At 67.9% G+C, this 50,652-nt stretch carries 53 protein-coding genes and 1 pseudogene (1 of these 54 only partly in view); 23 read left to right on the top strand and 31 right to left on the bottom strand.

Features of this window, described 5'->3' with window-relative positions; genetic code table 11:
* From ACMUOO_RS00555 to ACMUOO_RS00515, 9 genes are all read right to left on the bottom strand, one after another.
* A partial coding sequence (locus tag ACMUOO_RS00555; RefSeq protein WP_413854678.1) for a sulfite exporter TauE/SafE family protein occupies window positions 1–626 on the bottom strand: 626 nt, incomplete at its 3' end.
* A 110-nt stretch (window positions 627–736) separates the two neighbouring features.
* A complete protein-coding gene (locus tag ACMUOO_RS00550; RefSeq protein ID WP_301919355.1) occupies window positions 737–1,540 on the bottom strand; it encodes a purine-nucleoside phosphorylase in 804 nt (267 codons plus the stop codon).
* Complete coding sequence (locus ACMUOO_RS00545) at window positions 1,524–2,492, bottom strand: ABC transporter permease (RefSeq protein ID WP_301919354.1); 969 nt, start codon at window positions 2,490–2,492, stop codon at window positions 1,524–1,526. The genes ACMUOO_RS00550 and ACMUOO_RS00545 overlap by 17 nt, the downstream gene beginning before the upstream one ends.
* On the bottom strand, window positions 2,492–3,586 hold the full coding sequence (locus ACMUOO_RS00540; protein WP_301919353.1) for an ABC transporter permease: 1,095 nt from the start codon (window positions 3,584–3,586) through the stop codon (window positions 2,492–2,494). Before ACMUOO_RS00540 ends, ACMUOO_RS00545 begins: the two co-directional genes overlap by 1 nt.
* Window positions 3,583–5,169 carry an ABC transporter ATP-binding protein gene (locus tag ACMUOO_RS00535; RefSeq protein WP_301919352.1) on the bottom strand — a complete coding sequence of 529 codons (1,587 nt, stop codon included), beginning with the start codon at window positions 5,167–5,169 and terminating at the stop codon, window positions 3,583–3,585. Before ACMUOO_RS00535 ends, ACMUOO_RS00540 begins: the two co-directional genes overlap by 4 nt.
* Complete coding sequence (locus ACMUOO_RS00530; protein ID WP_301919351.1) at window positions 5,169–6,164, bottom strand: BMP family lipoprotein; 996 nt, start codon at window positions 6,162–6,164, stop codon at window positions 5,169–5,171. Before ACMUOO_RS00530 ends, ACMUOO_RS00535 begins: the two co-directional genes overlap by 1 nt.
* Window positions 6,165–6,319: 155 nt before the next feature.
* On the bottom strand, window positions 6,320–6,772 hold the full coding sequence (locus ACMUOO_RS00525) for a GNAT family N-acetyltransferase (RefSeq protein ID WP_301919350.1): 453 nt from the start codon (window positions 6,770–6,772) through the stop codon (window positions 6,320–6,322).
* Window positions 6,769–7,374, bottom strand: a complete 606-nt coding sequence (gene tsaB, locus ACMUOO_RS00520; protein WP_301919349.1) for a tRNA (adenosine(37)-N6)-threonylcarbamoyltransferase complex dimerization subunit type 1 TsaB — start codon at window positions 7,372–7,374, stop codon at window positions 6,769–6,771. The genes ACMUOO_RS00525 and tsaB overlap by 4 nt, the downstream gene beginning before the upstream one ends.
* Window positions 7,375–7,377: 3 nt before the next feature.
* Complete coding sequence (locus ACMUOO_RS00515; RefSeq protein ID WP_301919348.1) at window positions 7,378–7,938, bottom strand: NifU family protein; 561 nt, start codon at window positions 7,936–7,938, stop codon at window positions 7,378–7,380.
* A 149-nt stretch (window positions 7,939–8,087) separates the two neighbouring features.
* Here ACMUOO_RS00515 and ACMUOO_RS00510 point away from each other — a divergent pair, with 149 nt between their 5' ends.
* Window positions 8,088–8,924, top strand: a complete 837-nt coding sequence (locus ACMUOO_RS00510) for an EamA family transporter (protein WP_301919347.1) — start codon at window positions 8,088–8,090, stop codon at window positions 8,922–8,924.
* 3 nt (window positions 8,925–8,927) lie between these two features.
* Here ACMUOO_RS00510 and ACMUOO_RS00505 read toward each other — a convergent pair whose 3' ends face one another.
* From ACMUOO_RS00505 to fsa, 5 genes are all read right to left on the bottom strand, one after another.
* On the bottom strand, window positions 8,928–9,629 hold the full coding sequence (locus tag ACMUOO_RS00505) for a CDP-alcohol phosphatidyltransferase family protein (protein ID WP_301919346.1): 702 nt from the start codon (window positions 9,627–9,629) through the stop codon (window positions 8,928–8,930).
* A 61-nt stretch (window positions 9,630–9,690) separates the two neighbouring features.
* Complete coding sequence (locus ACMUOO_RS00500) at window positions 9,691–10,158, bottom strand: ankyrin repeat domain-containing protein (RefSeq protein ID WP_301919345.1); 468 nt, start codon at window positions 10,156–10,158, stop codon at window positions 9,691–9,693.
* Window positions 10,159–10,190: 32 nt separating this feature from the next.
* Window positions 10,191–11,138, bottom strand: a complete 948-nt coding sequence (locus tag ACMUOO_RS00495; RefSeq protein WP_301919344.1) for a tyrosine recombinase XerC — start codon at window positions 11,136–11,138, stop codon at window positions 10,191–10,193.
* Between the two features lie 7 nt (window positions 11,139–11,145).
* Entirely contained in the window at window positions 11,146–11,853 is a 708-nt protein-coding gene (locus tag ACMUOO_RS00490; RefSeq protein WP_301919343.1) for a DUF484 family protein, read from the bottom strand.
* A gap of 121 nt (window positions 11,854–11,974) precedes the next feature.
* Window positions 11,975–12,628, bottom strand: a complete 654-nt coding sequence (fsa, locus tag ACMUOO_RS00485) for a fructose-6-phosphate aldolase (protein WP_301919342.1) — start codon at window positions 12,626–12,628, stop codon at window positions 11,975–11,977.
* Between the two features lie 99 nt (window positions 12,629–12,727).
* On the opposite strand from fsa, the gene ACMUOO_RS00480 reads away from it, so the two are divergent.
* Window positions 12,728–14,923: a primosomal protein N' gene (locus ACMUOO_RS00480; RefSeq protein WP_413854671.1), complete on the top strand. Its 2,196-nt coding sequence runs from the start codon at window positions 12,728–12,730 to the stop codon at window positions 14,921–14,923.
* A gap of 324 nt (window positions 14,924–15,247) precedes the next feature.
* On the opposite strand, the pseudogene ACMUOO_RS00475 reads toward ACMUOO_RS00480, so the two are convergent.
* Window positions 15,248–15,529: pseudogene (locus tag ACMUOO_RS00475) on the bottom strand (YeeE/YedE family protein); the annotation flags it as partial.
* Window positions 15,530–15,724: 195 nt separating this feature from the next.
* On the opposite strand from ACMUOO_RS00475, the gene msrA reads away from it, so the two are divergent.
* The 3 genes from msrA (at window position 15,725) to ACMUOO_RS00460 (ending at window position 17,767) form a co-directional block, all read left to right on the top strand.
* Entirely contained in the window at window positions 15,725–16,345 is a 621-nt protein-coding gene (gene msrA / locus ACMUOO_RS00470; RefSeq protein ID WP_301919340.1) for a peptide-methionine (S)-S-oxide reductase MsrA, read from the top strand.
* A 117-nt stretch (window positions 16,346–16,462) separates the two neighbouring features.
* Window positions 16,463–17,341 carry a 50S ribosomal protein L11 methyltransferase gene (locus tag ACMUOO_RS00465; RefSeq protein WP_413854668.1) on the top strand — a complete coding sequence of 293 codons (879 nt, stop codon included), beginning with the start codon at window positions 16,463–16,465 and terminating at the stop codon, window positions 17,339–17,341.
* A 78-nt stretch (window positions 17,342–17,419) separates the two neighbouring features.
* Window positions 17,420–17,767, top strand: coding sequence for a hypothetical protein (locus ACMUOO_RS00460; RefSeq protein ID WP_301919338.1), 348 nt, complete (start codon window positions 17,420–17,422; stop codon window positions 17,765–17,767).
* A 91-nt stretch (window positions 17,768–17,858) separates the two neighbouring features.
* Here the strand turns inward: ACMUOO_RS00460 and ACMUOO_RS00455 are convergent, their stop codons facing one another.
* The gene (locus tag ACMUOO_RS00455) at window positions 17,859–18,047 is read right to left on the bottom strand and encodes a DUF1127 domain-containing protein (protein ID WP_301919337.1); all 189 of its coding nucleotides are present in this window, start codon (window positions 18,045–18,047) and stop codon (window positions 17,859–17,861) included.
* A 318-nt stretch (window positions 18,048–18,365) separates the two neighbouring features.
* On the opposite strand from ACMUOO_RS00455, the gene ruvC reads away from it, so the two are divergent.
* From ruvC to ACMUOO_RS00435, 4 genes are read left to right on the top strand one after another with little or no spacing between them, the layout of a single operon-like run.
* Entirely contained in the window at window positions 18,366–18,869 is a 504-nt protein-coding gene (gene ruvC / locus ACMUOO_RS00450; RefSeq protein ID WP_301919436.1) for a crossover junction endodeoxyribonuclease RuvC, read from the top strand.
* Entirely contained in the window at window positions 18,866–19,549 is a 684-nt protein-coding gene (ruvA, locus tag ACMUOO_RS00445) for a Holliday junction branch migration protein RuvA (RefSeq protein WP_301919336.1), read from the top strand. Before ruvC ends, ruvA begins: the two co-directional genes overlap by 4 nt.
* Before the next feature lie 3 nt (window positions 19,550–19,552).
* A complete protein-coding gene (gene ruvB / locus ACMUOO_RS00440; protein WP_301919335.1) occupies window positions 19,553–20,578 on the top strand; it encodes a Holliday junction branch migration DNA helicase RuvB in 1,026 nt (341 codons plus the stop codon).
* A gap of 55 nt (window positions 20,579–20,633) precedes the next feature.
* Window positions 20,634–21,266, top strand: coding sequence for a hypothetical protein (locus ACMUOO_RS00435; RefSeq protein ID WP_413854665.1), 633 nt, complete (start codon window positions 20,634–20,636; stop codon window positions 21,264–21,266).
* A 14-nt stretch (window positions 21,267–21,280) separates the two neighbouring features.
* Here ACMUOO_RS00435 and ACMUOO_RS00430 read toward each other — a convergent pair whose 3' ends face one another.
* Together ACMUOO_RS00430 and ACMUOO_RS00425 are read right to left on the bottom strand one after the other, a co-directional pair.
* On the bottom strand, window positions 21,281–22,135 hold the full coding sequence (locus tag ACMUOO_RS00430; RefSeq protein WP_301919333.1) for a class I SAM-dependent methyltransferase: 855 nt from the start codon (window positions 22,133–22,135) through the stop codon (window positions 21,281–21,283).
* 23 nt (window positions 22,136–22,158) lie between these two features.
* Complete coding sequence (locus ACMUOO_RS00425) at window positions 22,159–22,470, bottom strand: bactofilin family protein (protein WP_301919332.1); 312 nt, start codon at window positions 22,468–22,470, stop codon at window positions 22,159–22,161.
* A gap of 197 nt (window positions 22,471–22,667) precedes the next feature.
* On the opposite strand from ACMUOO_RS00425, the gene ybgC reads away from it, so the two are divergent.
* From ybgC to folD, 13 genes are all read left to right on the top strand, one after another.
* Window positions 22,668–23,069 carry a tol-pal system-associated acyl-CoA thioesterase gene (gene ybgC, locus ACMUOO_RS00420; RefSeq protein WP_301919331.1) on the top strand — a complete coding sequence of 134 codons (402 nt, stop codon included), beginning with the start codon at window positions 22,668–22,670 and terminating at the stop codon, window positions 23,067–23,069.
* Window positions 23,070–23,182: 113 nt separating this feature from the next.
* Window positions 23,183–23,878, top strand: coding sequence for a protein TolQ (gene tolQ, locus ACMUOO_RS00415; protein WP_301919330.1), 696 nt, complete (start codon window positions 23,183–23,185; stop codon window positions 23,876–23,878).
* Between the two features lie 3 nt (window positions 23,879–23,881).
* The gene (tolR, locus tag ACMUOO_RS00410; RefSeq protein WP_301919329.1) at window positions 23,882–24,361 is read left to right on the top strand and encodes a protein TolR; all 480 of its coding nucleotides are present in this window, start codon (window positions 23,882–23,884) and stop codon (window positions 24,359–24,361) included.
* Between the two features lie 21 nt (window positions 24,362–24,382).
* Window positions 24,383–25,570 (top strand): hypothetical protein, encoded by a 1,188-nt coding sequence (locus tag ACMUOO_RS00405; protein WP_301919328.1) that lies wholly within the window; start codon window positions 24,383–24,385, stop codon window positions 25,568–25,570.
* Between the two features lie 146 nt (window positions 25,571–25,716).
* Window positions 25,717–27,057, top strand: a complete 1,341-nt coding sequence (gene tolB / locus ACMUOO_RS00400; protein ID WP_301919327.1) for a Tol-Pal system beta propeller repeat protein TolB — start codon at window positions 25,717–25,719, stop codon at window positions 27,055–27,057.
* Window positions 27,058–27,142: 85 nt separating this feature from the next.
* Entirely contained in the window at window positions 27,143–27,661 is a 519-nt protein-coding gene (gene pal, locus ACMUOO_RS00395) for a peptidoglycan-associated lipoprotein Pal (protein ID WP_301919326.1), read from the top strand.
* 7 nt (window positions 27,662–27,668) lie between these two features.
* Window positions 27,669–28,517: a tol-pal system protein YbgF gene (gene ybgF, locus ACMUOO_RS00390; RefSeq protein ID WP_301919325.1), complete on the top strand. Its 849-nt coding sequence runs from the start codon at window positions 27,669–27,671 to the stop codon at window positions 28,515–28,517.
* Window positions 28,514–29,785, top strand: coding sequence for a tRNA lysidine(34) synthetase TilS (tilS, locus tag ACMUOO_RS00385; RefSeq protein WP_301919324.1), 1,272 nt, complete (start codon window positions 28,514–28,516; stop codon window positions 29,783–29,785). Before ybgF ends, tilS begins: the two co-directional genes overlap by 4 nt.
* Before the next feature lie 79 nt (window positions 29,786–29,864).
* Window positions 29,865–31,793, top strand: a complete 1,929-nt coding sequence (gene ftsH / locus ACMUOO_RS00380; protein ID WP_301919323.1) for an ATP-dependent zinc metalloprotease FtsH — start codon at window positions 29,865–29,867, stop codon at window positions 31,791–31,793.
* Between the two features lie 36 nt (window positions 31,794–31,829).
* Entirely contained in the window at window positions 31,830–32,606 is a 777-nt protein-coding gene (locus tag ACMUOO_RS00375) for a methyltransferase domain-containing protein (protein WP_301919322.1), read from the top strand.
* 4 nt (window positions 32,607–32,610) lie between these two features.
* On the top strand, window positions 32,611–33,228 hold the full coding sequence (locus ACMUOO_RS00370) for an MOSC domain-containing protein (protein WP_301919321.1): 618 nt from the start codon (window positions 32,611–32,613) through the stop codon (window positions 33,226–33,228).
* 266 nt (window positions 33,229–33,494) lie between these two features.
* Entirely contained in the window at window positions 33,495–35,171 is a 1,677-nt protein-coding gene (locus ACMUOO_RS00365; protein ID WP_301919320.1) for a formate--tetrahydrofolate ligase, read from the top strand.
* Between the two features lie 127 nt (window positions 35,172–35,298).
* Window positions 35,299–36,189, top strand: coding sequence for a bifunctional methylenetetrahydrofolate dehydrogenase/methenyltetrahydrofolate cyclohydrolase FolD (gene folD, locus ACMUOO_RS00360; RefSeq protein WP_301919319.1), 891 nt, complete (start codon window positions 35,299–35,301; stop codon window positions 36,187–36,189).
* Window positions 36,190–36,197: 8 nt separating this feature from the next.
* Here the strand turns inward: folD and ACMUOO_RS00355 are convergent, their stop codons facing one another.
* The 5 genes from ACMUOO_RS00355 to ACMUOO_RS00335 are packed head-to-tail and all read right to left on the bottom strand — an operon-like array spanning window position 36,198 to window position 41,884.
* On the bottom strand, window positions 36,198–36,635 hold the full coding sequence (locus tag ACMUOO_RS00355; RefSeq protein WP_301919318.1) for a PaaI family thioesterase: 438 nt from the start codon (window positions 36,633–36,635) through the stop codon (window positions 36,198–36,200).
* Window positions 36,632–37,339, bottom strand: coding sequence for a ligase-associated DNA damage response endonuclease PdeM (gene pdeM / locus ACMUOO_RS00350; RefSeq protein WP_301919317.1), 708 nt, complete (start codon window positions 37,337–37,339; stop codon window positions 36,632–36,634). The genes ACMUOO_RS00355 and pdeM overlap by 4 nt, the downstream gene beginning before the upstream one ends.
* 50 nt (window positions 37,340–37,389) lie before the next feature.
* Window positions 37,390–39,792, bottom strand: coding sequence for a ligase-associated DNA damage response DEXH box helicase (locus ACMUOO_RS00345; protein ID WP_413854657.1), 2,403 nt, complete (start codon window positions 39,790–39,792; stop codon window positions 37,390–37,392).
* 35 nt (window positions 39,793–39,827) lie between these two features.
* The gene (locus ACMUOO_RS00340) at window positions 39,828–40,574 is read right to left on the bottom strand and encodes an NAD(P)-binding domain-containing protein (RefSeq protein WP_301919315.1); all 747 of its coding nucleotides are present in this window, start codon (window positions 40,572–40,574) and stop codon (window positions 39,828–39,830) included.
* Window positions 40,574–41,884, bottom strand: a complete 1,311-nt coding sequence (locus ACMUOO_RS00335) for an ATPase (protein WP_301919314.1) — start codon at window positions 41,882–41,884, stop codon at window positions 40,574–40,576. Before ACMUOO_RS00335 ends, ACMUOO_RS00340 begins: the two co-directional genes overlap by 1 nt.
* A 146-nt stretch (window positions 41,885–42,030) precedes the next feature.
* Here ACMUOO_RS00335 and ACMUOO_RS00330 point away from each other — a divergent pair, with 146 nt between their 5' ends.
* Window positions 42,031–43,653, top strand: coding sequence for a hypothetical protein (locus ACMUOO_RS00330; RefSeq protein WP_301919313.1), 1,623 nt, complete (start codon window positions 42,031–42,033; stop codon window positions 43,651–43,653).
* Here ACMUOO_RS00330 and ACMUOO_RS00325 read toward each other — a convergent pair.
* The 8 genes from ACMUOO_RS00325 to ACMUOO_RS00290 form a co-directional block, all read right to left on the bottom strand.
* Entirely contained in the window at window positions 43,623–44,189 is a 567-nt protein-coding gene (locus ACMUOO_RS00325; protein WP_301919312.1) for a prepilin peptidase, read from the bottom strand. The two genes, ACMUOO_RS00330 and ACMUOO_RS00325, sit on opposite strands and share 31 nt — an antisense overlap.
* A gap of 4 nt (window positions 44,190–44,193) precedes the next feature.
* A complete protein-coding gene (locus ACMUOO_RS00320) occupies window positions 44,194–45,042 on the bottom strand; it encodes a tetratricopeptide repeat protein (protein ID WP_301919311.1) in 849 nt (282 codons plus the stop codon).
* 26 nt (window positions 45,043–45,068) lie between these two features.
* On the bottom strand, window positions 45,069–45,632 hold the full coding sequence (locus tag ACMUOO_RS00315) for a tetratricopeptide repeat protein (protein WP_301919310.1): 564 nt from the start codon (window positions 45,630–45,632) through the stop codon (window positions 45,069–45,071).
* A 4-nt stretch (window positions 45,633–45,636) separates the two neighbouring features.
* Window positions 45,637–46,623, bottom strand: coding sequence for a type II secretion system F family protein (locus tag ACMUOO_RS00310; RefSeq protein WP_301919309.1), 987 nt, complete (start codon window positions 46,621–46,623; stop codon window positions 45,637–45,639).
* 15 nt (window positions 46,624–46,638) lie between these two features.
* The gene (locus ACMUOO_RS00305) at window positions 46,639–47,607 is read right to left on the bottom strand and encodes a type II secretion system F family protein (protein ID WP_301919308.1); all 969 of its coding nucleotides are present in this window, start codon (window positions 47,605–47,607) and stop codon (window positions 46,639–46,641) included.
* A 5-nt stretch (window positions 47,608–47,612) separates the two neighbouring features.
* A complete protein-coding gene (locus ACMUOO_RS00300) occupies window positions 47,613–49,067 on the bottom strand; it encodes a CpaF family protein (RefSeq protein WP_301919307.1) in 1,455 nt (484 codons plus the stop codon).
* Window positions 49,068–49,094: 27 nt separating this feature from the next.
* Window positions 49,095–50,345, bottom strand: coding sequence for an AAA family ATPase (locus ACMUOO_RS00295; protein ID WP_301919306.1), 1,251 nt, complete (start codon window positions 50,343–50,345; stop codon window positions 49,095–49,097).
* Between the two features lie 265 nt (window positions 50,346–50,610).
* On the bottom strand, window positions 50,611–50,652 hold the 3' end of the coding sequence (locus ACMUOO_RS00290; protein ID WP_413854652.1) for an OmpA family protein. 639 nt of this gene lie beyond the right edge of the window; only the last 42 of its 681 coding nucleotides appear in the window; the start codon falls outside the window, past its right edge; it ends in the stop codon at window positions 50,611–50,613.

Below are 50,652 nucleotides of genomic sequence, written 5' to 3'. Positions count from 1 at the left end.
CCGAGAAGGTAGATCATAGCCGGCACCATGATGAAGCCGCCGCCGACACCCATGATCGCGGCCAGGACGCCGACGACGATGCCGACGAGGACGGGGGGGATGACCGAGATGTAAAGGCCCGAGGCGCGGAACTTGATCTTGAAGGGCAGCCGGTGGACCCAGAGGTGCTGATGCCGCTTCACCGCGGGACGGGGGCCTGTCTTGCGCGCGCGGACGATGGCGCGCACGCTTTCCTGGAACATCAGCAGGCCGATGAAGCCGAGAAAGACGACATAGGAAAGCTGCACCGCCGTGTCGATCTGCCCGAGCCGCGTGAGGATGTTGAAGGCCCATATCCCGAGCGCGGAGCCGAGGAGGCCGCCGACCAGAAGGACGACTCCCATCCGCATGTCCACGGTGCGCCGCTTCAGATGCGCCAGGACACCCGAGACGGAGGAGGCGACGACCTGGTTCGCCCCGGTCGCGACGGCGACCGTCGGAGGAACGCCGATGAAGAAGAGGAGCGGCGTGATGAGAAACCCGCCGCCGACGCCGAAGAGTCCCGAGAGCACGCCCACCAGACCGCCGATTCCGAACAGCATGAAGGCGTTGACCGAAACCTCCGCGATGGGCAGGTAGATCTGCATCTCGTCGCCGTGTCCGATGAAAGCGCGCGCCTGGGACCAGTCTTGCCCCCCTCGAGGGACGGTGTCAAACGCTCGCCGCCAAAGCCATGAGGCCAGATCGCGGGCCCCGCTCAGACCAGGTCGCGCAGGTATCGTCGGAGCACCCGTTCAAGCTTGGCCGCGCCGAGGGGCGCCATGGCCTTCGTGTGCTCGTGGCTGATCTTCTCGTCGCTCATGCCCGCGGCCATGTTCGTGATGACCGAGACGGCGGCAACCCGCAGCCCGAGGAAGCGGGCGAGGATCACCTCGGGGACCGTGGACATGCCGACGGCGTCTGCCCCGAGCGTGCGGATCGCGCGGATCTCGGCCGGGGTCTCGAACGAGGGGCCGGAGTACCAGGCATAGACGCCTTCGGGAAGGTCGAGGCCCTCGGTCGACGCCGCGGTGCGAAGCGCCGCGCGCATCGCGGGGTCATGGGCATCGGTCATCGGCACGAAGCGCGCGTCCGAGGGCTCTCCGATCAGGGGATTGAGACCGGAGAAGTTGATGTGGTCCGACAAGAGCATCAGTGAACCCGGAGGCGTGTCCGGTCGGAGCGAACCGGCCGCGTTCGTCACGATCAGCCGGTCGGCGCCGAGTGCCTTCAGCACGTCCAGCGGCAACCGCATGGCGTCTGCGTGCCCGCGTTCGTAGTAGTGCGCACGTCCGCCGAAGACGGCGACCCGCACGCCCTCGAGCGTGCCGATCGCCAGCTTCGGGTTGTGCCCCGAGACACCTGCATGTGGAAAGCCCGGCAGATCGGCATAGTCGATCGCCACGCCCTGCACCTCGCCCGCGATGTGGCCGAGGCCGGAGCCGAGGATCAGCCCGTGGCTGACCGGCTCCGATCCTCCGCGGTCACGAACGAGCCGGGCAAGATCAGCGCTCCTTGACATAGGCCTCGCCTCCGGCGCGCGGCGGGATGGCGCGGCCGACGAAGCCTGCGAGCACGATCACCGTCAGGATGTAGGGCAGCGCGTCGAGCATGGGCACCGGCACGTCGAAGCCCACGGTCTTCTTGATCACGTCAGGCCGGAGTGCCAGGGCCTGGAAGAAGCCGAACAGCAGTGTCGCCATCAGCGCGTACCACGGCCGCCACTTGGCGAAGATCAGCGCGGCGAGCGCGATGTAGCCGCGCCCCGCCGTCATCTCCTTGCCGAAGCCGGCCTGAAGCCCGGCGGCCATGTAGGCCCCGGCAATCCCGCAGAGGACGCCGGTGATCATCACGGCGGTATAGCGCAGCCGCACGACCGAGATGCCGGCGGTATCGACCGAGGCGGGGTTTTCGCCCACGGCCCGCAGGCGGAGCCCGAAGCGTGTGCGGTAGAGCGCCCACCATGTGACCGGAACGGCCAGAAGCGCGACATAGACGAGTGCCCCATGGCCCGAGAGCACCTCGCGGTAGAAGGGACCGAGGACGGGGACCTGCCCGATCGCGTCGGCGAAGGGAAGCTCTATCGGGTTGAACCGGCCATTGCCGGTCAGGGGCGGCGTCCGCCCGCCCTGCCGGAAGAGCGACTGGGCGGCCAGCACGGTGATCCCGGAGGCGACGAAGTTCAGTGCAACGCCCGAGATGAGCTGGTTGCCGCGGAAGGTGATCGAGGCGAGCCCGTGGATCGCGGCGAAGACGAGGGAACCCGCGATCCCGGCGAGCAGCCCGATCCAGACGTTGCCTGTCAGCGCAGCGACGGCACCGGTGCACATCGCCGCCGCGAGCATCTTGCCCTCCAGCCCGATGTCGAAGACGCCGGACCGTTCGGAGTAAAGCCCGGCGAGGCAGGCGAGGAGCAAGGGCGTCGCGAGGCGCAGCGTAGAATCGAGTATCTGCAGAAGCGTCGCATAGTCCATCACGCGGCCCCCGCGAGCGGTCGCGGCCGGAAGAAGAGGCCGAGGAACATCCGCACCATGTAGTCGAGGGCGCCGGTGAAGAGGATCACGAGGCCCTGGACGACCGTTCTGAGTTCGATCGGGATCGCGGTCCAGAGGCCAAGCTCTGCGCCGCCCTGATAGAGGAAACCGAAGAGGATGGCGGCGAGGAAGACGCCGACCGGATGGTTGCGGCCCATGAGCGCCACCGCGATGCCGATGAAGCCCGCCCCCTCGGCCGAGTTCTGCAGGAGCCGCCCGGCCTCGCCCATGACGTTGTTGATCGACATGAGCCCGGCGAGCGCGCCGGAAATCAGCATCGCGATCATCGTCACCCGGAAGGGGTTGATCCCCGCATAACTCGCGGCCGGTTCCGATTTTCCGAAGGCGCGGATTTCATAGCCGAGCCGCGTGCGCCAGAGGAGGAGCCAGACGAGCCAGCAGGCGAGGAGCGCCACGAAGAGCGTCACGTTCGCCGGCACCTGCTTCGAGAACACGAGGCTCAGCCCCGGGATTTCATGCAGTGTCGGCAGCCGCGTCCCTTCGGGAAAGCGTGCGCTCGCCGGGTCCATGCTGGTTGGCGGGCGCAGGACCTCCACGAGGAAATAGATGAGCAGGGCCGCGGCGATATAATTGAACATGATCGTGGTGATGACGATGTGGCTGCCGCGTTTCGCCTGGAGGTAGGCCGGCACCGCCGCCCAGGCCGCGCCGAAGAGCGCGCCGCCCGCCATCGCCGCCGGAAGCGCGAGCGTCCAGTGCGGCCAGGGCAGGGCGAGGCAGGCGAGCGCCACGCCAAGGCCGCCAAGCTGCGCCTGGCCCTCGCCGCCGATGTTGAAGAGGCTGGCGTGGAACGCCACCGTCACCGCGAGCCCGGTGAAGATGAAGCTCGTGGCATAGTAGAGCGTGTAACCCCAGCCATAGGCCGATCCGACCGCGCCCTGGACCATCGTCCGCAGCGCCTCGGACGGGCTTTGCCCGATGGCGAGGATGACGAGGGCGGAGATGAGGCCCGCGAGGAGAAGGCTGATGGCGGGCACTAGGACGAGGTCGGCCCAGCGGGGAAGCTTCGTCATGCCGCCTGACCTCCCTCTACCCCGGCCATCAGAAGGCCGAGCTCGCGCTCGTTGGTCTTCTCGGGGTCGCGCTCGCCCATGATGCGGCCGTCGAACATCACCGCGATGCGGTCGGCCAAGCCAAGGATTTCGTCGAGCTCGACCGAGACCAGCAGGATCGCCTTGCCTGCGTCGCGCAGCTCGACGATGCGCCTGTGGATGAACTCGATCGCGCCGATGTCGACGCCGCGCGTGGGCTGGCCGACGAGCAGAAGCTCGGGGTTCCGCTCGATCTCGCGGGCGAGGATCAGCTTCTGCTGGTTGCCGCCGGAAAAGCTCTTCGCGGGCAGGGTCGGGATCGGCGGGCGCACGTCGAAGCGCTCCATCTTGCCCTTCGTGTCCTCGAGGATGGCGCCGTTGTCCATCAGCAAACGGTTCTTCTGGTAGGCCGGGTCGTTGTGATAGCCGAAGGCCATGTTCTCCCAGGCCGCGAAATCCATGATCATGCCAAGCCGCTGGCGATCCTCCGGCACATGGGAAATGCCCTTCGCGCGCCGGGTCTGGCCGTCGGATTTCGTGCCGGTCAGGTCCAGATCCACACCGTTCAGCCGCACCGTGCCGGTGGCGCGGCGAAAGCCGCCCAGCACTTCCAGAAGCTGGGACTGGCCATTGCCGGCGACACCGGCGATGCCGAAGATCTCGCCCGCGCGGATATGGAACGAGATGCCCCGCAGACGCTCCACCTTGTCGGCATCGACGACGCGGAGGTTTTCGACCTCCAGGACCACGCGGCCCGGCTTCGGCGGCCCCTTCGCAACGTCGAGCAGCACCTTGCGGCCCACCATCAGCTCGGCGAGCTGTTCGGGACTCGTCCCGGAGGTCTTGACCGTCGCCGTCATCTCGCCCCGCCGCATCACCGACACGGTGTCGGTGATCTCCATGATCTCCCTGAGCTTGTGGGTGATGAGGACCACGGTCTTGCCCTGGTCCTTCAGGCCCCGGAGGATGCGGAAGAGGTGATCGGCCTCGTCGGGCGTGAGAACCCCGGTGGGTTCGTCGAGGATCAGGATCTCGGCGCTGCGGTAGAGAGCCTTCAGGATCTCCACCCGCTGCTGGTGTCCGACCGAGAGTTCTTCGACCACCGCGTCGGGGTCGACGTCGAGTTCGTATTCCCGTGCAAGCTCGCCCAGCACCTTGCGTGCCTTTGCGAGCGAGGGGCGCAGAAGAGGCCCATCCTCGGCGCCGAGGATCACGTTTTCGAGCACCGTGAAATTCTGCACCAGCTTGAAGTGCTGGAAGACCATGCCGATGCCGGCGCGGATCGCGGCCTGGCTGTCGGGAATTTGCGTCGGGCGGCCGTTGATCAGGATCTGGCCCGCATCCGCCTTGTAGAAGCCGTAGAGGATTGACATCAGGGTGGACTTTCCGGCGCCGTTCTCGCCGATGATGCCGTGGATCGTCCCCTTCGCCACCTGGATCGAAATGTCCTTGTTGGCCTGCACCGGGCCGAAGGCTTTCGAGATTCCCTTGAGCTCGATGGCAAATGGGGCAGCCGTTTCCGGCCGCCCCGTCGTTGTCGTCACGCTGTCGCCGCCCGCGGCCATCAGAAGGTCGCGGCAGGGCAGGTGTTGTCGGACATGTAGTCGTGCACCACGATTTCGCCGGACTTGATCTTGGCGGCGGCCTCCTCGACCTTGGCCTTCATGTCGTCGGTGACGAGGGGCGCGTTGTTGTCGTCCATCGCGTAACCCACGCCGTCATTGGCAAGCCCCATGACGTTGATCCCCGTCGTCATCTCGGCGCCTTCCTTGAAGGCGTCATAGACGGCGTTGTCCACCCGCTTCACCATCGAGGTCAGCACTTGGCCGGGATGCAGGTAGTTCTGGTTGCTGTCGACGCCGATCGAGAGGATGCCCTCGTCAGCGGCGGCCTGAAGCACTCCGATGCCGGTGCCGCCGGCGGCGGCATAGATCACGTCGGCACCCTGGCTCTTCTGGGCCTTGGCCAGTTCGGCGCCCTTCACCGGGTCGTTCCAGGCCGAGGGCGTGGTGCCGGTCATGTTCAGCACGACCGTCGCATCGGGGTTCACCGCCTTCACGCCTTCGGCGTAGCCGCAGCCGAACTTGCGGATCAGCGGGATGTCCATGCCGCCGATGAATCCCACCGTGCCGGTCTTCGAGGCCAGCGCCGCCATCATGCCGACGAGGTAGGAGCCTTCGTGTTCGTTGAAGACGACCGACTTCACGTTCGGCTGTTCGACGACCATGTCGATGATCGCGAACTTGGTGTCGGGGAAGTCGGGCGCCACCTTGTTCAGCACGTCGCCGAAGGCGAAGCCGGTCATCACGACCGGGTTCGCGCCCGCTTCGGCCAGGCGCCTCAGCGCCTGTTCGCGCTGGGCCTCGGACTGCATCTCCAACTCCTTGTACGTGCCGCCGGTTTCCGCCTTCCACCTCTCGGCGCCGTTGAAGGCGGCCTCGTTGAAGGATTTGTCGAACTTGCCGCCGAGATCGTAGATGATCGCCGGGTCGGCCAGGGCCGCGCCCGAGGTCAGCGCCAGCACCGCGGCCGCGCCGAGGAATTTTCTCTGAAGGGTCATGGAGGAACTCCCGGTTGATAATCCCTGTCGATCCGCGCTCTGCGTCGCCCCGCGGGGCGGCCTGTCAACGGCGCGGATTGCCGACGATTAGGGCGAAAGGGCACTTGCCGGTCAATAGCGATTCCGCATGAGGACCGATCAACTTGACCGATTGGTCAAGCAGTCTGACGCGGTTCGGCCAGAGGCGCAGGCCCAAGCGCGCGGGCAAGGAGGAGTGCATCCGTGGCGCCGCCGTCGGGCCGGCGGTAATAGCCGGGCCGCCGGCCTGCCTCGGCAAAGCCGGCCTGCGCATAGAGCGCGCGTGCGGCGGCATTGTCGGCGGACACTTCGAGGAACGCGCGTCCGGCCCCCGCGGTGGCGGCGCGATCGAGAAAACCCGCGACAAGTGCTGCGCCCGTGCCGCGGCGGCGTGCGCTCGGCGCGACGGCGAGCGTCAGAAGCTCTGCCTCGCCGGCCAGCGCCCGGCCGATCAGGAACCCGTCCGGCGCCTCGATGAGGAAGGCGCCGGGCGTTGCGAGCAGTCCGGCGATCTCGACTGCCGTCCAGGGCCGGGGCACGGTGAAGCTCTCGCCGTGGATCCGGGCGAGTCGTCCGGGATCGGCGGTCATGGCAGCAGGACGGGCGGCGCCTCGCGCATCGGTGCGGCGTCGGCGGGGCGCAGGTAGAGCGGTGCGGGGCGGGGCAGGGGCAGGTGCCGCCGCTCACCGGCGATCCGGGCGATGTGCGTCGCCAAAAGGGCGGGGGCCATGTCCGAGAGCCAGCGAAGCGGCGCGTCGAGCGCCTCGGTCGCGGCCGCCGTCCGGAGGTCGGGTGTGTCTGTCGTGTCTGCGCCGTGGCGTTGAAGATACACCATGCCGCGCGCCGCCTCGATCGCGACCCATAGCGGTCGCGGCTCGCCATGGGCGCAGGCGTCGAACCCGGTCACGCCGACGGCGGGGATCCCGAGCCCGAGCGCGATCCCGCGCGCGGCGGCGACGGAGATGCGAACGCCGGTGAAGTTTCCGGGCCCGATGCCGACCCCCAGGGCGGCCAGGTCGCGCCAGACGGCGCCCTCGGCGGCCAGTATCTCCTCCAGCATCGGCATCAGCCGTTCCGCCTGCCCGCGTCCCATTTCCTCGGCCCGCGCCGCCAGCACCCGGTCGCCCGAGACGAGCGCGGCCGCGCAATGCGCGGCCGAGGTGTCGAAGGCAAGGATGAGCGGTCCGGTCATCGCTCAGGCGGCGACGGGGCGGACCTCGGTCACTTCGGGGATGTAGTGCCTGAGGAGGTTCTCGATCCCCATCTTCAGCGTGAGGGTCGAGGACGGGCATCCGGCGCAGGCGCCCTGCATGTGCAGGTAGACGACCCCCCGGTCAAAGCCGTGGAAGGTGATGTCGCCGCCGTCCTGCGCCACCGCGGGGCGCACCCGGGTATCGAGCAGTTCCTTGATCTGGCGCACGATGTCGCCGTCCGGCCCGTCCTGCTCCGCATGCGCGCTTTCCGGCCGCTCGCCCTCGATCACCGGGGCGCCGGACTGGAAATGCTCCATGATCGCGCCGAGCACCGCCGGCTTGATGTGTTCCCAGCGAACCGCCTCGGCCTTCGTCACGGTCACGAAGTCCGATCCGAGGAAGACGCCGGCGACGCCATCCACCGCGAAGATGCGCCGCGCGAGGGGGGACTTGGCTGCCGTTTCGGGTGCGGGGAAATCCGCCGTGCCGGCATCGAGCACCGTTAGTCCCGGCAGGAATTTCAGCGTGGCGGGGTTCGGCGTGGATTCGGTCTGGATGAACATGGCGGCGCCTCCGTTTCGACAGCCGATATGCGCTCCGGGGGGGGACAAGTCAAGATTTGGAATCGTTCTAAGGGATGTCGGCAACCTGCCGGATTTGCCGCTTGTCCTTGCGCCAGCGGCCGCCTACGCCTCGTCACGGAGGCCCCGCGATGTCCGTGCCCGTCTTCCTCGCCGTCCTTGGCGCCGCGCTCCTGCACGCGGGCTGGAACGCGCTTGTCCGCGTCGGGGCGAGCCGCGCCGGCACCATGATGGTGCTGTCGGGCGTCCAGGGCGTGATCGGCCTCGCCGTCGTGACGACGCAGCCGCTGCCAGGGACGCAGGTCTGGACATGGATCGTCGCCTCTGGCGCCATCCACTCCGCCTACAAGCTCTTCCTGACCTTCGCCTACGAACATGGCGACCTCGGCCGCGTCTATCCGCTCGCCCGCGGCACCGCGCCGATGATCACACTCGTGGCGGGTGCGCTCTGGCTCGGCGAGGCGGTGCGCCCGCCAGAGGCAGCAGGTATCCTCCTTCTCGGATCGGGAATCCTCCTTCTCGCCCGCGGGGTCTGGACGAGCGGCGAGTCGCGGCGGATGCTGCCCTTCGCCGTCGGCGCCGCCTGCGCGACGGCGGGCTACACGCTGGTGGACGGGCATGGCGCCCGGCTGGCGGGCAGTTCCACCCAGTTCGTGGGCTGGCTCTTTGTCGTCGACGGACTGATCTTCGCCGCCGCGATGCTCGCCCTGCGCGGTCGCGCTGCGATGCCCCGGGCGGGCAGGGTATGGCTCGCGGGGGGAATCGGCGCGGCAGCCTCCTATGCCTCCTATGCCGTCGCGGTCTGGGCGATGACGCGCGCGCCCATCGCGCTTGTCGCGGCACTGAGAGAGAGCTCGATCCTCTTTGCAGTGCTCATCGGCTGGCTCGTCCTGCGCGAACGCATGACCGAAGCCAAGGCCTTGTCCGTGCTGATGATCGCGGCGGGTGTCGCGCTGACGCGTCTCTGAGCGTCAGGCGACGCCGCGGCGCTCGGGGAAGAGTTGCTGCGCCACCCCGGCCACGAGAAGATAGACGGAGGTGATCACAAGCCCCCAGTGGGCGATCTCTCCCTCGGCGAAATCCACCCAGGCCGCGCGGGCGGCAAAGCCGACCCAGGCGAGCGCCACCGGCAGCGTGATCCAGCGCCAGCGCTCGGTGCGCACCGGATGGACGAACTTGAGGTTGGTGAACATCGTCGCGGCGAGCGCGACGATGACCGCGAGCATGAGGTAGAAGTTGGGTTCGATCGCGAAGAGCACGATCACCACCATGTTCCAGCAGGCGGGAAAGCCCGCGAAGGAATTGTCCTTCGTCTTCATCCGGGTGTCCACGAAGTAGATCGCGCTCGCATAGGTGATGACGATGATCGCGCACCAGCCGGTCCAGCCCGGCAGGAGGCCGGATTGGAAGAGCGCGAAGGCCGGGATGAAGACATAGGTCAGGTAGTCGATGATGAGATCGAGGAGCACCCCGTCATAGGTCGGCCAGTGGGTCTTGACGTGGAAGTGGCGCGCCAGGGGCCCGTCGATGCCGTCGACGATGAGTGCCACGACGAGCCAGAGGAACATCAGGCTCCACTTCTCCTCGACCGCCGCGAGCATGGCGAGCATCGAGAGGACGGCGCCGGAGGCCGTGAAGAGGTGGACAAGGAGGGCCTTGATCGGGGGGCTCATGGCAGCGTCATGACCGAAACGGCGGCGGCGCGCAACCTTTGGCCGGGCAAGGCGACGCGGGTCATCTGCGTGTACCACGGTAGTCGCGCAGGAAGTCTGCGGCCTTCACGTGGCCGAGATGGCGGGCCTCTTCCTCGGGCGTGGCGAAATCGTCGATGCGGGTCCGCACGGTCCGGTCGGCGCCGCTGTCGATCAGCAATGCGATGATATCGAGCGGCGCCGTCCCCTGGCAGGCCGCGCGGTGAAGGGGCGTCCAGTCGTTCGCCCCGCGCTGGTCTGCATCCGCCCCGTGGCCGAGGAGGAGAGCCACGACCTCCGCCCGGTCGGGACCGGCACGGTCGATGGCAAGGTGGAGGCTCGGGAAACCGTCGTCGGCGGGAAGGTTCGGATCGGCGCCGTTGTCGAGACACCAGCGCACCGTCGCGGCCGGACAGAGCGCCACGGCATCAAGGAATACCCCCGCATCGCGGGCGATCCCGGGCCGGTCCCGGGCGATGCGGTCGAGCGCGGCGCGATCGCCCGCGCGCATTGCGCTCCCCAGCGGGGTGTCGTCCCCGGCGGTCATCCCGGCGCCCCGGAGCGGGCGCGGGGATGGGCGCGGTCATAGACCTCCATCAGCCGGGCCGTATCGACCGCCGTATAGGCCTGGGTGGTCGAGAGCGAGGCATGGCCGAGAAGTTCCTGGATCGCCCTGAGGTCACCCCCGGCCGAGAGAAGATGCGTGGCGAAGCTGTGCCGCATGGCATGCGGCGTGGCCGTGGCGGGCAGGCCGAGCGCGAGGCGGGCCGCTTCCATCGCCCTGGCGATGAGGCGCGCGTTAAGGGGGCCGCCGCGCGCGCCGCGGAAGAGCGCGGCAGCCGGTTCGCCCTCGACCGGGAAAGGGCAGAGCCGGACATAGGCCGCGACCGCCGCACGGGCGGCGGGGAGGACCGGAACGATGCGCTCCTTGCCGCCCTTGCCGCGGATGCGCAGCGTGTCGGGCAGCGGGCTTTCGGCCCCGGTCAGGGACAGCGCTTCCGAGATGCGGAGTCCGCAGCCGTAAAGCAGCGTCACCACAGCCGCGTCGCGCGCGGCCACCCAGTCCTCGCGGGGCTTGCTGCCAACAACGCCGATGACCTCGCGCGCGGCGTCCTCGGTCAGGGGGCGCGGCAGCTTGCGCCGGAACTTCGGGCTTCGTGCGGCGAGAACCGCGGTCGGTTCGAATCCCTCGCGCTCGGCGAGCCAGCGGGTGAATCCCTTCACCGCGGAAAGCGCCCGCGCGAGCGAGCGGGCCGAGGTGCCGCGGCCGCGTTCATGCGCCATCCAGGATCTCATGTCCGCCTGGCTTGCCCGTGCAAGCCGCGCCGGGCCGAGGCTCTCGCCATGGTGCTGCGCGAGGAAGGCGAGAAAGCCGGTCACGTCCGTCCGGTAGGCCTTGACGGTATTCGCCGCCGCGCCGTCGAGCGCCGCAAGGTGGTCGAGCCACCCCGACAGCGCCGACCTCAGCGCGGGGGAGAGCGCGAGGCTCATCGCCCGCTCAGGCGAGCCAGCGCCGCATCGCCCGCTCGAAGACCCCGCCGAAGAAGGTCAGCAGGTCGGTGCCCTGGTTCGGGCGGAACTGATGCGGGTCTTCGGCGCCGAGCGCGAGCATTCCGGGCAACCGCCCGTCGCCGAGGTCGAGCCGCAGCGCGGATTCGGAGCGGATCCAGTCGCCGGTCCGGCCGTAGATCGATTCGGCGCCCGGCAGGGTCTGGCGCAGTACGACAGGCCGCGCGGGCGCGGGCCGACCGCCGGCCATGTAGGTCTCCACGAAGCCGGGCTCCGCGACGCAGAGCACGTCGCCCAGCCGTTCCAGCGCCGGGTCGGGATCGGTCTCGCGCGTCTCGAGCACGAGCCGGACCGCGTCCACGCGAAGGATATGCGCCACCTCGCCGGCGAGGTTCCTCAGGAAATCCTCGAACCCCGTCGGGTCGAGCATTCTCAGGATCGCGCGATGGACCTGGTTCGTGCCCGCGAGATTCTCGTAGGCCGCGGCGATGACGGATCGGTGCGTATCCTCCAGCCGGTCGAGCCGCGCCTCGAGTCGCTCCATGGCGATGCCGCGCAGGTCGACGATGTTGGCGCCCATCGCGCGTTCGTTCGCCGCGATCAGCGCGCGCATCAGGTCGCGGTCCTCGAGGATCACTTCAGGTTCCGCGATGATCCGGTCCCTGATTTCCTGCACGATGTTCGCCCTGTCCGCCATCTCTGCCCTCGTGTCGTTTTGGCGGAACCTTAGCAGCCGTCGACGCGCGGCGCCGCAGTTTTTTCGCCCCGGCCGCCGCACTTGGCGGCAACCGTTGCACGGAGGACTCCCTCCCCCCGGCTCAGAGGATCTTCTGGCCAGTCTTCGCCCAGTCCTTCAGGAACTGCTCGAGCCCCTTGTCGGTAAGGACATGGCTGGCCATGGACTTGATGACGGCTGGCGGCGCCGTCACCACGTCGGCGCCGATCTTGGCGCAATCGACGATGTGGTTCACCGACCGGATCGAGGCTGCGAGAATCTCGGTCTTGAAATCGTAGTTGTCGTAGATCGTGCGGATGTCGTGGATCAGGTCCACCCCGTCGAGGTGGATGTCGTCGAGCCGTCCGATGAAGGGCGAGACGAAGGCCGCACCGGCCTTGGCCGCGAGGATTGCCTGTGCGGCCGAGAAGCAGAGTGTCACGTTGACCTTCAGCCCCTCGGATGCGAAAGCCTTGCAGGCGGTGAGCCCGTCCCAGGTGAGCGGCACCTTGATCGCGATGTTGGGCGCGATCGTGGAGAGCTTCATCCCCTCGGCGATCATCTCCCTGGCCTCGGTGGCCACGACTTCGGCGGAAACGGGACCCGAGACCATGTCGCAGATCTCCTTCGTCACTTCGAGTATGTCGCGTCCTGCCTTGAGGATGAGCGAGGGGTTGGTGGTGACGCCGTCGACCATGCCGAGGTCGTTCAGTTCCTTGATGGCAGCCGTGTCGGCCGTATCGATAAAGAATTTCATGGCGCGGGTCCTGTCGCTGGCGGGGTGTGTCGCGTGGGCGTTCGGCCGCGCTTCTAGCGCAAACGTCGCCCGGCCGGAACCCCGCCGAAAGGCGCGCGCGTGACGGGGCTCTCGTTTTTCGACGCGGGCGATCTTGTCTCGGTCCTCACGACCGAGCCGCTCGGCCGGCCGCTCGACTACCGCGCGCCCGATGGCGGCTGCTTCGCTGGCGCCTTCGTCGAGGTGCCGCTCGGTCCCCGTCGCGTGCTCGGCGTCGTCTGGGGGGGGGGCGAAGGCGGCTACGACCTTGCGAAGGTCCGTCCGGTCACCCGCGTCCTCGACGCAGCCCCCATGGCCGAGGCGATGCGGGCCTTCCTGATGCGCGCGGCCGATTACACCCTGACACCGCTGCCGGCGATGTTGCGTCTTGCCACGCGCGCGCCGGGGCTCGCCGACCCGCCGGGACCGCGCAGGGTCTATCGCCGCGGATGGGCGGAGCCCGACCGGATGACCGAGCCGCGCGCCCGCGTCATGGACGTGCTCGACGACTACGGCGGAGCGGCCTTCACCCTGTCCGAACTGGCGGGGCTGGCGGGCGTCTCTACGAGCGTGGTGAAGGGCCTCGTGAAGCAGGGTGCGGTCGCCGAGGAGGAGGCGCAGCGCGACTTGCCGTATCCGCGGCTCGACCCTGATCGGCCGGGCAAGGCGCTGGCCGAGGATCAGGCGCAAGCCGCCGCGACCCTCCGCGCCGCGGTGCGTGGCGGGCGCTACGGTACGACGCTGCTCAAGGGCGTCACCGGATCGGGCAAGACCGAGGTCTACCTTGAGGCGGTGGCCGAATGCCTGCGCACCGGCCGGCAGGCACTCGTCCTTCTGCCGGAGATCGCGCTGACGGCGGAGTTCCTGACCCGTGTGGAGGAGCGGTTCGGCGCGATGCCCGGCGAGTGGCATTCCGGCGTGACGCAGACCGAACGCCGCCGGCTCTGGCGGATGGCGGGGGAAGTGGGGGTGGGTCTTGTCGTCGGCGCGCGCTCGGCGCTCTTCCTGCCCTTCCGCGACCTCGGCCTCATTGTCGTCGACGAGGAGCACGACACCTCCTACAAGCAGGAGGACGGGGTTCTCTACAACGCCCGCGACATGGCGGTGCTCAGGGCCTCGCTGACCGATGCGCAGGTGGTGCTGGCCTCCGCAACGCCCTGCCTGGAGACTTGGGCCAATGCCGAGGCGGGGAAATACGCCCGCCTCGACCTCACCTCGCGCTTCGGGACAGCGGACCTGCCCGAGATGCGGGCCATCGACATGCGGGCCGAGCGGATGGAGGCCAGCCGCTGGATCGGCCCGACGCTGGTGCAGGTGGTGCGCGACCGGCTGAACCGTGGCGAGCAGTCGCTCCTCTTTCTCAACCGACGCGGCTATGCGCCCGTGACGATCTGCCGGGCCTGCGGCCACCAGATCGGCTGCGACCACTGCGACGCGAGGATGGTGGAACACAGGTTCCAGAAGCGCCTCGTCTGCCACCAGTGCGGCGAGTCAAAGCCCATGCCCGCCGCCTGCCCGTCATGCCACGCGGAGGGCCGGCTCGCCCCGGTCGGTCCGGGGGTTGAGCGGCTGGCGGAGGAAGTGGCCGAGCGTTTCCCCAAGGCGCGGGTGGCAGTCCTCTCGTCGGATCTCTTCGGCACCGCGCGTGCCCTGAAGGAGAAGATCGCCGAAATCGCGGCCGGCGGCGCCGATATCATCATCGGCACCCAGCTGGTCGCCAAGGGCCACAACTTTCCGCTCCTGACGCTCGTCGGCGTCATCGACGCCGACCTCGGGCTGCAGGGCTCGGACCTGCGCGCCGCCGAGCGGACCTTTCAACTCATGCGCCAGGTCTCGGGCCGGGCGGGGCGGGGGGAGCGGCCGGGAGTGGCGCTGCTGCAGACCTGCCAGCCCGAACATGCCGTCATCCGGGCCATCCTTTCCGGCGACGAGGAGGCGTTCTGGCGCGCCGAGGCGGCCGAACGGCAGGCGGCGGGCATGCCTCCCTTCGGCCGCCTCGCCGGGATCATCCTGTCTTCGCCCGACGTGCAGACCGTCTTCGACTTCGGCCAGGCGCTCGCCCGCGCCGACGCGCCTCTGCGCAGGATCGGCGCGCAGGTCTTCGGTCCTGCGCCCGCGCCGGTGGCCCGCGTCCGGGGGCGGCACCGGGTGCGGCTTCTGGTGAAGGCAGCGAAGGGTGCAGCGCTGCAACCCGCACTCGCCGCCTGGGTAGCGCAGTTCAAGCCACCTGCGAACCTGCGTCTGGCAATCGACATCGACCCGCAGAGCTTCTACTGACCGCTCCAGAGGCAGTCGGATCCGCGCGTGGCCGCGCGTGCGGGTCACGGACTCTTCATGAAACGCTTCCGCCAAGGCGCGTGCCGGTGTGGCCGGTTCGATGCCGCGGGGGTGTCTTGCTCCGCCGAAAAGACAAATCCTGAGTCTGCCAGGAACACCGGTGCGGTGAAGGCACCGACATCGGCCCGGATCAGGCCGTCACCGGCGCGGGCCGTTGGTCGAGCACGAAATCGGTCGCCATCGCGCCCAGCCACATCGCGAAAACCGCAAGCCAGGCTGTCCCCGCGAAGATCGACCCTCCGGTCACCCCCGCGCCGATCGAGCAGCCTCCGGCCAGGAGCCCGGAACCGCCATCGTCCGCGCCTCGTCGGCCCGGAAGAAGCCCGAGAGTTCCGACCCATGAACCCAGACCAGCGCGGTCGGGAAGCAGAGCAGCCAGACCGCGACGCGGGGGCCGAGCCGGCGGCGGGCGAACTCCACCGTCGCCGCCCGAAGGCAGAACCGCGACCTCTGCGCCGCGACGCCGAAGACGATGCCGGTGCATGGCCCGAGCAGGGCGGCAGTCGGCGCCTCGCCGATCCGGTCGATGAGCGGCAGTATGTCCATGGGGCGTCCTCCCGTCCGGGTGCGAATGCAGATTCTGGAATATGTTTGCCTTGACCCGGATCATGTCGCCGCCCGCGCCGAAGTGATCGGGCCAGCGGTGGCGCGCGCCGCGTCGGGCGCTATATTCGCAATCGGAAATGATCAACGCGGGAGAAGGCGAGGATGCTCTCTGGCCTGTTCGAAAGAAAGACAAGGATGCCGGCCGCGACCGAGGCGCTGCCGGGGCGGCCCACGGCGATCCCCACGGCCGAGGAGCATTTCGTCTTCCACCGGCCGCTGAAGGCGCCGGTGCCCGAGGGCATGGAAGAGGCGATGTTTGGCATGGGCTGCTTCTGGGGCGTGGAGCGGAAGTTCTGGCAGCTTCCGGGCGTCTGGCTGACGATGGCGGGCTATTCCGCCGGCCTCACCCCGAACCCGACATACCAGGAGACCTGCACCGGTCTGACGGGCCATAACGAGGTCGTCCGCATCATCTACGATCCGAGCGCAATCGGCTACGAGCACCTTCTGAAGGTTTTCTGGGAGAATCACGACCCGACGCAGGGCAACCGTCAGGGCAATGACGTCGGCACCCAGTACAGGTCCGGCATCTACACCTTTTCCGCCGCGCAGGCGGAGGCCGCGGAACGGACGCGGGAGGCCTACGCCGGGCGGTTGAAGGCCGCGGGGTTCGGGCCTGTCACGACCGAGATCCTGCCAGCCGGCCCGTTCTACTTCGCCGAGGACTACCACCAGCAGTATCTTGCGAAAAATCCCGGTGGCTACTGCGGGATCGGCGGAACCGGCGTCAGCTGTCCAACCGGCGCCGGTGTCTGACGCCAATACGGCGAAAATACACCGGGGGGGCCGGGGGGTGAACTCCGGGTTCGCCGGTTGACGCCTCCGCCGGGGGCCACTAAGCCCTGACGGTTCTCTCGGGTTTCAGGAGGCGCCATGCCCACCTATTCCGCGCTCACCACCCTTGCCGACAAGGACCGGGCCGAGGCGCTTGCCGCCGCCATGGAGGATTTCGATCCCGAACCCACTGGCGTCGGCTGTTTCGAGGTGGAGGACGGCTCGGGCCTCTACGAGGTCGGCGCCTATTTCGACGCGGCGCCCGATGACATCGCGCTCACGCTCATGGCGGCGGCCTACGGAGCCGCGGCCTTCATCGTCTCGGAAGTCCCCGAGACGGACTGGGTTGCGCACGTGAAGCGCAATCTCCAGCCCGTCGTGGCCGGGCGGTTCTTCGTCTACGGGAGCCATGATGCGGGGCGTGTGCCGGAAAACTGCGTTCCGCTTCTCATTGAGGCAGCGATGGCTTTCGGCACCGGCCATCACGCGACGACGATGGGCTGCCTTCTGGCGCTCGACCGGCTCGACCGCGAGGGCTTCCGGGCCCGGAATGTCGCCGATATCGGCTGCGGCACGGCGGTGCTCGCCATGGGGGCGGCGGCAATCTGGCCCGATCCGGTCATCGCCTCCGACATCGACCCGGTTGCCGTGGAAGTGGCCCGCGCCAATGTCGTCGCGAACCGGCTGGACGACCGCGTGGCTTGCGTCGAGGCGGCCGGTTTCGGTCACCCGGCCCTTGCCGAGCGCGCGCCCTACGACCTCGTCTTCGCGAACATCCTGAAGGGTCCTCTGATGTCGCTCGCCCCCGAGATGGCCCGATCCGTGGCACCCGGCGGCGTCACGATTCTCTCCGGTATCCTCAACACGCAGGCGGACGAGGTTTTGGCGGCCTATCGGAAGGCGGGGTTTTCTCTGCGGGCGCGCGACGAAATCGGCGATTGGACGACACTGGTGCTAAGCCGTGACCAATCCGCCTGACCAAGGCAAAAGCCCCATTTTTGCCACATTTTCTCCCCACCGTTGCCTCTCACGGGGGCCTGCGGGCAGGAGGCCGGAATGGTCGATCGCAACATGCAGAATTTCTACGGCCGGCTGGGCCGGATCGAACGGACCCACGAAGCCGGCGGCGGCTTTGAGGCCGACGGGACGCTCGGCATGTCCTATTACAATTCCCGGCGGCGCCCGACGCGGCGCTTCGGCCTGCTCGGGCCGTTGGTGCTGGTGGCGATGACGGTCATCGCGATCAAGGCGGCGGTACTCGCCACCATCGGGCCTGAACGCTACGAGGAACGCCTCGTGGCCCTGCACGCGGGCAGTTCGGTGGAACAGGGCGGCGCCTGGGTGCTCCAGGCCGATCCCCTGACGGTCGCACTGGCCGAGCGTCTGCGCGCCGTCATCTACTGATCCGCGGGTATCGAGACAAAGAGAAAGGCCGTGTCGGGGATTTTCCCGGCACGGCCTTTGGCGACCCTTAGGTCGCGGCCACCAGATCGGATCAGAGGCGCGCGGCGATGGAGTCGATGTCAGCGCGGCTCAGGCCGATATCGTCAAGTTCACGGTCGGAGAGGCGCGACAGCGCATTGCGGGTCACTCGGGCGTCGTTCCAAGCGGCGACGGACGCGAAGAGCGTTCCGAACAGCCCGGAGACATGGCTCGTGTTGCGGTGGATTTCATAGGCGGACATGGTCGTTTCCTCGGTTTTTCAGAGCGCATCGGTTTTGTGCATCTCTGCTTCGAGACGTCAGATAATTGGGCGCCCTGTCGGCGGCAAGACGCCCTCGTGCAGCCCCGCCATGCAGCTATTGCATGGGTCATCCTTGTGTTAAGTCGCTGGAAATAAAACGTTTCCGCAGGCGCAAAATACGTCGCTTTTCGCATCTGCAGCGACGCTTTCCGGCAAGGTTGTCCACAGTCGCGGGGCGGTCGCGAAGGAGCCAATCACCCTTTGCGATGTTCGCCTTTCGTGCTAGTCGTGGGAAAAAAGCAACAGATGAGGGAGCAGATGCGCGTTCTCGGGATCGACCCCGGCTTGAGAAACCTCGGTTGGGGGGTGATCGACGTGACCGGATCGCGACTCAGTCACGTCGCGAATGGCATCATCCGCTCCGAGGGTGAGGCGATGGGCGCGCGGCTCTTGTCGCTCTTCGACGCGCTCACCCGCGTCGTGGCCGCCTATGCGCCCACGGCCGCCGCGGTGGAGCAGACCTTCGTGAACAAGGACGGTGCGGGGACGCTCAAGCTCGGTCAGGCGCGGGGGATCGCCATGCTGGTGCCGGCGCAGGCCGGACTTGTCGTCGGCGAATACGCCCCGAACGCCGTCAAGAAGGCAGTCGTCGGCGTCGGTCATGCCGACAAGGGCCAGATCGCCCATATGGTGCGCCTGCAGCTTCCCGGCGTGGACCTGGCCGGGCCCGATGCCGCCGATGCGCTCGCCATCGCGATCTGCCATGCCCATCACCTGCAAAGCGCGGGCCGCATGGCCGCGGCGCTGAAGGGGGCGGCATGATCGGGCGGATTGCCGGGGTGATCCTGCACCGGGCGATGGATCACGTCCTTATCGACGTGCGAGGCGTGGGCTATATCGTCCACGTCTCGAACCGCACCGCCGCCGCGCTGCCGCCCGTGGGCGAGGCCTGCGCGCTCTACACCGACCTTCTGGTGCGCGAGGATATCCTCCAGCTCTTCGGCTTTCCGACGCTTCTCGAAAAGGAGTGGCACCGGCTCCTGACGACGGTCCAGGGGGTGGGCGCCAAGGCGTCGATGGCGATCCTCGGCACGCTCGGCGCCGAGGGCGTGGGCCGCGCCGTGGCGCTTGGCGACTGGTCGTCGATCAGGGCCGCGCCCGGCGTTGGTCCGAAGCTCGCGCAGCGGGTCGTGATGGAGCTGAAGGACAAGGCGCCGACGGTGATGGCGCTTGGCGGCGCGCTGACCGTCGATGCCTCGGCCGTCGATGCGGTGGTCGAGACACCCACGGACCGGCCCAGTGCCCGGCCCGCCGGCCGTGCAACCGCGCCCGCGGGCCAGGCCGCCAGCGCCGCCGCCGACGCGCTCTCGGCACTGACGAACCTGGGCTACGGCCAGGGCGAGGCGGCTGCCGCCGTCGCCGAGGCGTCCGGCCGGGACGACACCGCCGGAACGCCCGCGCTGATCCGCGCCGCGCTCAAGCTTCTCGCGCCGAAGGGGTAGGGGATGGAATCCGACCCCACGCTCCGCCCCGCGCCCCAACCGGAAGACGCCGACCGTTCCCTCCGCCCGCAGGCGCTGACCGACTTCGTCGGCCAGGAGGAGGCGCGCGCGAACCTCCGCGTCTTCATCGAAAGCGCGCGGCGGCGCGGCGAGGCGATGGATCACACGCTTTTCCACGGCCCCCCCGGCCTCGGCAAGACGACGCTCGCCCAGATCATGGCGAAGGAACTCGGCGTCAACTTCCGCATGACCTCCGGTCCGGTGCTGGCGCGCGCGGGCGACCTCGCGGCGATCCTGACCAATCTCGAGGCGCGCGACGTGCTCTTCATCGACGAGATCCACCGGCTCAATCCGGCGGTGGAGGAGGTGCTCTATCCGGCGATGGAGGATTTCGAGCTTGACCTCATCATCGGCGAGGGGCCCGCGGCCCGCACCGTGCGGATCGAGCTGCAGCCCTTCACGCTCGTCGGGGCCACGACCCGGCTCGGTCTGCTGACGACGCCGCTCAGGGACCGGTTCGGGATCCCGACGCGGCTCCAGTTCTACACGGTGCCGGAGCTTGACCATATCGTCACCCGCGGGGCGCGGCTGATGGGCATCTCGTCGGACCCCGAGGGCACGCTGGAAATCGCGCGCCGGGCGCGGGGAACGCCACGGATCGCGGGGCGGCTCCTGCGCCGCGTCGTCGATTTCGCGCTGGTCGAGGGGGACGGGCGGCTCACGCAAGCGATCGCCGACGGGGCGCTGACGCGGCTCGGCGTCGATCATCTCGGGCTCGACGGGGCGGACCGGCGCTATCTGACCCTGATCGCCGAGAATTACGCCGGTGGCCCGGTCGGGGTCGAGACGCTGTCGGCGGCGCTCAGCGAGGCACGCGATGCGATCGAGGAGGTGATCGAGCCGTTCCTCCTGCAGCAGGGCCTGATCCAGCGGACGCCGCGCGGGCGGATGCTGGCCGGGAAAGCCTGGACCCATCTCGGGATCGCCGCGCCACGGGCGCCGGGGCAGACGGACCTCTTCGGGAAATAGGCCACGCCGCGGGCGGGGGCGGCGCGCGGATATCTCCCGCGCATGCGTCAGGGCGATGATGAAAGGGACGGTCGTGACGGCAGAGGAAGTGGCGGAGCTCTTCACCCGCACGGACGGGGCCTATGTCTTCGCCCGCTGGGCGCGGCCGATCGTGCCGGTCATCTTCGGTGTCGACGATGCGACCCTGGCGATCATCAAGGGCGCGATCGAGGCGGTGGTGGCGCTCGCCGGACACCGGATGGCCGCGACGGATCCCGAGCAGGGCGCAAACCTGATGGTCTTCTTCTGCCGCGCGTGGCGCGAACTGGACGACGTGCCCGACCTCGACCGGCTGGTTCCCGGGCTCGGCCGGCTCGTGGCCCGGCTCGAGGCCGAAGGGGCACACCAGTACCGCCATTTCCGCTTCGAGGCCGGGGGCGCGATCCGGGCCTGCATCGCCTTCTTCAAGATCGAGGGCGAGGCTGCAGACATGCCGGCGGAGACGCTTGCCCTCAGCCTCGCCGCACAGGCGATCCTGCTCTGGTCGGACGCTGCCTTCCGCGACCGCTCCATCCTCGCACGCGCGGGGAAAGCGGTGATCCTGCGTCCCGATATCGCGGACCTGATCCGCGCGGCCTACGATCCTGTTCTGCCGGCCGCCGCGGGCGATGCGAGCCATGCGCTCAGGCTTGCGGCGCGGACGGGGTGAGGCCGCCCGCGCGCTCAGGGCCGGCGGGCGGCGAAGAGGTTCATGACGGCGGGTACGCGCAGGCCCTGCGGCGTCTCGAAGGGGCGGAACCTTGTGGCGAGATCGGCGGCGATCGCGGCGCGGTCGGTCTCCGTACCGCCCTTCACGCGAACCACGTAGTTCACCGGCCCGATTGCGGCGGCGAGCGCGGCGCCGTCCTCGGCGGTGCCTTCACGATGGAGTTCGGTCCGCAACTCCTCGGCCGCGATACTGGCGAAACCCGCCGCCACAAGAAGCCCCGTCACATGGTCGCGATCGGTGAAGGCGAACATGCCGGGCGTGTGCGGCGGGTCGGGCGGCACCGCACCTAGCCGCGCCTCGGCTGCGGCGCGGGCCTCGCGCACCCAGGGGTTCAGACCGGCGTCCGCCCAGGCGAGGAAGACGATGCGCCCGCCCGGGCGCAGCGCTGCCGCGAGGTTGCGGAAGGCGGCCAGGGGATCGGCGAAGAACATCAGCCCGTGCCGCGAGAGAACCACGTCCTGTGTCGCGGGCGCGAAGGGATGGGTCTGGGCGTCGGCCTCCAGGAAGGTGACATTCGCCCCGCCGGCGGCACGGTGCCGCGCGATGTCAAGGAGCGTCGTCGATATGTCGAGCCCGGTGACACGCCCTCCCGGCCCGGCGCGTTCCGCGGCCGCCAGCGTCGTCGCGCCTGCGCCGCAACCGATGTCGAGCACAGACTCGCCTGGCCGGATCGCCGCGCGGTCGAGAAGGACTGTCGTCGCCGGCGCCATCAGCGCATCGAGCCGGGCATGCTCGACGGCCCAGAGACGGCCGGGACCGGTCGTCCAGAATGCCGCCTGCGCGGCATTGGCGGGGTCTGCTGCGGGCATCGCCCCTTCGCCTCTTGCGGGCCTCAGCCCGTGATCTGGACCTTGCCGACGAGCCGCGCGCCCTTTTCCGACGACAGGGTCTGCGCCTTGACGTCCGCCGTGACCTCCGCGTTTTTCTCGAGCGCGAGTTCGCTGCAGGAAATCTGGCCGGAGTGCTTGCCCCGGATGGTCACGGACTCGGCCGTGATGACGCCCTGCACCTGGCCCGCCACGCTCACGTCGACGGACTTCGACGTGATGTCGCCGGTCACCTTGCCCTTCACCTCGATGTCGCCATCCTTCGACACGACATTGCCGTCGATCGTCAGGTCTTCCTCGATAACCGATTTTGTCATTTCCGCTCCTGCTTGGGCCCCGCCCGGCCCGCGGGCGCGGGCGCATGTCAGCACTTTCGCTACAGGAGAAGCGACCGCGCGCCAAGGGTGCAATCGCTCAAGCCGCCGCCAGCGGCGGAAGGGTGCCCGCCCGGGCCGGCGTCTTGCCTGTGACACCGTCGCCGCCTAGGCTCCGGCCCGCACAGCCCGGAGCGACCATGCCACACAGCTTCCCCGTCCGCGTCTACTACGAGGATACCGATGCCGCCGGGATCGTCTATTACGCCAACTACCTCAGGTTCATCGAGCGCGCGCGCACGGAATGGGTGCGCGCGCTCGGCGTCGACCAGGGCCGGCTCAGGACCGAGGAGGGGATCGTCTTCGCCGTGCGGCGGGTCGAGGCGGATTATCTGCGGCCGGCGCGGCTCGATGAGGAGCTGGTCGTGGAGACCGAACTGGTGGCGGCGACCGGCGCGCGGATCGTGCTCGACCAGACGGTCATCCGCGGGGGCGAACGGCTCTTCCAGGCGCAGGTCACGCTCGTCTGCCTGACCGAGCATGGCACCGCGGCCCGGCTTCCGGCGGAAGTCCGCCGCCGCATCGCGCCCAATCTCCACTGATCGGGCGACCCTCGCCGCGCTGACGCAGATTTGTTGGCGTTCCCCCTTAAAGCCGGGTAAAAGACCCGGTATGAGAGCCGCGAAAAACACGGCCCAAACGGCGAGCAGCATCCATGGATACCCAAACCCTCGCGACGGCGCAGGAGATCGACTTTTCCCTGCTGGCGCTTTTCCTGCGCGCGTCCTTCATCGTCCAGATCGTGATGATCCTCCTGACCGTGGCCAGCTTCTGGTCCTGGGCGATCATCATCCAGAAGTTCATCTCCTACCGGCAGGCCCGGCAGGAGGCGGCGATCTTCGACCGCGCCTTCTGGTCGGGCGAGCCGCTCGACGAGCTCTTCGAGAAGATCGGCAGCCAGCCCGACGGGGCAAGCGAGCGCATCTTCGCCTCGGGAATGGTCGAATGGCGCCGCAGCCACCGGCAGGACGGGGCGCTCATCACCGGCGCGCAAGCGCGGATCGACCGGTCGATGGACGTGGCGATCGCCAAGGCGACGGAACACCTGACGCGCGGCTTGCCGTTCCTGGCGACGGTGGGCTCCACCGCTCCCTTCGTCGGCCTCTTCGGCACCGTGTGGGGCATCAAGGTGGCCTTCGAGCAGATCGCGATTTCGCAGAACACCTCGCTTGCCGTCGTGGCACCGGGGATCGCCGAGGCGCTCCTCGCGACTGCCCTCGGTCTTGTCGCGGCGATCCCGGCGGTCATCTTCTACAACAAGCTTTCAACCGACAGCGACCGGATCATCGCCGGCTACGAGGCCTTCGCCGACGAGTTCGCAACGATCCTCTCGCGCCAGCTGGACGCCTGAGCCATGGGCGCGGGGGTGATCAAGGGCGGGCGCGGTGGCGGGCACCGGCGCCGCGGATCGCGCGGCAAGGCCGCGGTGATGAGCGAGATCAACGTCACGCCCTTCGTGGACGTGATGCTGGTGCTGCTCATCATCTTCATGGTCGCAGCGCCGCTTCTGACCGTGGGCGTGCCGCTTGAGCTGCCCAAGACCGCAGCGCAGGCGGTGGCGACAGAACAGGAGGAGCCGTTGACCATCTCGGTTCAGGAGGACGGCTCGATCTCCGTCCAGAACACGCCGGTGGCCGAGGCCGAACTCATCGACCGGCTGCGCGCGATCGCGGCCGAGCGGACCAGCGACAAGCTCTTCCTGCGCGCCGACGGGCGCATTCCCTACGAGCGGGTCGTGCAGGTGATGGGCGCGCTGAACGCGGCCGGCTTTTCCAACATCACGCTGGTCACCGATGCCGGTGGGCCAAATTTCGGCGGGCAGGCGGCGAACTAGGGGGCGACGGGGCTCATGCCCATGGACCGGTCAGAGCGCATCGGCATGATCGTCTCGGGGGTCGCGCATGCGGGCGCGATCCTCTGGCTGCTCGTGGGCGGGATCTTCTTCTCGCACGATCTGCCGCCGCCGGTGGCGACGGCCGAGGTCACGCTGATGTCGGAGGCCGAGTTCAGCGCGCTGCAGGCGGCCGCTCCCCGCGCCGCTACGGAATCGCCGCCGCAGCCCTCGGTGCCCGAGCCACCCAAGGCCGAGGAAGTGCCTCCCGCGCCCGAGGCGGAAACCCCGCCGGCGACCGCCACGCCCGAGGCGCCGGAACCCCAGCCCGAACCCGATGCCGCCCCCGACGTGACCGAGATCACGCCGCCCGCGACAGTGGTCGAGGACACGCCGCCGACGCCGCCCGCGCCGCCGGTCGAGGAGCCATCGGTCGAACCCGAGCCGGTGATCGCGCCCAAGCCGCAGCCGAAGCCAGCCGACATCGTCGTCCCCGATCCGGTCGAGGCACCAGAGCCGCAGCCCGACACGGCGCCCGAGGCCGTGGCCGAAACCACACCCGACCCGGCAGCCGAGCCTTCGCCCGTGGAGCCCGCGACGCCCGCCGCGCCGCAGGAGACCGGCGACGTGCTGAAGACCGAGGAGAACAAGGACCAGGAAAAGGTCGCCTCGACCGCCCCGTCCGCCTCGCCTCGCCCGGCGTCGAAGCCCGCAAAGCCGAAGCCCGCGCCGGCGGAGGCGAAGCCCGCGCCGGAGTCCGCAAAGCCGGTCGCCGAGGCGCAACCCGAGGCGCCCGCCGATCAGGCGGTGGCCGACGCCCTGGCGGAGGCGCTCGCCGGCGCGGCCTCCGACGCGCCCGCCCCCGGCACCGGCACCGCGGCGTCCGGTCCGCCGCTGACGGGCGGCGAGAAGGACGCGCTGGTCGTCGCCGTCAAGGCCTGCTGGAACGTCGGAGCCCTTTCGACCGATGCGCTCAACACCATCGTCACCGTGGGGGTGAGCATGGACCAGAGCGGAATGCCGATCTCGAACTCGATCCGGATGATCGGATACGAGGGCGGCGACGAAGCCGCGGCACGTCAGGCCTACGAGGCGGGCCGCCGCGCGATCATCCGCTGCGCGAAGAACGGTTATCCGCTACCGGTCGAGAAATACGCCCAGTGGCAGGAGATCGAGATCGTCTTCAATCCCGAGAAGATGAGGATGAAATGACCAAAGCTTCCCAGTCATCGCAGGCGGCAGGCACCGGGCCACGTTTCCCCGGGGACGGAGCCGGTTTGTCCCGCGGGGCGTTGAGCATCCGTCCCACCACATGTAACTGCACCCGCCAGAATCCCACCGGAAGGGAAGGAAAGCCCATGACCTCTGTCCGCACGCTCTGCCTCGCGCTGGTCGCAGCCGGCCTTGGCCTCTCCGTCGCCGCGCCGATGGCCTTCGCCCAGAACGGCCCCCTGCGCATCGAGATTACCGAGGGGGTGATCGAGCCCTTGCCCTTCGCCGTGCCGACCTTCGTCGCGGAGAACCCCTCGGCCGCCGGCATCGCCGAGGAGGTCAGCCGCGTCGTGGCCGCCGACCTCGCCGGCACAGGCCTTTTCAGGGAAATCCCGGCATCGGCCTTCATCTCGCCGGTAACGAGCTTCGATGCGCCCGTGGCCTATGCCGACTGGAAGGCGATCAATGCGCAGGCGCTGATCACCGGCGCGGTATCGCAGGGCTCGGACGGACGGATCAACGTCAAGTTCCGTCTCTACGACGTGTTCTCCGGCGCCCCGCTCGGCGAAGGGCTCCAGTTCGGCGGTGGACAGGGCGACTGGCGGCGGATCGCCCACAAGGTAGCCGACCAGGTCTATTCCCGCATCACCGGCGAGGGCGGCTATTTCGACAGCCGCGTCGTCTATGTATCCGAAAGCGGACCCAAGGACGCGCGGCTGAAGCGGCTTGCCATCATGGACTACGACGGGGCGAACGTGCAGTACCTGACGGACTCCTCCACGATCGTGCTCGCGCCCCGGTTCTCGCCCTCGGGCGACCGTATCCTCTATACCTCTTTCGAGACCGGGTTTCCCCGGATCAAGCTGATGGACCTCGCCTCGGTCTCCTCGCGCGCTCTGGCGGACCTGCAGGGCAACATGACCTTCGCGCCGCGCTTCTCGCCGGACGGCGCCACGGTCGTCTTCTCGCTCTCGCAGGATGGCAACACCGATCTCTATTCGATGCAGCTGTCCTCGGGCCAGATGACGCGGCTCAGCAACGCGCCCTCGATCGAGACGGCGCCGTCCTTCTCGCCCGACGGGTCGCGGATCGTCTTCGAGAGCGACCGGTCCGGGAACCAGCAGCTTTACGTCATGTCGGTGGGGGGCGGGGAACCCACGCGGATCAGCTTCGGCGAGGGGCGCTACGGCACCCCGGTCTGGTCGCCCAGGGGCGACATGATCGCCTTCACCAAGCAGAACGCCGGCCGCTTCCACATCGGCGTGATGCGCACCGACGGGTCCGAGGAGCGGCTGCTGACCGCCTCTTTCCTCGACGAGGGGCCGACCTGGGCGCCGAACGGACGGGTGATCATGTTCACGCGCGAAACCGCCGGCGCGGGCGGCGTGTCGCAGCTCTTCTCCGTCGACATCTCCGGCCGCAACCTGCGCGCGGTGCCGATGGAAGGCGGTGCCTCCGACCCGGCATGGTCGCCGCTGCTACCTTGAGGGGCGCTGGCGAGGGCACGTTTCCTTCGCCTGCGCGGAATGTTATCGTAATCTCCATCGAGCCAGAAAAAAGGCGGTAAACCCGATGAACAAACTCTCCACGATCCTTCTTCTGACAGGCGCGCTGGCGTTGTCGGCCTGCAACAACCCCGACCGCTTCGGTGCAGGCGGGGCCGGCGGGGCCGGCGGCGCGGGCGGTATCAGCGCGGGTGCCCTCGGAGACCCCTCCGACCCGAATTCCATCGCCTATTTCAACCAGACCATCGGCGACACCGTCCGCTTCGCCGTCGATCAGTCGACGCTCACGCCGGAGGCGCAGACGGTCCTCGCCCAGCAGGCGGGCTGGCTGAACCAGCATCCGACCTACACCGCAATCATCGAAGGCCATGCCGACGAGCAGGGGACGCGCGAATACAACATCGCGCTCGGCGACCGTCGTGCCAACGCGGTGAAGGCCTATATGATCTCGCAGGGCGTCGGTGCGACCCGTCTCCAGACGGTGTCCTACGGCAAGGAACGCCCGCTCGCGGTCTGCTCGGACGAGGCCTGCTATGCGCAGAACCGCCGCGCGGTCACGGTGATCGGCGCCGGCGCCGGGGTCTGAGGACGCGATGCGGCACCCCGCCCGGTCCCTTCTCGTGGCGGCCCTCATGGCCGCCACATCGCTGCCCGCGGCTGGCCAGGAGAAGGCGCAGACACTCGCCGACATCCGCACCGAGCTCGCAGCGCTGGCGGGAGAGCTTCAGGCCTTGAAGTCGGAGCTGCTTTCGGGCGGGCAGGCGACGATGCAGGCCGCGGGCGGGGCTTCCGCACTCGACCGCATGAATGCGATGGAGGCGGAATTGTCGCGGCTCACCTCCGCGACCGAGGCGTTGCAGAACCGGGTGAACCGCGTCGTGGCCGACGGGACGAACCGGGTCGGCGATCTCGAATTCCGGCTCTGCGAACTGGAGGAGGGCTGCGATCCTGCAAGCCTTCCCGTCACACAAAGCCTTGGCGGCGAGGCCGGTTCCGCGCCGGCCCCGGCTCCCGTTCCAACCGCCCCCATGCCCGCCACGGGCCCCACGCCAGAGCTTGCCGTCAGCGAACAGGCGGATTTCGATCGGGCGAAGGGGGCGCTCGATTCCGGTGACTTTCGCGGCGCCGCGGACCAGTTTGCGGCCTTCGCGCAATCCTACCCGGGTGGCCCCCTGACGGGGGAGGCGAACTTCCTGCGCGGCGAGGCGCTGACCCGGCAGGGCGACACCGCGGGCGCCGCGCGCGCCTATCTCGACGCCTTCTCGGGTGCGCCCGACGGCCCCCGTGCTCCCGCCGCGCTCCTCAAGCTCGGCGCCGCGCTCGGTCTTCTCGGCCAGGCGCAGGAGGCCTGCGTGACGCTCGGCGAGGTCGGCACCCGCTTCCCCACGGCCCCCGAAGCCGTGGAGGCCACGACCGCGATGCGGTCGCTCGGCTGCCAGTGACCCGGCCCTCGACGGGGGCGGACGGAACGACGGACGACGGGCCTCTGCTGGCCCTTGCCCGTGACGCCTTCGGCCCCCGGCCCACGAATCTGGCAGGTGTCGCGGTCTCGGGCGGCGGCGATTCCATGGCCTTGCTGGATTTGCTGTCACGGGTGCAACGGGACCTGGGTGGCACAGTCCGCGCGGTGACGGTCGATCACGGCCTGCGGCCGGGGTCGGCGGACGAGGCGCGGTGGGTGGCGCGCCACTGCGCGCAGCGCGGAATCGCCCACGACACAGTGGTCTGGCGGCCGGGCGAGGTCCGGGGCAATGTTTCCCAACAGGCGCGGCGCGCGCGCTATGCGCTGATCGTGGACTGGGCGCGCGGGAACGGAGTGGCTCATGTCGCCGTCGGGCACACCGCCGACGACCGGGCCGAGACCTTTCTCATGGAACTTTCCCGCGAGGCCGGCATCGACGGGCTGACGGCGATGCGCAGTTCCTGGCACGCGGAAGGCATCCATTGGGCCCGCCCTCTGCTTTCGGTCGGCCGCGCGACGCTGCGCGCCTACCTGCGGCGTCAGGGCATCGGCTGGATCGACGACCCGACGAACGAGGACGCCCGATTCCAACGGGTGAGGGCGCGGCGGGCGCTGATCGCGCTGGCGCCGCTTGGCATCACGGCCGGGGGCCTGGCGCGGGTCGCCGGGCACCTTGCCGCCGCGCGCGCCGAGCTTGTTTCCCACGCCGTTCGCGCTGCCGACGAGATCGCGACCGAAGACGCAGGCGGGATCGCCTTCGACCGCGCGGGGTGGCGGGACCTCGGCCCGGAGACTGCGCGCCGACTGGTCCGGGGCGCGCTGCGCTGGCTCAACTCGGCCGAACATGCTCCACGCGGGCCGGAGATCGCGCGGCTGGAAAGGGCGATTGCCGAGGGGCGCGACGCGACGCTGGCCGGATGCCACCTGCGCGTGACCGGAACGAGCCTTTGCTTCACGCGCGAGCCGAGGGCGGTATCAGGCGCGGAAACCCCGACCGATACCCTCTGGGACCGCCGCTGGCGGATCGACGGCCCGCACGAGTCGGGGCTCAAGGTCCGGGCGCTCGGGGCAGGGGGGCTGCGCCGGTGTGCGGACTGGCGCACGACGGGCCATTCCCGCGCCGCCCTAGTGGTCACGCCTGCCATCTGGCAGGGCGAGACGCTCGTTGCCGCGCCGCTGGCCGGAATCTGCGGCGACTGGCGGGCGGAAATCGTCGCAGATTTCCGCTCCTTCCTTTTATCGCATTGAACCCCGGCCTCTAATCTCTATTTTAAGGAAAAGCCCGCGCGCCCCAGCGTTGCGGCCATACTTCGTTCGGAGGTCTTCTGTGGGTAACGCGAGAAACATCGCCTTCTGGGTCGTTCTCTTCCTTCTGATCCTGGCGCTGTTCAATCTCTTCGGAAGCGGCCAGACGGCGATGAACGCCCGCTCGATGGCCTATTCCGATTTCGTCCGGAAGGTCGACGCGGGCGAGGTCAGCGCAGTCGTCATTGACGGCGAACAGATACAGATCCAGACCAAGGATGGTCAGACCTTCTTGACGGTCCAGCCGCAGAGCGAACAGATGAACGACAAGCTCGTCGAGACGCTGATCTCGAAGGACGTGTCGGTCAGGGCCGAACGCCAGCAGCAATCGGGCTTCTTCTCGGTCCTGTCGCTGTGGCTGCCGTTCCTCGTCCTCATCGGCATCTGGATCTTCTTCATGAACCGCATGCAGGGCGGCGGGCGCGGCGGGGCGATGGGCTTCGGCAAATCCCGCGCCAAGCTGCTGACCGAAAAGCATGGCCGGGTGACCTTCGATGATGTCGCCGGCATCGACGAGGCCAAGGAAGAGCTGGAGGAGATCGTCGAATTCCTGCGCAACCCGCAGAAATTCTCGCGTCTTGGCGGCAAGATCCCGAAGGGCGCGTTGCTTGTCGGCCCTCCGGGCACCGGCAAGACGCTGCTCGCCCGCGCCATCGCCGGCGAGGCGGGCGTTCCCTTCTTCACCATCTCGGGTTCGGACTTCGTCGAGATGTTCGTCGGCGTCGGTGCCTCCCGCGTGCGCGACATGTTCGAACAGGCGAAGAAGAACGCGCCCTGCATCGTCTTCATCGACGAGATCGACGCCGTGGGCCGGAGCCGCGGCATCGGCTATGGCGGCGGCAACGACGAACGCGAACAGACGCTGAACCAGCTTCTGGTGGAAATGGACGGTTTCGAGGCCAACGAGGGTGTCATCATCGTCGCGGCGACGAACCGGCCCGATGTACTTGACCCCGCGCTCCTGCGCCCCGGTCGTTTCGACCGCCAGGTGCAGGTGCCGAACCCCGACATCAAGGGGCGCGAAAAGATCCTCGGCGTCCATGCCCGCAAGGTGCCGCTCGGCCCCGATGTGGACCTGCGCATCATCGCCCGCGGCACTCCGGGATTTTCCGGCGCCGACCTTGCCAACCTCGTGAACGAGGCCGCGCTTCTGGCCGCGCGGGTGGGCAAGCGCTTCGTCTCGCTCGAGGATTTCGAGAAGGCAAAGGACAAGGTCATGATGGGGCCGGAGCGCCGCAGCATGGTCATGACCGAGGACGAAAAGAAGCTGACCGCCTATCACGAGGCCGGCCACGCCATCGTCGGCATCCATGTCCCGCAGCACGATCCGGTCCACAAGGTCACGATCATCCCGCGCGGCCGCGCGCTTGGCGTAACCTTCTACCTGCCCGAGCGCGACAAGCTCAGCATGACGCGCGAATCCGCGCTGTCGCGGCTTGCTTCCACCATGGGCGGCAAGGCGGCAGAAGAGTTGGTGTTCGGGCCGCAGAATGTGACCAACGGTGCATACAGCGACATCCAGATGGTCACGCGGCTTGCCACGGCGATGGTGAGCCAGTGGGGCATGTCCGACAAGCTCGGCAACATCAATTACACGTCCACCCAGGAAAGCTTCCTCGGCTCGCAGTCGCATTTCAACGCTTCGGACGAAAGCCGCGAGATCATCGACCAGGAGGTTCGCAGGCTGGTGGATGACGCCTATGAGCGGGCGAAGACGATCCTGAAGGAGAACTGGCAGGAGATGGAAAACCTCGCCCAGGGCCTTCTGGAGTTCGAGACGCTCACGGGCGAGGACATGATGCGCGTCATTCGCGGCGAGAAACCGCGCGAGGACGACGAGAGCGGCGGCGGTGCCGAGAAGGCGCCGGAGACGCCGGCCGTTACGTCGATCCCGAAGACCAAGAAGCCCAAGGCCCGGAAGGGCGGCATGGAGCCCGAGCCCTCGGCATGAGCCGGGGCGCGCGGGCTGCCGGCGATGGGGGCGAATGTGGCCAGCGACTGGGACCCGCAGAGTTACGCGCGCTTCGGTGACCTGCGCCTCAGGCCCGCGCTCGACCTGCTTGCACGGGTCGGCGCACTGCCCGAAGGCGATGTGATAGACCTCGGATGCGGCAATGGTGCCGCGGGACCTGCGCTGCGGACGCGATTCGGTCTGGCGCGGCGGGTCGTCGGCCTAGATACTTCGCCGGCGATGCTGGACGCGGCACGAAAGGCCGGCGCCTATGACGCGCTCATCCGCGCCGATGCCGCGGAGTGGACGGCCGAGGGCCCGGTGTCGCTCGTCTTCTCGAATGCGGCGCTGCAATGGCTGCCCCGGCACGATGCGCTTCTGCCGCGCCTGGCCGCTGAGCTTGTCCCCGGTGGGGTGCTCGCCGTCCAGATGCCGCGCCAGTTTGGCGCGCCTTCCCACCGGTTCCTGCGCGACTTCGCGGCCGAGATGTTCCCCGACCGGTTCGATCCGGGCGCGTGGTCGCCACCCGTCGCCCCGCCGGTGGTGTATCACCGGATGCTGTCGAAACTCGGTCGCGTGGACGTCTGGGAAACCGACTATGTGCAGCGGCTCGATCCCGTGGCCAAGGGGCATCCGGTCCGTCGTTTCACCGAGTCCACCGCGATGCGCCCCTATCTCGACCGGCTTACTGCCGCCGAGGCGGCAGAGTACGTGGAGCGCTACGACGCCGCCCTTGGCTCGGCCTACCCGGTGGAGGCGGACGGCGCGGTGCTCTTTCCGTTCCGGCGCGTGTTCTTCACGCTCACGGTCTGAAATCGTGCCGGCGCTGCGCCCCACGGATCATGTGGCGACGGTGCGCTGGCTCGGGCGCGTGCCCGACCGCGCGGCGGGGCTCGCCGCCGTCCCGGTGCCGGCAGTCGAACTTACCTTCGCGGGCATCACCGGCGAAGCGCATTCCGGGCTGACGCGCGCGTCCTGTTCGCGCGTGGCGGCGCAGCATCGCAAGGGCACCGAGATCCGCAACACGCGCCAGATATCCATCCTGTCGGTCGAGGAAATCGCCGCGATCGCGGCCGCCATGTCGGTCAGCGAGTTCGACCCGGCCTGGCTCGGCGCCAGCCTCGTGATCGAGGGGATCGCGGATTTCAGCCATGTGCCGCCGTCCTCGCGGTTGCAGGCAGAGGGCGGGGCGACGCTCGTGGTGGACATGGAGAACCGGGCCTGCATGCTGCCGGCGCCTGTGATCGAGGACGCGCTGCCGGGCAAGGGAAGCCTCTTCCGGGCGGCTGCCAAAGGTCGGCGCGGGGTCACCGCCTGGGTTGAGCGCGAGGGGCGGCTCTGCCTCGGAGAGAGGCTCAGGCTGCATGTCCCGGACCAGCCCGCCTGGGCGCCCGGCTGCGGGCGGGTCAAAGCAGGATCCAGAACGCGGAGCTGAGCGCGAGGCCCAGCGCGAAAGCGGCGTTGACGATGAGTGCGGCAGTCTGCATTGCCCGTCTCCTTCCGGTGTCGTTGCAAGCTGAAAACGCGGGGCAGGCCGTTGAAGTTCCGAGTCGATCTTCGGCAGTCGTGTCGCATCCGAACTGCAGACTGGCGCATATTCCACCGATTTCGTCGCAAACTCGCCTCTTGCCGGTGCCGCGCGAGGCTATAAACCGGGGCAAGCACGCCCGGGGCGGCGGCCTGCATGGAGAGATGCGAGACATGGCATTCAAGACCGACATCGAAATCGCACGCGAAGCGAAGAAGAAGCCGATCCAGGAGATCGGCACCCGACTGGGGATTCCGACGGAGCATCTGCTGCCCTACGGCCACGACAAGGCCAAGGTCAGCCAGGAGTTCATCGCCTCGCTGAAGGGCCGTCCCGACGGCAAGCTGATCCTTGTGACGGCGATCAACCCGACGCCGGCTGGCGAGGGCAAGACGACGACGACGGTGGGCCTCGGCGACGGTCTGAACCGTATCGGCAAGAAGGCCGTGGTCTGCATCCGCGAGGCGAGCCTCGGCCCGAATTTCGGGATGAAGGGCGGCGCTGCGGGCGGCGGCCATGCGCAGGTGGTGCCGATGGAGGAGATGAACCTTCACTTCACCGGCGACTTCCACGCGATCACCTCGGCGCACAACCTCCTCAGCGCGATGATCGACAACCACATCTACTGGGGCAACGAACTCGACATCGACCAGCGCCGTGTGGTGTGGCGCCGGGTGATGGACATGAACGACCGAGCGCTGAGGGACATCGTCGTTAGCCTTGGCGGCGTTGCGAACGGCTTCCCGCGGCAGACCGGTTTCGACATCACGGTGGCCTCCGAGGTCATGGCGATCCTGTGCCTGTCGAAGGACCTGAACGACCTGCAGAAACGTCTGGGCGACATCGTCGTGGCCTATCGCCGGGACAAGTCGCCGGTCTACTGTCGCGACGTCAAGGCAGACGGCGCGATGACCGTCCTCCTGAAGGACGCGATGCAGCCTAACCTCGTGCAGACGCTGGAGAACAACCCCGCCTTCGTCCACGGCGGCCCCTTTGCGAACATCGCCCACGGCTGCAACTCGGTGATCGCCACGACGACGGCGCTGAAACTCGGCGAATATGTCGTGACCGAAGCGGGCTTCGGCGCAGACCTCGGCGCCGAGAAGTTCTTCGACATCAAGTGCCGCAAGGCCGGGTTGAAACCTGCCGCGGCGGTGATCGTCGCCACGGTCCGCGCGATGAAGATGAACGGCGGGGTGGCCAAGGCGGATCTCGGCGCGGAGAATGTGGATGCCGTGAAGAAGGGTTGCCCGAACCTTGGCCGCCACATTGCCAACGTGAAGTCGTTCGGCGTGCCGGTGGTGGTGGCAATCAACCACTTCTACTCCGACACCGACGCCGAGGTCGAGGCTGTGAAGGCCTATGTCGCCGAACAGGGCGCCGAGGCCATCCTCTGCAAGCACTGGGCAAACGGCTCGGCCGGGATCGAGGATCTGGCGAAGAAGGTGGTGAGCCTCGCCGAGAGCGGCAGCGCGAATTTCGCGCCGCTCTATCCCGACGAGATGGGCCTCTTCCAGAAGATCGACACCATCGCCAAGCGCATCTACCACGCTGACGAGGTGATTGCCGACAAGTCGATCCGTGACCAGCTCAAGGCCTGGGAGGCGGCTGGCTATGGACACCTGCCGATCTGCATGGCGAAGACGCAGTACTCATTCTCGACCGACCCGAACCTGCGCGGCGCACCGACGGGACACTCGGTCCCCGTCCGTGAGGTGCGGCTGAGCGCCGGTGCGGGTTTCATCGTGGTGATCTGCGGTGAGATCATGACCATGCCGGGCCTGCCGAAGGTCCCGTCGGCCGAGGTGATCCGGCTGAATGCCGAGGGCGACGTCGAGGGGCTTTTCTGAGTGACAATGGGCGGCCGCAGGGGCATCGAGCCCCCACGGCCGCCCGCATCCCGCGCGGCCCTTCGCGGGCGCGCGGGCCGCGCGGCGGCAGATCGGACGCCCCGGAAGGCATGGGAAGGGAAATGACATGACGGCCACGATCATCGACGGGAAAGCCTTTGCCGCGAAGGTGCGCGGCGAGGTCGCCAAGCACGTCGCGCGGCTGAAGGAAGAGCACGGGATCACGCCGGGACTCGCGGTGGTCCTCGTCGGTGAAGACCCCGCGAGCGAGGTCTATGTCCGGTCGAAGGGCAAGTCCACGGTCGAGGCCGGGATGAACTCCTACGAGCACAAGTTGCCCGCCGACACTTCCGAGGCGGAGCTGCTGGCGCTCATCGGCCGGCTCAATGCCGACCCTGCGGTGAACGGCATCCTCGTGCAACTGCCGCTGCCGAAGCATCTGAACTCCGATCTTGTGATCAACGCCATCGAGCCCGCGAAGGATGTGGACGGGTTCCACATCTCCAACGTCGGCCTCCTCGGCACCGGGCAGAAGGCGATGGTGCCCTGCACGCCCCTGGGCTGCCTCATGATGCTGCGCGACCACCACGGGTCGCTCGCGGGCATGGAGGCCGTGGTCGTCGGGCGGTCGAACATCGTCGGCAAGCCTATGGCGCAACTGCTTCTCGGCGACAGCTGCACGGTGACGATCGCGCACAGCCGCACGAAGGATCTCGGCGCCGTCTGCCGCCGGGCCGACATCCTCGTGGCGGCGGTCGGCCGGCCCGAGATGGTTCCCGGCGACTGGGTCAAGCCCGGCGCCACAGTCATCGACGTCGGCATCAACCGGATCGAGCGCGGAGGCAAGACCGTGCTCGTCGGCGACGTGGACTACGACAGCGCCGTGAAGGTGGCCGGAGCGATCACGCCGGTTCCGGGCGGCGTCGGACCGATGACCATCGCCTGCCTGCTGGCCAACACCGTCACCGCCGCCTGCCGCGCCCACGGGCTGGCCGAGCCCGAGGGCCTGACCGCCTGAGCCCCGGACTACGCGCCCGGTTCGACCGGCAGCATGGTGCCCTGCAGAAGGGCGACTGTCCTGCGCGCCCCCGCGACCTCTGCCTCGACCTCTGCGGTGACGACGGTCAGGCGACGCCCGGCCTTCGCCACGCGCCCCGTTGCGATCAGCCGTTCGCCCGACGCGGGTGCGATGAGGTTGATCTTCATCTCGACGGTCAGCACCTCCGCCGGAAGCGGCATCAGCGTGAGCGCGGCATATCCCGCCGCGCTGTCGCCCAGCGCAAAGGTCAGGCCGGCATGGCCGAACCCGTGCTGCTGGCAGGCCAGATCGAGGATCGGTGCTGCGATCACGACCCGTCCGGGGGCGACCTCGGCAAGTGCCGCGCCGAAGGTCGCCATCAGGCTCTGCCGGGCGAAACTGTCCCGGATCTTCGCCGCGATGGCCGCATCGACCGTTTCGATCATTGCCCGTTCCGCCCCCTTGGCATCGGCATCGGCCGGGCCGTCCGGCCGGTGAGGATGGCGAGAGCGCCTGACCCCATCAGGCCGCAAATCGCGGCGTCTCCGGCGGAAAGCCCGCCCGTGTAGGTCCCGTAGGCCGGCAGGATCGCCCGCTGCCGGTCGACAAGAAAGCAGGGTATGCCGCGCCCGGCAATCCTGACCTTGGGATGGAAATGCCCCGAGACCTCGCCCGGCGCCCCCCGAACCGAGCCCCCCCGAACCGAGCCCCCCCGAACCGAGGCCCCCCGAACCGCCGCATGCCGGAAGACGAGCGGCCCCAGCGCCAGCTCCGCCCGGAGCTCTCCTGCGAACGTGACCGGGCCGGGATCGTGGTTCCCCGCGATCCAGATCCAGCGCCGCCCCGCCATCATCCGCGCGAGCCAGAGTGCCGCCCTCTCGTCGAGTGCGGCCGCCTCGGCATCGTCGAAACTGTCGCCGAGGCAGATCACCGTCCGGGGTCGGCACGCGGCGATGTCGGCGTCGAGCCGCGCCAGCGTGTCCTCGACCTCGTAGGGCGGCAGAAGCGCGCCCGCGCGGCGGGCATAGCGCTCCGACCGGCCGAGATGCAGGTCCGATACGGCAAGGCAGCCCTCGGCGGCCCAGAAGAGCGCCCCGGTGGGCAGGGCCGAAAGCCGTGCCCCTGCCAGATCGAAGTCATAGCCGTTCATGGCTTGTTCCTGCCGTGCGGCAAGGCAAAACGCAACTCCCCTTTCCGCCGTCAGCCAAGCCCCGCCTCGGCCATGAGGCGCGCCGCCGTCTCCTCCACCAGCCGCTCTCGTGCGGCCCCTTCCACGGGAACCCGCCCGTGTTCGAGGAAGAGGGGGGCCGCGAGCGGTGTCACGCGCGCAAGCCTCAGGTGGTCGACGCGGCCCCCGACACGCGTGAGCAACTCCTCGATCCGCGCAAAGCTGACGAGCCCCCGCATCGCCTCCTCGCGCGTGACCTGCAGGAGAAGGTGATCGGGATCGAAGCGCCGCAGTGTGTCGTAGAGGATGTCCGACGAAAAGGTGGCCTGCCTGCCGGATTTCCGCGCACCGGCATGGTTGCGCTGGATGAGTCCGGCGACGATGGCGACGTTGCGGAAGGTGCGCTTCATCACGGCATTGCCCGCAAGCCAGCCCTCGAGCCCTTGGCGCAGCCGCGCGCGGTCGAAGAGCGCGGCCGGATCAGGCACCTCGTCGAGCCCCCAGATCAGCGTCGCGTAATCCGTTGAGACGAAGCCGAGGGGATGCAGCCCTTCATCCTCCATCCGCTTGGTCAGGAGCAGGCCGAGCGTCTGCTGCGCGGCACGGCCCATGAAGCCGTAGGCGCAGAGATGGGCGCGGCCCTCGGCCGGAAAGGTCTCGACCAGCAGACGGTCGGGGACGGGCAGGCGCGAGACCTCGCGCTGAAGCGAAAGCCACTCCGCCGTTGCGCGCGGCAGGTCCGGCCAAGCGTCCTGCCCGAGCATCCGGAGGATGCGTTCGGAAAGCTGGGTGGAGGTGGAGAACTTGGTGCCCGAGTAGACGGCAATCTTCGGCTCCCGTCCCGGCGCGGGTGCCACCTCCAGCGCCATCTCGCGCAGTCCCACGTAGCGCACGACCTGCCCGCCGATGAGGAATGTCTCGCCGGGCGTGAGAGTGGAGGCGAAGCTTTCCTCCACCTCGCCAAGCGGCGCCCCCCCAAGCCGGTTCTGCCAGCGCACCTTCACCATCTCGGCGTCGGTGATCGTGCCGAGGTTCATCCGGATGTCGCGCGCGGCGCGGGGGTCGCGAAGCGTCCAGTGCCCGTCCCTGAGAATCAGCCGCTGCCAGCGGTCATAGGCCTTCAGCGCGTACCCGCCGGTGGCGCAGAAGTCGAGGCAGGCATCGAACTCCGTCCGGGTGAGGGCAGCATAGGGGCCGGCGTCCGTAACCTCGGCGAAAAGCGCATCGGCCTCGAACGGGCCGGAACAGGCGGCGATCAGGATGTGCTGGCAGAGCACGTCGCGCGGCCCCGGACCGCGCGGATCGCCGTCGAGGTCGTGGTCCCGCACCGCCTCCAGCGCGGCCTGGCATTCAACGACCTCCCAGCGGTTCGCGGGCACCAGAAGCGCCTTCGAGGGTGCGTTGTAACGGTGGTTGGCCCGGCCGATCCGCTGGACGAGCCGCTTCACGTTCTTCGGCGCGCCGACCTGGATCACGAGGTCCACGTCGCCCCAGTCGATGCCGAGGTCGAGCGAGCCGGTGCAGACCACCGCGCGCAGATCGCCCCGGACCATCGCGGCCTCCACCTTCTCGCGCGCCTCCCGCGCGAGCGAGCCGTGGTGGATCGCGATCGGCAGCATCTCCTCGTTTGCCATCCAGAGGTCACGGAAGAAGAGCTCCGCTTGCGCCCTGGTGTTGTGGAAGATGAGCGTGATGCGGTGGCGGCGCACCTCAGCCAGTACTTCGGGGATGGCGTAGCGCCCGCCGCCGCCGGCCCAGGGTGGCGGCGCTTCGGTCGCCAGCATGGCGATATCGGGATCCGGGCCGGGGTCGGCATGGACGATTGCGCAGGGATCGGGATGGCGGGCCAGAAAGCGGGCGATGGCGGCGGGGTCCTCCACCGTCGCCGACAGGCCCACCCGGCGCAAACCCGGCGCGAGCCGGTTGAGCCGGGCGAGGCACAGCATGAGCTGGTCGCCGCGCTTCGACTCCGCGAGCGCATGGACCTCGTCGACGATGACGCGCGAGAGGCCCGCGAAGATGCGCGGCGCATCCTCGTAGCTGAGCAGAAGCGCGAGGCTTTCAGGCGTGGTGATGAGGATGTGCGGCGGGTCCGCGCGCTGACGTCGGCGGCGCGTGTAGGTAGTGTCGCCGGTGCGATCCTCGATCCGGACCGGAAGGCCCATCTCCTCGACCGGCCGGGTGAGGTTGCGGCGGATGTCGGCGGCGAGCGCCTTCAGGGGCGAGATGTAGAGCGTGTGAAGTCCCGGCCGGTTGCCGGCGGCGAGTTCCACGAGCGAGGGCAGGAACCCCGCGAGCGTCTTGCCGCCGCCGGTCGGCGCGACGAGAAGGAGGGACGGAGCGTCGGCGCGGTCGAGCAGCGCCTGCTGGTGGGGATGGACCTGCCAGCCGCGGGTTGCGAACCAGTCGTGAAACGGGGCGGGCAGGGGGCACATGGCCCCAATCTATGCCCGCGCCGGACGCTTGCAAGTCAGTGCAGGTGGCGCTGCCTCAGGCCGCGGAACACGTCCTCCAGCGCCCGGGGCGGCGTCAGATGCGCGCCGGCGAGTGCGTTGTCGAGCGCGATCTCCACCTCGCGGACAAGGGCGATCACGCAATCGTCGCCGCCCTGACCATGATCCGCGGCGTCAAGCCCTGCGCCCGTCAGTCCCGGCAGCGTCTCGCCCGCGACATCGAGAAGCCGCGCCTCGTCGATCCCCTGCGCCTCTGCCCAGTCGAGAGCGATGCGTGTCATCGCGTTGGACGACGCGGCGAGGAAGTCGTTCATCACCTTCGCCGCCATGCCCGCGCCGAAGCCGCCCATGCGGATCGCCTTTGTGGCGAGCCGGTCGAACAGGGGGCCGAGCCTCTCGATGTCCTCCCTCCGGCCGCCGAGGAAGAAGGTCAGGCGCCCCTCTTCGGCCGCGCGGAGGCCCCCGGTGAAGGGCGCATCGACAAGCGTCACCTCGGCCCGGATGCGGCCCCTCAGCGCCCGCACGTAGCGGGGCGAGAGGGTGGCGGCGAGGACGATGGTCTGGAGCGCAGGGGCTTTCTTCGCGAAAGCCTCGGCCTCGAAGAGGAGGCTTTCGCAGTCGCCGATGTCGGACGGCACCAGGAGCAGTGTCCTGAGCGCCGCAAGGTCGGCGCCGGCCGCGCCGGGCGCGAGGCCGGCAGCAGCCAGACGTGCGCGGAACACCCGCGCGACGCGGCCCGAACCGGCGATGCCAAGCCCGCCCATCAGTGTATGATCTTCTCGTCGCGGACGAACATGTTCGCCCAGGCACGGTCAATGAGATCAGGGGTCATCTGGTACGGAATCCCCTCGAAATTGCAAATCGCGATCATCTGGTCGATGAGAAACACCGGCTGATAGTTCGCATAGACGTTGCTGATCGTCGGATACTTCACCTTGAGCAAGTGAATAAGCGCCCTTTCGTCAAGCGGAACCTTCTTCTTCTTGGCCACCATCGCGAAGATCTTCAGGAACATCTCCTGGTTCGGGCCGTCGATCTTGATCTTGAAGAAGATCCTGCGAAGGGCCGCCTTGTCGAAGATCTCGTTCGGGTGGAAGTTCGTGGAGAAGATCACGAGCGTGTCGAAGGGCACCTCGAACTTCTCGCCGGACTGGAGCGCGAGGATGTCGCGGCTTTCCTCCAGGGGAACGATCCAGCGGTTGACGATCTTCTGCGGCGGCTCGGCCTGACGCCCGAGGTCGTCGATGATGAACACGCCGCCGGTCGCCTTCATCTGCAGGGACGCGGTGTAGGTCCGCGCCGTCGGGTTGTAGGTGAGGTCGAGCATGTCTAGCGAGAGTTCACCGCCGGTGATCACCGTCGGCCGGTCGCAGAGAACGTAGCGATTGTCGAAGCGGTTCGACGAGCGGCGGAGTGCTGTCGGATCGTCCTCGGATGCTTGCGCGGCCGAATGCACGATCGGGTCGTAGACGGTGATGACCTGGCCCGCGTATTCGATGGCCTTCGGGATGTAGATCTTGTCGCCGATCGCGTCGCGGATGCCGTTCGAGATGGAGGACTTGCCGTTGCCCGGCGGCCCGTACATCAGGATCGACCGGCCCGCGCCGACGGCCGGTCCGAGGTGGTCGAGAAGCTCGTCGGGCAGGATCAGGTGGCCCATCGCCGAGGTCAGGCGCTGGCGCGTGATCTGGATGTTGCGGATCGACTGCTTCTTCACCTGTTCGCGGTACATCTCCAGCGGCACGGGCATGGCGCCGTAGTATTCCGACTGGCTGAGCGCATCGAGTGCGCGTGCCTTGCCGGCATCTGCGAGCTGGTATCCCATCTCTCCGCCGGAGTTCGCGTGCAGCGTGCCGGTCGCTTCCAGCAGCTTCTGGCTGCGCGCAAGGTCTATCAGTTCCTGCGTGGCCGGGATCGGCAGTGCGATCTGACGCGAGATTTCCGAGACCGTTTCAAGGTTCATGCGGAACATCGTCTTGAGAAGGATGTCGCGCATCATCACCACGGAAAGGCCAGTGTCACCGAGCGACCGGGGCGGCGTCGGTGCAATGACGTTGGGCACCTGCATGTTCATCTGGCGGGACCTCTGCGGCGGTTCGGGCGGCGGTCAGAGACACCCGCACGCAAAAGCGCCCGTGCCCGCCGCCTTGGGATTCACAGCGCGACTTTGCCGAGGTATTGTGGCCAAAAGAAGGAAACAATTCCGCTGAAGAGGCACGAATGAGCAGACCCCGGACCGCCGCTCTCACGGCCTTCCTCGCCCTCGCGATCGTCATTCTTGGCGGGGTGCCACTCTTGAAGGGCGCCCTCTACCTGGAGAAGCACGAGGGCGACACGCTGCACCTGGCCGAGCTTGTGCTTAGGATGGCGCGGGGCGAGTGGCCGCATCTCGATTTCATGACGCCGATCGGTGTGCTCGCCATCGCGCCGATCGCCGTCTTCGTCAAGGCCGGCGCGGGGATCGGGCATGCGATCTTCTATTCCCAGATCCTCGTCGCGGTGCTGCTCCTCCCGGCCGTCCTGCGTGTGGCAACGAGCCGGATGACGGGGCCCTGGCCCTGGGCCTACGGCGGCTTCGTCATGCTCCTCTGCCTGGCGCTCGTGCACGGCGAGGCGGAAAGCTCGGTCTCGATCTCGATGCACTACAACCGCTGGGCCTGGGCGGTCAGCTACACTGTCATTCCCCTTGCCGTTCTGGCGCCCCTCGGCCGGCCGCGACCGTGGCTGGACGGGGCCCTGATCGGGCTCGGGATGGCGGTTCTCGTGCTCATGAAGGTGACGTATTTCGCCGCCTTCGCGCCGGGCATCGCGGTGGCGCTCCTGGCCCGGCGGCAGGGCACGATGATCGCGGCGGCGCTGATCGCCGGGCTCGGCGTGGCGACCCTGACGACAGCACTTGCCGGTCCCGCCTTCTGGGCCGCCTACCTGAAGGACCTCCTGACCGTCGCGACGGGAGAGACGCGGGCGGCGCCGGGCGAAAGCTTCATCGACGTGATCGTGGCGCCGCTCTACATGGGCGGCAGCCTCGCACTGATCGCCGCGGTGATCTTTCTTCGTCAGGCGGGAAGGGCGGTCGAGGGGCTCGCGCTCCTCCTGCTCATGCCGGGCTTTTTCTACGTCGCTTACCAGAACTTCGGCAACGATCCCCAGTGGCTTTATATGATGGCGCTCTTCGCCTTCCTCCTGCGTCCGGGGGCGGGCGTGACGAACGGGATGGGCTGGGACCTTCGCGCCGCGCTGACGGTCACCGGCATTGCGGCGCTGTGCTTCGGCGCGCCCTCGGCGATCAACCTCGCCTTCAGCCCCTGGCGCCACCTCGCGGCGGAGACCGAAGAGACGGTACCGCTTCTGCCGCGGCTGGCCGCGCACGCCGACCTCAGGACGCCCGAGAGCCGGCTCTACACCGTCAACCTGAAGGAGCCCTACGACCAGCCGGGCGATCCCTTCGCCGCCTTCCGCGATCTCGCCAAGCGCGAGGACCCGCCCGTGCTGAACGGCGACACGCTGCCCGAATGTCAGATCGAGGGCGGGATTTCGGGCTGGTTCGAACTGGTGGACGACGACCTGACAGCGGCCGGCTTCGCGGGCAGCTCGATTCTCGGCACCGATCTCTATTCCGCCTACTGGATGTTCGGGGATTTCAAGCCCGTGAAGGGCGCGGCGCCCTGGTACTATGGCGGCCTGTCGGGGGCGGAGAACGCCGACTATGTCGTCGTGCCCCTCTGCCCGATGGCCTTCTCGCTCCGCTCCGAGATGCTGAAGGCCTTTGACGAGGCGGGCTGGACGCTCCGCGAGGTGCGCCGCACGCCGCTTTACATATTGATGGAACCCATCGCCCCCTGAATTGCGGCGAGAACGCCGGGGAAGGCCAGGAAGACGAGGTAGGTGACGAAGGTGCCCACCAGCGCGAGACCCATCGGGAAATCCTTGCGCTGCCAACTGACCCAGTCCGGAGTTGCCGCCCGGACGGCGGGGATGGCCCGCATCAGCCGATGGGCGGCAAAGGCGCCGAGGAGGAAGGCCGCGAGCAGGACCAGCGCGATCTGGAGATGCTCGATCCGCTGCGCGAAGTAGGGCGCGACGGCGGCCGCGAATTTCGCGTCGCCAGCGCCGACGTTCGCGGCGACGTTGAGGACGAACCCGATGGCGAGCACGGCCACGAGGTTCACCCACCGCCAGAGCCAGAACTCCGCCGGTATCAGCACGAAGCCCGCGAAGGCGAAGACGGCGACGACCGCCATCACCGCCTTGTTGGGGATCTTCATGAACTTCAGGTCGGACCACGCAACCCAGGCGCAGATCGGAAGACAAAGCAGCAGGAAGACCTTGTAGGCGAAGGCTACCGCCTCCGGGCTCGTCGGCGGATAGGGGTTCAGCATGGGGTCAGCCGTTGTTCAGCGTCTCGAGCGCGCGGGCGGCCTGCTCGAAATATTGCGGGCTCGTGTCCACGGCATCTTCGAGAAGGCCCTTGCCGGTCGTGACGTCGCCCTGCTTGATGGCGGTGAGCGCCGCCGTATAGAGCAGTTGGGCCCGCTCCGCCTGGGTCATCGTCACCATCGGCATGTCGTACTTGCGTTGCGCTGCACGGGCGAGGACGAGGTTGTTCTTCGTCGTGAAGCTCGAGGTGTCGTAGGTCAGCGCCTCGGCAAAGAGCTTCTCCGCGCCGGGGAAATCGCCGCGCGTGAGTTTCGAATAGCCCCAGTTGTTCAGCACCGACGAGGGTTGTGTCGTGAGGCCGAAGGCGGTCTCGTAGAAACTGTCGGCCTTCTGCCATTTCTTGTTGGCATCGGCGACCATCGCCTCCAGCCGGTAGCGTTCGTAGGTCTCGTAGGTCGGGGGGATCATGTTGAGTTCGGCCTCGGCCTTGGCCCATTCATTGGCCCGGATGAGCGCGTCGGCAAGCGCCACGCGATCCTCGTTTGTGGCCTCTGCGCTGTCCACGACCGCGCGCCATGTCAGCGCGGCCTCGGTCGGTTTCTTGGCCCGCACCAGCGACTTGGCGAGCCCGCGCTTGAGGTCGATGCGGTCCGGATGTTGCGCGGCGGTCCTCTGGAAATAGACGACCGCCTCGTTCGGGTCGCCCACCGTCAGCATGACATCGTTGAGGTTGCTTTCATCGATGACGTTCACGTCCTCGATCGCGCGGTCGACTTCGGCGTCGGTGGCCTTCTGGCACGCGGAAACCGCTGTTACCCCCGCCAGGCAGAGGGAAATCAGGATGGGGTGGCGCATTTGATGCGTCCTTTGCTGCTCTTGCCTCAATGTTTGGTGAGAAGCAGGTATTGCCCGTTCCCGCGCCTCACCAGGGAGAATTCACCCTTATTCACAGGATCATATGACGGACTCTCGATTTTTGCGAGGGCACGGCGGAGATTTTCGCGGATGGCGTCCGTTTGGCCACTGTCCAGCGCGAAGGCCAGCCGGAAGACGCGGGAGGCTTCGGCATACTTGCCCTGCTCCATGAGAACGACGCCGAGATTGTTCCAGGCGGGCACGAAGGTCTCGTCCTCCTTCACGGCCCGGCGGAGCAGTTGCTCGGACTGGCCGAGCCTGCCGAGGTGCAGGTTGGCCGAGCCGAGCGCCGAGAGGACATCGACCGTCATCCCCTGGTCGCCCGCGGCTCGGTAGTAGGCCTTGAGCGCGAGTTCATATTCGCCCGCAGCCATGAGCCGATGCCCGACGATGAGACCGTCGACCGACTCTTCGCCCCTGACGGGACCCGCTGGTGGGAAGGGGGAGTCTTCAGAGACGCGCTGGCCGCCTGTCTGACAGGCGGCCAGCAACCCGGCTGCGAGAAGAAGGGCCGATACGCGGAGAGCCATCGCCTCAGGGAGAGAAGTTCGCGAACAGCTGCAGCATATCGTAAACCGAGGGCCCGACAAGGATGATGAGGAGCGGCGGCACCGTGAACATCATCGTGCCCAGCGTCATCTTCGTGGGAAGCTTGTTCGCGGCCTCTTCGGCCCGCATCACGCGCTTGTCGCGCATCTCGCTGGCATAGATCCTGAGCGCCTCGGCAATCGAGGTGCCGAAGGTTTGCGACTGGATCATCACCGTCACGAAGGAGGCGATGTCGGGCACGCCCGTGCGTTCGGAGAAGGCGCGCAGGACCGAGGTCTTGTCCTTGCCGGCCTTGACCTCCTGGGCGACGATCTCGAATTCCTCAGCCAGCGCCGGGTACCCGGTCTTCAGTTCCTTCGACACGCGGATGATGCCCTGGTCGAGCGACTGGCCGGCCTCCACGCAGACGAGAAGCATGTCAAGCGCATCGGGAAAACCGTTCTGGATCTCGCCCTGACGGGTCTGAATGCGCCGTTCGATCCAGTATTTCGGTAGGTAGTAGCCGATCGCGCCCGGCATGACGACCGCGAGGATCAGCGTCGTCGTCGCGATTTCGCCCGTGGCCGAGGCGACAATGGCATAGACGACACCGATGATGAGGAAGGCAATGCCCAGCATGAACTGGACGGCGTGGAAGGTGCGAACGGCGGTCTTGGACCGGTAACCCGCGCGCGTCATCTTCAGCCGGGAGGTGCTCATCTCCTCCTCGGTCTTGGGTTCGAGGAAGTGCGCGAACTTGTCGAGCTTGTCGCTGCCGCGGCCGGCGCGCAGCGACTTCTTCTCAAGCGTTCGGACGCGGTTCTCCCCGGTCGGCTTCGAGGTTTCGCGCAACCTGGAGAAGGGGTCGGCGCGCTTCTTGAGCATGGTCGGCAGCGCGATCGCCATGAGCGCGATGCCGAGCACGCCGACCGCGAAGAGCGGCCCCAACGGACCCATCTGGGCGATCAGGAAGTCATTGATCTGGGACAACATTCCGGTCAGGCCCCCTCAGACCTTGATGTTGACCATCATCTTCATGAAGATGATGTTGATGGCGAGGAAAGTGAAGACGATGAGCGCGGCCGGGACGAAGGCCGAGGTATCCTTTACCGTGTCGAAATAGTCGGGTTTCAGGATCTGGATCACCGCGAGCACGACCAGCGGGAAGGCAGACAGGAACATGCCCGACCATTTCGCCTCGGCCGTGATCGCGCGGACGCGGCGGAAAAGCCGGAAGCGGGCACGGATCACCTTGGCGAGACCGTCGAGGATCTCGGCAAGGTTGCCGCCCGATTGCTGCTGGATCGTCACGGCCACGGCAAGGAAGCGCAGGTCCTGCATGTCCATCCGTTCGGCGAGGTCCTTCAGGGAGTCGGAGACTTCGCGGCCGTAGGCGCTTTCGTCGGCGATCATCCCGAACTCGGTGCCGAGCGGATCGGGAACCTCCTTGGCGACGATCTGGATGGCGGACGAGAACGGGTGGCCGACCCGGAGGCTGCGCACCATCAGCTCGACCGCGTCGGGGAGCTGCTCCTCGACAAGATCCATCCGCTTCTTGGCCTTGCGGTTGATCCAGAAATAGACCGCGCCCACGCCCATGACGATGGCGACGGCGATCTGCACGGGTGTCGAAGCCGAGGTGCCGATCTTGAGCCCGAGGAAGGCCACGACCGTGAGGAGCGCCATCACGCCCATAAGGGCCTTCGGCGAGAAGGCGATATTCGCCTTCTGCGCCTTGGTGGCGAGGATCGAGTAGAGCGGGATGCCCTTGGCCTTCAGGTGCTGGCTCGCCTCCTTGCGGAGCTGTTCCAGCACCTTCTCGCGCTGTCCGCCCTTTTCCAGGAGATCAAGCCGGCGGTTGACCTTGGAGTTGAGCGAAATCGACTTGCCGAAGACGACGAGGTAGATGCCCTCGACGAGAAGGAGGACGGCGATGAAGATCAGGCCGTAGATGATGGGCGTCGGGCTGATGATCATGCGCGTTACTCCGCGGCCACGGGTTCGTAGATCGACGCCGGAAGGTCATAGCCCCAGGCGCGGAAGCGGTCGGCAAAGGCCGAACGGACGCCCGTCGCGGTGAAGCGACCGATGATCTTGCCGTCGGGGGCAAGGCCGAGCCGTTCGTAGCGGAAGATTTCCTGCATCGAGATCACGTCGCCTTCCATGCCGGTGATCTCGGTGATCGAGGTCATCCGGCGCGAGCCGTCCTGCAGGCGCGAGGCCTGCACGATGAGGTTGACGGCAGAGGCGATCTGGCTGCGCACGGCCTTGATCGGCATCTCGATCCCCGCCATCGCGATCATGTTTTCCAGACGGCTGATACCATCCCTCGCGCTGTTGGCGTGGATCGTGGTCATCGACCCGTCGTGGCCGGTGTTCATGGCCTGGAGCATGTCGATGACTTCCTCGCCGCGGGTTTCGCCGACGATGATGCGGTCGGGACGCATCCTGAGCGCGTTTCTCAGACAGTCGCGCTGGGTGACGGCGCCCTTGCCCTCGACGTTCGCGGGGCGGCTTTCCATCCGGCCGACATGAACCTGCTGGAGCTGGAGTTCCGCCGTGTCCTCGATCGTCAGGATGCGTTCGGAGTTGTCGATGAAGGACGAGAGCGCGTTGAGCGTGGTGGTCTTACCGGAACCTGTACCGCCCGAGACGATGATGTTGAGACGGGTCGCCACGGCGGCCTGGAGATAGGCCGCCATCTCCTCGGTGAAGGCGCCGAAGCGGACGAGGTCGTCCACGCCGAGCTTGTCCTTCTTGAATTTCCGGATCGAGACGAGCGAGCCATCCACCGCGATCGGCGGCACCATGCAGTTGAAACGCGATCCGTCGGCAAGGCGGGCGTCGCAATAGGGGTTCGATTCGTCGACGCGCCGGCCGACCGCGGACACGATCTTGTCGATGATCCGCAGAAGGTGGCGTTCGTCCTTGAAGGTGATGTCGGTCAGCGTGAGCTTCCCGGCACGCTCGACGAAGATCTGCTGCGGGCCGTTCACGAGGATGTCGTTCACGGTGTCGTCCTGCAGCAAGGGCTCCAGCGGACCGAGGCCCATCACCTCGTGGTAGAGCTCCTGGAAGAGAGAGGAGCGTTCGTCCTTGTTGAGGACGACGGACATCTCCTCCAGCGCCTCGGTGGTAATCGAGACGATCTCCTGCCGGAGTTCGGTTTCGGAGGCATGTTCGAGCGCGCCGAGGTTGAGGTTGTCGAGCAGCCGCTTGTGCAGTTCGACCTTCAGCTCGCCCATCCGCTCCTTGCGCTTCTTCTCCTTGTCGGCGGCGACCGCCTGGGCCGGATTGGCAGCCATGGGGCCTGTGCGCCGTGCGACGACGGGCCGGTGCGCCTCGGGCGCGGCGACCGTGGCGGGTTTCGGCGTCTGCACGGCCGGCGCGGCGGTGGTCGGTCCGGCGCCATCGGGCTTCTTGAAGCGGGAAAACATGGGTTACTCCGGTTCGACTGGCAGCGGTCAGACGGCCGCGGCTTCGGCGGCCACGTTGAGGTCGTAGATCGATTTCGCCAGCTTCGCGATCTCGCGCCGCAGCGGGTTCTTGGCGGCGGTTTCGGCCAGCGGCAGGCCGTGGTCGTTCGACTGCGTCACCTGCTTGGTTCCATCGGGAAGCTGAAGCTCGATCGTGATGTCCAGGCTCTCCGCCAGGCGCTTCACGCGGCCCTTGCCGGACAGATCGGTGAATTTCGGCGCGCGGTTGAGCACGTAGCGCAGCTTCTCGAAGGGAAGCTCTTCCGCCTTCAGCGCGCGGATCATCCTCAGCGCGTTCTGCGCGGAACGCATGTCGAGTTCCATCGTCGCGAAGTAGATGTGGGCCTGGTTCAGCACGGCCTCGGTCCACTGCACGACCGTCGAGGGCATGTCGACCACGACGAAGTCGAAATTCGCCCGCGCCACGTTGAGCACGCGGTTGATGTCCTCAGACGTGACGATGTCGAGCGGCAGCATCTCGGTCGGCGCCGTCATGACGTGCATCTTCTCGTTGTAGTTGAGAAGCGCCTGCAGGAAGCTCACGTTGTCCACCGAGGCGGTGTCGGACAGCATCTCGTAGACGGCCTCGCGGCGCGGCAGGTCGAGATAGGTCGAGACCGAGCCATACTGGAAGTTGAAATCCAGCAGGCAGACCCGCGGTCCGTTCGCCTTCTGGATCGTTGCCAGTTCCCAAGCGAGGTTCACCGCGAAGGTCGTGGCGCCCGTGCCGCCGGCGAGCCCGTGGACCGCCAGGATGACGCCGTCGCGGTCGCCCTTCGGCTTGAAGGCCGGCGCCGCCGGTTCTTCGGCCAGGGTGTGATCGACCGCGGGCGCCTTGTGCAGCCGCTCGATCGCGTCATGAAGCGCGTTCTCGGGAAGCGGATAGGGCACGAAATCGTCCGCGCCAAGCCGCAGCAGTTGGTGCAACGCGATCGGGCTCACCTCCTCGGCGATCAGGATGACCTTCACGCCCTTTTCCTTTGCGGTCGAGATGATCCCGGAAATCCGGGCGAGGTCGCTTTCGTCCTCCGAATCGACCGCGATGGCGACAAACTCGAGCGCGTCCGCGTCGGGCTGGTTGAGGAAGAGGATCGCATCGTCGAACGAAAGATCGCCCCAGCTTTCGCCAAGCTCGACTTCCATGTCCTCGATCAGAAGGTCGAAGTTGCTGACATCGCGCGAAATCGTGCACGCGACGATCGGTGCCGGTTCCGGCTGCAAGGCGGCTACGCTGCTCATTCCCACACGTCCTTCATTACGCGGATGGAGGGCCTCGTCCTGTGCATCGTGCTTGGTCGTCAAGTCGCTACAGGTCCCGGTCCATCACCCGGCACGACCTTATGGCCGCGCCATTACTCCCAGGTTGCGAAAATCCCGGAGAACTTTGGCAATATTGGGGCCGAAATACCGAAATTATGCGTTATCCGGCGACGATCAAAAGCGTTGGGCGGCCTTTGTTGCCAATGGCCGCCCAACGCAGGAAACAATTTGCGATACTTGCGCGTCAGCCGCCCGTGGAGGCGCCCCCTGCACCGGCGGTGCCTTG

Source organism: Albidovulum sp., from assembly GCF_041919395.1.
Lineage (GTDB): Bacteria > Pseudomonadota > Alphaproteobacteria > Rhodobacterales > Rhodobacteraceae > Albidovulum.
Note: the sequence above shows the minus strand (reverse complement) of the source record. Positions and strands in the feature narration are given on the sequence as shown.

What these genes read in the sequence shown, in the direction of transcription:
- ACMUOO_RS00355 (WP_301919318.1), bottom strand. Translation starts at nt 36,635, where the DNA reads ATGATCGAAACGGTCGATGCGGCCATCGCGGCGAAGATCCGGGACAGT.
- msrA (WP_301919340.1), top strand. Translation starts at nt 15,725, where the DNA reads ATGCCGGCCGCGACCGAGGCGCTGCCGGGGCGGCCCACGGCGATCCCC.
- ACMUOO_RS00315 (WP_301919310.1), bottom strand. Translation starts at nt 45,632, where the DNA reads ATGGCTCTCCGCGTATCGGCCCTTCTTCTCGCAGCCGGGTTGCTGGCC.
- ACMUOO_RS00430 (WP_301919333.1), bottom strand. Translation starts at nt 22,135, where the DNA reads ATGCCCGCAGCAGACCCCGCCAATGCCGCGCAGGCGGCATTCTGGACG.
- ybgC (WP_301919331.1), top strand. Translation starts at nt 22,668, where the DNA reads ATGCCACACAGCTTCCCCGTCCGCGTCTACTACGAGGATACCGATGCC.
- ACMUOO_RS00465 (WP_413854668.1), top strand. Translation starts at nt 16,463, where the DNA reads ATGCCCACCTATTCCGCGCTCACCACCCTTGCCGACAAGGACCGGGCC.
- ACMUOO_RS00365 (WP_301919320.1), top strand. Translation starts at nt 33,495, where the DNA reads ATGGCATTCAAGACCGACATCGAAATCGCACGCGAAGCGAAGAAGAAG.
- ACMUOO_RS00345 (WP_413854657.1), bottom strand. Translation starts at nt 39,792, where the DNA reads ATGTGCCCCCTGCCCGCCCCGTTTCACGACTGGTTCGCAACCCGCGGC.
- ACMUOO_RS00510 (WP_301919347.1), top strand. Translation starts at nt 8,088, where the DNA reads ATGTCCGTGCCCGTCTTCCTCGCCGTCCTTGGCGCCGCGCTCCTGCAC.
- ACMUOO_RS00495 (WP_301919344.1), bottom strand. Translation starts at nt 11,138, where the DNA reads ATGAGCCTCGCGCTCTCCCCCGCGCTGAGGTCGGCGCTGTCGGGGTGG.
- tolB (WP_301919327.1), top strand. Translation starts at nt 25,717, where the DNA reads ATGACCTCTGTCCGCACGCTCTGCCTCGCGCTGGTCGCAGCCGGCCTT.
- ACMUOO_RS00535 (WP_301919352.1), bottom strand. Translation starts at nt 5,169, where the DNA reads ATGGCCGCGGGCGGCGACAGCGTGACGACAACGACGGGGCGGCCGGAA.
- tsaB (WP_301919349.1), bottom strand. Translation starts at nt 7,374, where the DNA reads ATGACCGGACCGCTCATCCTTGCCTTCGACACCTCGGCCGCGCATTGC.
- ACMUOO_RS00515 (WP_301919348.1), bottom strand. Translation starts at nt 7,938, where the DNA reads ATGTTCATCCAGACCGAATCCACGCCGAACCCCGCCACGCTGAAATTC.
- ruvC (WP_301919436.1), top strand. Translation starts at nt 18,366, where the DNA reads ATGCGCGTTCTCGGGATCGACCCCGGCTTGAGAAACCTCGGTTGGGGG.
- ACMUOO_RS00460 (WP_301919338.1), top strand. Translation starts at nt 17,420, where the DNA reads ATGGTCGATCGCAACATGCAGAATTTCTACGGCCGGCTGGGCCGGATC.
- ACMUOO_RS00550 (WP_301919355.1), bottom strand. Translation starts at nt 1,540, where the DNA reads ATGTCAAGGAGCGCTGATCTTGCCCGGCTCGTTCGTGACCGCGGAGGA.
- ACMUOO_RS00425 (WP_301919332.1), bottom strand. Translation starts at nt 22,470, where the DNA reads ATGACAAAATCGGTTATCGAGGAAGACCTGACGATCGACGGCAATGTC.
- folD (WP_301919319.1), top strand. Translation starts at nt 35,299, where the DNA reads ATGACGGCCACGATCATCGACGGGAAAGCCTTTGCCGCGAAGGTGCGC.
- ACMUOO_RS00320 (WP_301919311.1), bottom strand. Translation starts at nt 45,042, where the DNA reads ATGCGCCACCCCATCCTGATTTCCCTCTGCCTGGCGGGGGTAACAGCG.
- ACMUOO_RS00305 (WP_301919308.1), bottom strand. Translation starts at nt 47,607, where the DNA reads ATGATCATCAGCCCGACGCCCATCATCTACGGCCTGATCTTCATCGCC.
- ACMUOO_RS00540 (WP_301919353.1), bottom strand. Translation starts at nt 3,586, where the DNA reads ATGACGAAGCTTCCCCGCTGGGCCGACCTCGTCCTAGTGCCCGCCATC.
- ACMUOO_RS00545 (WP_301919354.1), bottom strand. Translation starts at nt 2,492, where the DNA reads ATGGACTATGCGACGCTTCTGCAGATACTCGATTCTACGCTGCGCCTC.
- pal (WP_301919326.1), top strand. Translation starts at nt 27,143, where the DNA reads ATGAACAAACTCTCCACGATCCTTCTTCTGACAGGCGCGCTGGCGTTG.
- ACMUOO_RS00435 (WP_413854665.1), top strand. Translation starts at nt 20,634, where the DNA reads ATGATGAAAGGGACGGTCGTGACGGCAGAGGAAGTGGCGGAGCTCTTC.
- ACMUOO_RS00330 (WP_301919313.1), top strand. Translation starts at nt 42,031, where the DNA reads ATGAGCAGACCCCGGACCGCCGCTCTCACGGCCTTCCTCGCCCTCGCG.
- ACMUOO_RS00525 (WP_301919350.1), bottom strand. Translation starts at nt 6,772, where the DNA reads ATGACCGCCGATCCCGGACGACTCGCCCGGATCCACGGCGAGAGCTTC.
- fsa (WP_301919342.1), bottom strand. Translation starts at nt 12,628, where the DNA reads ATGAAATTCTTTATCGATACGGCCGACACGGCTGCCATCAAGGAACTG.
- ACMUOO_RS00335 (WP_301919314.1), bottom strand. Translation starts at nt 41,884, where the DNA reads ATGAACATGCAGGTGCCCAACGTCATTGCACCGACGCCGCCCCGGTCG.
- tolQ (WP_301919330.1), top strand. Translation starts at nt 23,183, where the DNA reads ATGGATACCCAAACCCTCGCGACGGCGCAGGAGATCGACTTTTCCCTG.
- ACMUOO_RS00405 (WP_301919328.1), top strand. Translation starts at nt 24,383, where the DNA reads ATGGACCGGTCAGAGCGCATCGGCATGATCGTCTCGGGGGTCGCGCAT.
- ACMUOO_RS00530 (WP_301919351.1), bottom strand. Translation starts at nt 6,164, where the DNA reads ATGACCCTTCAGAGAAAATTCCTCGGCGCGGCCGCGGTGCTGGCGCTG.
- ACMUOO_RS00325 (WP_301919312.1), bottom strand. Translation starts at nt 44,189, where the DNA reads ATGCTGAACCCCTATCCGCCGACGAGCCCGGAGGCGGTAGCCTTCGCC.
- ACMUOO_RS00490 (WP_301919343.1), bottom strand. Translation starts at nt 11,853, where the DNA reads ATGGCGGACAGGGCGAACATCGTGCAGGAAATCAGGGACCGGATCATC.
- ACMUOO_RS00300 (WP_301919307.1), bottom strand. Translation starts at nt 49,067, where the DNA reads ATGTTTTCCCGCTTCAAGAAGCCCGATGGCGCCGGACCGACCACCGCC.
- ACMUOO_RS00340 (WP_301919315.1), bottom strand. Translation starts at nt 40,574, where the DNA reads ATGGGCGGGCTTGGCATCGCCGGTTCGGGCCGCGTCGCGCGGGTGTTC.
- ACMUOO_RS00455 (WP_301919337.1), bottom strand. Translation starts at nt 18,047, where the DNA reads ATGTCCGCCTATGAAATCCACCGCAACACGAGCCATGTCTCCGGGCTG.
- ACMUOO_RS00295 (WP_301919306.1), bottom strand. Translation starts at nt 50,345, where the DNA reads ATGAGCAGCGTAGCCGCCTTGCAGCCGGAACCGGCACCGATCGTCGCG.
- pdeM (WP_301919317.1), bottom strand. Translation starts at nt 37,339, where the DNA reads ATGAACGGCTATGACTTCGATCTGGCAGGGGCACGGCTTTCGGCCCTG.
- tolR (WP_301919329.1), top strand. Translation starts at nt 23,882, where the DNA reads ATGGGCGCGGGGGTGATCAAGGGCGGGCGCGGTGGCGGGCACCGGCGC.
- ACMUOO_RS00500 (WP_301919345.1), bottom strand. Translation starts at nt 10,158, where the DNA reads ATGCGCGCGGGCGATCGCGCCGCGCTCGACCGCATCGCCCGGGACCGG.
- ACMUOO_RS00505 (WP_301919346.1), bottom strand. Translation starts at nt 9,629, where the DNA reads ATGAGCCCCCCGATCAAGGCCCTCCTTGTCCACCTCTTCACGGCCTCC.
- ybgF (WP_301919325.1), top strand. Translation starts at nt 27,669, where the DNA reads ATGCGGCACCCCGCCCGGTCCCTTCTCGTGGCGGCCCTCATGGCCGCC.
- ACMUOO_RS00310 (WP_301919309.1), bottom strand. Translation starts at nt 46,623, where the DNA reads ATGTTGTCCCAGATCAATGACTTCCTGATCGCCCAGATGGGTCCGTTG.
- ruvA (WP_301919336.1), top strand. Translation starts at nt 18,866, where the DNA reads ATGATCGGGCGGATTGCCGGGGTGATCCTGCACCGGGCGATGGATCAC.
- ruvB (WP_301919335.1), top strand. Translation starts at nt 19,553, where the DNA reads ATGGAATCCGACCCCACGCTCCGCCCCGCGCCCCAACCGGAAGACGCC.